Raw genomic sequence first — 56,389 nt, 5'->3', positions numbered from 1 at the left:
GTTTCTGGAAACGCTTGGTGTGTCATGGCGCGAGGATGAGACGAACGCCGATGAATCCATGAAACGTAACCGGATCAGGCACACTCTTATGCCTCTCATGCTTGAGGAAAACCCGAACTTTCCAGACTCAGTGGCGCGACTGTGGCGATTGGGACGCATCGATGCGGACTACTGGCTTATGCAGATGAATGAAGCGACTGCGGGCGATCTTTTGTCTTCGGCGGTGCTGGAAGAGGCCCATAAAGCCCTGCGACTGCGTCTTTACAAGAAATATCTGGACGCCGTGGGGTCGGGACAGGCGCTTGCAGACACACTTTTGAAACTGGACGAGGCATGGTTGGAGACCCGATTCGGGGCAGTGTTCCAGTTTCCCGGCGACCGGGTTGCCAAAATTTCGCCCAAGGGTGTGCTTTTTGGCTTCAAGGATTGACTTCCGCAATCTGGCGCGGTAAGTCATGTGATCTTTTGCACAATCCTAGGAGGAGCAGATATGAACATCCTGATTTTTGGCCCCAACGGCTCCGGCAAAGGCACCCAGGGCACCCTGGTGAAAGACAAGTACGACCTGGATCATATCGAATCCGGCGCCATCTTCCGCAAGCACATCGGCGGCGGCACCGAACTCGGTCTGAAGGCCAAGGAGTACATCAACAAGGGTGAACTGGTTCCGGACGACATCACCATCCCGATGGTGCTCGACGTTCTGCAGAACGCTGGCGAAAACGGTTGGCTCCTCGATGGTTTCCCCCGTTCCCTCGTTCAGGCTGAAAAGCTGTGGGAAGCCCTGCAGAATGACGGCGTTGCTCTCGACTACGTGATCGAGATCAAGCTGCCCCGCGAAGTCGCCAAGGCTCGCATCATGGGTCGCCGCCTCTGTGAAAACAATCCGAACCACCCCAACAACGTCGGCATCCCCGCCATCGCTCCCGAAGGCGACACGTGCCGCGTCTGCGGTGGCGCCCTCTCCGCTCGCGACGACGACCAGGACGAGGCCGCAATCGACAAGCGTCACGACATCTACTACGACGAAGAAACCGGAACCATGGCTGGCTGCAACTTCTACAAGAACATGAAGGATGCCAGCTTTAAGATCATCGAGCTCGACGGCGAACAGTCCATCGACGAAATCAAGAACTACCTGGTTTCCCAGCTCGACTAGTTCCTTTCTGCCAGAGAAGACAAAGGCCCTCCGTTTTGCGGGGGGCCTTTTTTTGTTTTCCGGCGCAAGCGTCTGGCCATTGCGGGAAATGATTTGAATCAGATAGCCTTCTTGCTGAGGATGATATATGTTGGTTTAATCTGTAATGGTATGGTCATAATAATTCTTCACAGCGCGATCTACTATGTTCAAACAAGAGAAATGGTCTTTTACAGGGGCTTCCGGCACGGAATACACTTTTTCCATCCTTCCCAAAAGTGAGGGGTTGCCGCAAGCTCCGGGTGTTTTCATACTTGCCTACACCCATCCTCGTGGACATATGGCTGGCTGGCAGGTCAATCCTTTGATGATAGATCAGGCCGAGGACATGCGATTGGCTCTTGAGAGTGCGGAAGGGCTGGACAGTGATCGGATGTCCATATGGAACAGCAATTTTGTGCTTTTGGAAGCCGTCGATTCAGACAGGAAAGAATGTGTACATGATCTGGAAATCTTGATGCGCAGCACGCCATGAATCCGGGTGCTGATTGAAAAATCGTTTCAACACCACCGCTCACGGGCATTTTCTGGTCAAAGGATATGCCTCTCGCTGCCTGCCTATCGGGAGGCAATTCAATCGCACGAGCTCATTAAGCAATCATTGGGGTTGCCGGCTGTCACGGCTAATAGACATGCCCCCGGCTTAAGTACGCTCACACCGGATGCCCTTTCACAAACATAGGCATCTAGGGCACTGAATACATATAGTTGGGCAGCTTGAAGAAGTTCAGGGACTCCTGGTATCCGTCACCCGGCTGGTCGCCAAAAGTTGCGACGATAGTCCACCCCTGCGCCGTAAGTCTGTCCATGGACCGTTTCTTGAAATCGTTCACCGCGTCACCCGGTGTTCCCGCAGGGGCCATAAGCAACTCATGCCAATCCCTGTACCCTGCCCTTTCAAGATTCTGAACCGTCAGAGAGCGCATGCTTTCATTCCGGCCGGTCAGAAATACCACCGGAACATCATGCTCGCGTAGCGCCCTGAACAAGCGCAGCATGGGCGTTATGGCTGGGGCATCCGCCTGCTTAATCCATTCGTTCCATAGCTTCGGCGAGTAGCAATAATCCAGCTTCTGTTTGATCTCGAAGTTGGACAGAGTCGTTTCGTCAATATCCATGACGACCAGCGGCCGAGGGATCTGCCTGCTTTCAATATCATTCAAAACAGTGTCGAGCCCATCTGCCGCGACGTTTGCCACATCGGCATCATAGTCGCCGCTGAGATGATAGGCCGTTATCTGTTTTTTCATTTCCGGCAATGGAATGAGGCCTACACGTTCCGCATGAGTGGCGGCGCAGCCTTGAAGCGTTATGAGCAGAAACGCCAGTACAAGCAGGTGGTGCAATCTCATGGTTGTCCTCCGGGTTTGCGAAGACTCTACCACGAAAAAGGGAAGGCTCGTAAGAACCTTCCCTTTATAATCGTCTGTGAAACTGAAGCTAGGCTGCTTCGGGCTCCTCATCCACTTCAGGCGGGGTGGGACCGAATCCGAGAAGGACCGGGCTTGCCACGAAGATGGAGGAATAGGTACCGACGAAGATGCCGATAAGAAGTGCCAGCGCGAAGTCGTGAATCACGCCGCCGCCGAGCACGTACAGGCAGAGCACGACCAGAAGCGTGGTGCCGGATGTAAGCAGCGTACGGGACAGGGTCTGGTTCACGCTGGTGTTGATGATGCTCTTGAATTCGCCTTTGCCCTTGGAGCCGATCAGGTTCTCGCGGATGCGGTCAAACACGATGATGGTATCGTTAAGCGAGTAACCGATGATGGTCAGCAACGCGGCGATGATGGTCAGGTCGAACTCCTTGCCCAGAATGGAGAATATCCCCACCGTGATGGTCACGTCGTGGACAAGGGCCACAACCGCTCCCAGGGCGTAATTGAGTTTGAGGTACCAGCACAGCCCGAGTGTGATGGCGAGCATCCCCACAATAAGCCATGCCATGTCCATTCCGGTCAGCGCCAGAGCATACTGCCCGGCAAAGAGGCCGGTGGCCATGACCGCGGCTGCGGTCCAGCGCTGCTCAAAGCGGCCGGAGATGTAGATGGCTATCAGCAGTACGGCGAAGAACATGGCTTCGAGCGCTTTGGTTCGCAGGTCCTTACCCACCTTGGGGCCGACCATTTCAAGCCGCTGCACTTCGAATCCGCCTTTGCCGAGTCCGCTGTCGAGGGCGGTGGAGAGCATGTCGCGAACCTCTCCGGAGGAGACCTCGGAGGAAGAGGTGCGAATCAGGAATTCGCTGTCGTCCTCAAGTCCGAGGCGCTGCACCACGAGTCCGGGCAGCTCCACGTCGGCGAGGGATTCCTTGACGGTTTCGACATCCACCTGCTTTTCGGTTTTGATCTGTACGATCATGCCGCCCGCGAAGTCGATGCCGTATTTGGGGCCGCCCTGCATGACGAGGGAGCCGAGTCCCATCAGGATGACCAGCGCGGAGATCAGGAAGGCGATCTTCCTGAAGCCGATGAAGTCGATCTTGGTATCGGGTTTGATTATCTGAAGTCCCATTTGTTCCCCCTAGATGCTCATCTTGGCGCCTTCCGCGCGGTTCTTGGCGTACATGTCGAAGAGAATGCGCGAGACGAAGATGGCCGTGAACATGGACGTGATGATACCCAGCGTCAGGGTCACGGCGAATCCGCGGATCGGACCGGTACCGAACTGGTACAGGATGATGGCCGCGATGACCGTGGTCACGTTGGCGTCGAGAATGGTCAACGTCGCGCGGCTGTAGCCTTCCTCGATCGCGGCCCTTGCGGTAAGCCCCTTGCGGAGTTCCTCGCGGATACGTTCGAAGATGATGACGTTGGCGTCGACCGCCATGCCTATTGTCAGGATGATACCCGCGATGCCCGGCAGGGTCAGGGTCGCACCGAATGCAGCCAGACCGCCCATAATCAGCAGGATGTTCAGGACCAGCACGGTGTCGGCGACCACTCCGGCAAAGCCGTAGTAGACAACCATGAAGATCAGCACCAGCGCCATGCCGATGAGCGCGGAGTTGATGCCGTTGTCGATGGATTCCTGTCCGAGGGACGGGCCGACGGTACGCTGTTCGAGAATGGAGATCGGGGCCGGAAGCGAACCGGCGCGGAGCACGATGGCGAGGTCGCGGGCTTCTTCCGTGGTGAAACTGCCGGTGATGCTCGCCTGTCCGCCGCTGATCTTTTCATTGATGACCGGAGCGGAGTATACCTTCTTGTCGAGAACGATGGCCATGAGCTTGCCGGTGTTTTCGCCGGTGATGCGCTCAAACAGGCGCGCGCCCTTGGAGTCGAAGCTCAGCGAAACATACGGTTCGTTCATGCGACCATAGCTGACGCGGGCATCGGTGACGTATTCACCGGTAAGCGGCGCGTCACTTTTGAGGACAACGGGTACTTCCTTGCCGTCGCGGCCCACTCTGGTGCTCAGCTCGCGGCCCGGGGGCAGGATGCCCTTGGTCGGGTCAATGCTCTGGTCAACGATCTTGAATTCGAGGTGCGCAGTCTTTCCGATGATTCGGATGGCGCGCTCCGGATCGCTCAGGCCGGGAAGCTGCACCTGAATGCGGTTGCTTGCCTGCTGCTTGCGAATATCCGGCTCGGTCACGCCGAACTGGTCAATGCGGTTGCGAATGGTCTTGACCGCCTGGTCAAGCGTCATGCGCGCCAGTTCCTTGCGGTATTTCGGATTCATGCCCAGCTCGTATTTGACTTTGCCGTCTTCCGCGCTGGTGGTGGATTCGATGGTGACCGACTGGAAATCTTCGAGAAGTTTTTCGAACTGGTCCCGCTGCTCTTTCTTGAGCAGGGTCATTTCGATTCTGTCGCCGGGCATTGCGACGGGCTTGAGCACGTAGACCTCGTCCTCGCGGGCGAGTTCCTTTATGTCGTCGCCCGTGCGGGCCATGGCGTTTTTGAAGGCGGTGTTCATATCGACACCGAGGGTGAGGTGGATGCCGCCCTTGAGGTCGAGGCCGAGATTGATGCCGCTGCCGGGAAGGGTCTGACCCAGCGAAGTGCCCTTGATGCCGGGAAGGGACGGCAGCATGTACGCGAGCCCCAGCATCAGAACTAAGAGCGAAACAATGATTCTCCAACGCAGACTCTGCATGAGTTCTCCCCTGTCGTGAAATAAAAACATCGGCCCGAGCGGGAACGCAAGGCGCGGACCGGGCTCGCAGCTTGTGCGTCCCGGCCCGCGAAAGGCCGAAGAAACGGGATCATCCGATCCCGTCGACTACTTCTTTTCTTTCTTTTCTTTCTTGTCTTTTTTCTGGGCCTGCTTTCCGGCCTCGGGGTCGAACTTCCCGGCGACATAGCCGCGCTGGAATTCCACTTCAACGCCGTTGGCGATTTCGAGGGTGAGAATCTCATCGGTGATGAGCTTGATGGTGCCCTTGATGCCGCCGTTGGTCCAGACCACGTCGCCTACCTGCAGGTTCTCAAGCATCTGCTTGTGTTCCTTGGCCTTCTTCTGCTGCGGACGGATGAGCAGGAAGTAGAAGATGGCGAACATCAGGATGAGCATGGGCAGCGGACCGGCAAGCAGTCCGCCCGCACCGCCGGCGGCGCCGTTTGCGGGGGGCGCGGCGGCAAAGGCAACGGATTCGAAGAACATTGAGGTTCCTCCCAGTGTTGAAGTTTCTCGGTCCGTTCCCTTTTCCTAGGTGGCGACGTAGAGGTTGCCGTAAGGTCTGTGAGAGAACGGCCGGATTTTGACGAAATTCTCGTTCATAACGGTTTCGGCGTCCAGCTCGAATTCCAAGGCAAAGGCATCCACAAGTCTTCGGATGGTCTGGAGATCATCCTCATCCACGGGCTGCGTGTGCAAGTTAGGTCCGAGCTGCGATTCCGGGACGCTTCCGCGGACGTATATGACGCCCCCGTGCATTCCGGTGCCGAGACTTCTGCCCGCAACGGGCGCATCAGGCTTATCAGAAAACATACCCAAGAGCAAAATAATTCCTCCGGCCATGTATTCGCCCAGGAAGTCCCCGGCCTTGCCTCCCACGACGATCTCCGGGACATAATCCTTATATGCTTTCATATGGATTCCGCACCGATAGCCCACATCCGAGCGGACAAAGATCGAGCCGCCGCGCATGGCGTAGCCCAGAACGTCTCCAGCCATTCCGTTGATGGCGATTTTTCCGCTGTCCATCGTGTTTCCGATTCCGTCCTGTGCGTTGCCAGATATACGAAGGTGCGGTCCGCCCATGAAGGCCCCGGTATCCGGTCCGGCAACGCCTTTGATTGCTATCTTCAGGTCGCCGCACAGCGCGGTGGCGATGTAGCGGTGACCGTTGACGTTCTCCAGAACGAAATCGGTGTATCCCTCTTGCGCCTTCTGGCGAATAAGTTCGTTGAACTGCTTGTAATACTTGCCTTTGGCGTCAAGGGTGATCTTTTTTTCGGTCATGTGCCCTACTCCTTCACGTCGATGATGACGGGTTCGCCCGCCTTGGGCATCCAGACCCGGTCCAGTTCGGGGCAGACTTCGCGTACCGATGCTTCTTCGCTGGACATAAAGACCATGTCATCCTTTTCGGCAACCAGCAGAGGGCGCAGCTTGATGCGGTCGTTCAGGCCCATCAGCCGGTTGTTGTCGGCCACAAGTATCGCAAACGGGCCGTTGAGCATTCCGGATCCGTATGTGTAGCGCAACGCGGTATGCAATTCGCGCTGTTGTTCGGGCATGGTCTTGATTTCCTCCCAGAAGGGGGGGGCGAAGACCTTTGCCGCCAGATTCCAACTCAGGCCATGTTTGCGGATGAGCAGATCCAGTTCGTAGGCGACCACCTCGGTATCCGTCATGAGCGTGCACAGATAGTCGTGCTCGCAGAGATAACGGCGATTGATGCCGTAGGAACTGATTTCTCCGTTATGAACGATGGACCAGTTGAGGATGGTGAACGGATGCGCTCCACCCCACCAGCCCGGCGTGTTTGTGGGAAAACGGTTGTGACCGGTCCAGATGTGGCCTTTGTATTCGTCCAGACGGAAGAACTCGGCGATGTCCTCAGGGTATCCGACGCCTTTGAAGACGCCCATATCCTTGCCGGATGAGAAGACAAACGCACCCGGGACCTGCGTATTGAGCTTCATCACCACGGCTACGACGTAGTCGTCTTCGGGCAGCTTGCTCAGGTCCTCCGGCTTGTCTTCACGAACGGTGACAAAATAGCGGTTCACGAGCGGCGGATTATGGATTGCCAACGTCTCCCGCGTAGGGATGGGCTCGAACTCATGAATGTCGAAATACTGCCGAAGCAGGTGCTCCGAACCTTCCACGCCTCTTCTGTCATCGCACATGATGTGGAATGCGTATTTATCCGCGTGTTCCGGATAGATGCCGTAAGCCGCGAAACCGCCGCCAAGACCGTTGCCACGGTCGTGCATGCAGGCCATGGCGTTGATTGGCAGGTCGCCGGAGATGAGTTTCTTCTCCCTACTGATGACGCCAAAGACGCCGCAACCGGAGATGTCTTTCTGGAAATCGTAATATTTTTCGGGAGCTTTCATTGCCACTCCTTGGCTCGAATGTCTGTTGGGTCTCCGAGGATGTTTCAGGCTGTATTGGCCGCTACCGTCCGGCGTGCTTGATGCCGAGGATGTCCATTTCCGCGTCGGACAGACCGACAGCGCGAAGCTTGTCGCGATTGCCGCGCACGCTTTCGATCGAGTTGAGGCCCATGCCGCCTAGCATGTCCTTGATTTCATGGCTCCAAGCCTTGATCAGGTTCGCCATTCTTTCGGCGGCCTCGTCCGGCTTCTGACGCTTGGCGATCTTCGGGTCGTTGGTGGCGATGCCCCACGGGCATTTGCCGGTGTAGCAGCGTCCGCAGAGGGTGCAGCCGACAGCGAGAAGCGCAGCGGTTCCGATGTAGACCGCATCCGCACCGAGGGCGATGGCCTTGAGCACATCGGCGGAACAGCGGATGCCACCCGCAGCGACAACGCTCGCCTTGTGCCGAATCCCTTCGTCCCTGAGCCGCTGATCAACGGCCGCCAGAGCCAATTCTATGGGGATACCTACGTTGTCGCGCGTCATGGCCGGAGCGGCTCCGGTGCCGCCGCGCATTCCGTCCACGGTGACGATGTCCGCTCCGGCGCGAACCACGCCCGATGCGATGGCGGCCACATTATGAACGGCCGCGATCTTGACGGAAATCGGCTGTCTGTATTCGCTGGCTTCCTTCAGTGCGAAAATGAGCTGAAGAAGGTCTTCGATGGAATAGATATCGTGATGCGGCGCAGGGCTGATGGCGTCGGAGCCGAGCGGAACCATGCGGGTTTCCGAGATGGCCTCGCTGATTTTTTCTCCGGGCAGATGCCCTCCGATGCCGGGCTTGGCGCCCTGCCCTACCTTGATCTCAATGCCCACGCCCGCATTCAGGTATTCACGGTTCACTCCGAACCGACCGGATGCGACCTGCACGATGGTATTGCCACCGTATTCATATAATGATTTATGCAGTCCGCCCTCGCCCGTGTTGTAGGCGGTGCCGGTTTCCTGCGCTGCCATGGCCATGGCCTTGTGCAGGTTGAGGTTGATGGCCCCGAAGCTCATGCCTGCGAACATGATTGGAGTCTCCAGCTCTATCTGAGGAGCAAGCCGGGTCTTCAGTTCAGGATTTCCGTCTTTGCCGGTTTCTACCTGAAGGCCTTTGGGCTTGCTGCCGAGAAATGTCTTGAGCTCCATCGGCTCTCTCAGGGGATCAATGGACGGGTTAGTGACCTGACTGGCGTCCAGCAACATGCGATCCCAGTAGACAGGGAGATCCACGGGCGACCCCGTTGCAGCCAGCAGAACGCCCCCGGTCTGGGCCTGCTTGTAGATATTCTGCATGAACACGGGTCGCCAGTTGGCGTTGGGGCGAAATTCAGACTTGTTCAAACGTATGTTCAGGGCACCCGTCGGGCAGATGGCTTCGCAACGGTGGCACCCTATGCATTTGGTGTTGTCGTGCACCACCTTTCCGCTTTCATCGTCGGTCCAGTGTGCGTCGTAGGTGCACTGGCGGACACACGCTCCGCAGTCGATGCAGAGGCCGCGGTCACGCTCGATGCGAAATTCGTGATAGTTTTTATTGATTGGTCTCGCCATTGATGACCGCCTTTTTCAAAATCGTTATTCGTGGGTTGCTTGCTTTGTGAGTATGTTTGTTTTTAAACAAAATAGTAACACAAGGCGTTCCGTCGAATGCAATTTCTAGAGACCACAACTTGGGAATTATTGTCAAGTTTGAGGGGGGCGAGTTGTATGCGAGAGCAGTTATGAAGTGTGTTTCAACTTTTAATCATTAAAATACAGTTGCTTGAAGTGGTTGATGAAAGATTGGCGAGGGGCTTGAATAATTGCAAACTAAAAAACAGTGGTTCTTAGGACGTGATAGGGAAAGACATGGAAAACCAACACGTCCGTTCATATTTGCTTCCTGGACGTTTGAGTGCGATTATTTTCCAATATTAGTTCATAAAAAGGGGCAAATTGATTGTGAATCCATGCGCAATGTTGCATTGAGTTCATCATGCCGGTGGTGTCATTCTTGAGAAAGTGCACTTATATGACCTTTCAATTGTTTGAAATAACTGTATTGAACATCGATGTAAAAACGCTTGTTTTCTATGCGTTGCTTACGATTGACACGGGAGTCGTTTCGGGCGATTCAACGTGTCCAAGTTCATATTAAGGAGATATGATGCAACCACCCAAGGTACCCGTTAAAATCAAGTTCCTCCATAGTGTATGGAAGGAGCACGACCTCAGTTATGCCACGGAGCATTCGGTGGGGCTGGATCTGCGAGCCTGTATTGATGAGCAGGAAGTGGAAATTGCTCCGGGTGAACGCTATGCCGTACCTACCGGTGTGGCCATTGAGGTCGGCGAGCCCGGCATCGCAGGCTTCATTTACTCCCGTAGCGGGCTCGGTGCCAAAGAGGGACTGACCGTTGCCCAGGGAGTCGGCGTCATCGACCCCGACTATCGCGGTGAAATCAAGGTTTTCCTTCTCAATACTTCCAGTGAAAAACGACGAATCCGACGCGGACAGCGCATCGCACAGCTGGTTTTCCAGAAGTGCTGGCAGGGTGATATCGTCATCACCGAATCCCTCGGCGAAACCGTTCGCGGCGCTGGCGGATTCGGTCACTCAGGAACCGTATAGAGGAATACAATGACCGCTTCATTCGACACGATACGTGACAGGGAACAGTCCCTCATGATGCAGACCTACGGCCGCTACCCGCTGGCCGTTTCAAAAGCTCAGGGCTGCACGCTTTTTGACCTTGAAGGCAACGAATACCTTGACCTTCTTTCCGGTATCGCCGTGTGCAGTCTGGGCCACAGTCGTCCTGAGCTGGCGGACGTCATGGCCGAGCAGGCACGAAAAATGGTGCACGTATCCAACCTGTTTTACCAGAACGAACAGCTTGATCTTGCCGAGAAACTGCTCGACACCTGTGATGCTGACCGCGTCTTTTTTTCCAACTCCGGCGCGGAAGCCAACGAAGGCGCCATCAAGTTGGCCCGTCGGTACATGCGAAAAGTACGGCAGACGGATGCCGCCGAGGTCATTACACTTCAGCAGTCGTTCCACGGTCGTACCCTTTCGACCCTGACCGCCACCGGACAGGAAGGTCCCATCAAGGACGGCTTCGATCCCCTGCCCCCGGGCTTTACCACGGTCCCCTTCGCAAACGTCGAGGCACTCAAGGATGCCCTCTCCCCGAACACCGCCGCTGTGATGATAGAAATGGTTCAAGGCGAAGGCGGCGTGCGCCCCCTGCCCCACGAGTACGTGGAAGCCCTCAAGGAGCTGCGCAAAGAGTACGGCTTTCTGATAATCGTCGATGAAGTGCAGACTGGCATGTGCCGTACCGGACGCTTCTGGGCACACCAGCACTACGGTCTCGTGCCCGATATCTTCACGTCCGCCAAGGCCCTCGCCAACGGCCTGCCCATGGGCGCCGTCCTCGCCACCGAAGAAGTCGCCAAAGGCTTTGAACCCGGCTCACACGCCACCACCTTCGGAGGCGGTGCGCTCGTGTCCGCAGTCGCTGCCAAAGTGATAGACATCATGCGGCACGACAAGCTCGATCAGCGCGCAGCCCAGCTCGAAGAATGGTTCAAACTCGAAGCAACCAAACTCGCCCAACGCCACCCGGACAAAGTCAAAGGTGCACGCGGCCTTGGTCTGCTGCTCGGAATCGAACTCACCTTCGAAGGGAAAGACGTCTGGAAAGCCCTGCTCGATCGCAGAATCGTCTGCAATCTCACACAGGGCAACATCCTGCGACTTGTCCCGCCACTCATCATCGAAAAAGAAGATCTGAAACGATTCCTTAAAGAACTGGAAGAAGTTTTAGAGGCATAGCCGTTAAGGTAGGCCTCCGGCGGGCAGGGGTGCTGCCCCTGCACCCCGCCAAAGGGGCGGGCCCCCTTTGTAATCCCTGGGTTGTCAGCGGGGTTGCAGCAGCCGGGTTCATGCGGTCGCACAGTCCGCATCCTAGCTGCAACCCCGCTGACGGGGATTTGGGTGGCTGGCGAACTGCTGTGGCAGGGGGAGTCAAGGGGATCTTTCTTAGTTCGCGTGTTTACCACTGGAAATCACCATCTTTCTCAATCCCCGCTAACCTAACACCCGCCGTCAGTTCACCCGCCAAGCCGCCTGAGGGCTTCAGCTTTCGGAAAGCTTGAATGCGGCTTGGCAAGCCAAATGTTTTTTGGAGATTCTTAAGAACCTTTTTGCAAAAAGGTTCTTAAGCCGCCGGAGGCAAAAAAAGGGGCGGCGCTTTTGCGCCGCCCCTCTTCTATTTGCATTCGGTGCGTTCAGCTTTGAGTGCGTTCAGGAGTGCTTCGTCCAGTGATGGATGCGGGAAGATGGTGCCGTGTATGTCATTGGGCGTCCATCCTTCCTGTACGATCATGGTGGCGGGGGTGGTCAGCCGTGAGGCGTCGTGTCCCACGGCGGTGACGCCGACCACTTTGTTGTCGCTCCAGATCACCTTGCAGAAGCCTTGCGTTGAGGCGTGTGACTGGGCGATGGGGTTGCCTGCGAAGGCGAATTTGGAGGTTTCGCAGGGTCGTCCTTCGACTCTGAGCTGTTCGGGCATCAGGCCGACGCGCATGGTTTCTGGTGCGCCGTACAGGACGCTGGGCACGGGGCCGGATTCATAGGCCGCTTCGGTCTTTCCGGCGATGCGGGAGGCAGCGTAGTGGGCCTGATGGCTCGCGGCGTGCGCGAGCTGGATGATGCCGTTGACGTCGCCGATGGCGTAAATGCCGGGGGCGGCTTCAAGGTATTCATTGACTTTGATGGTGCCGCGTTCGAGCGTTGCGCCCAGTTCTTCGAGTCCGAGGTTGTTGGAAACGGGGCCGCGTCCTACGGCGACGAGGGCCTTGTCGGCTTCGACCACGTCTCCGCCTTCGAGGGTGAGGACGGCTTTATCGCTTTCGGTTTTGACGGACTGCACGCGTACGCCGAGGCGCACGTCCCATTTCCAGCGTTTGAAGATGGACTGCAACGTCTTGGAGACTTCGGGGTCCTCCAGCGGTGCGACGCGGTCCATGGCATCCACGACAGTGACTTTTGCGCCCATGCGGTGCGCGGCCTGTGCCATTTCGAGACCGATGAAACCCGCGCCGACCACGATGAGACTTTCGGGCATCTCGGTCATGGCGAGGAAGTCGTTGGAGTCCATGACGCGTTCGCCGTCGGGTGCAAGGCCGGGGAAGAACGTGGGCTTGGAGCCGGTGGCCACGATGATGTTCGCGGCTTCAATTTCCTGCGTGCCTTCGGGAGTCTCGACGCTCACTTTGCCGGAGGTCGGGATGCGGCCGAGGCCGGTGTAGAGGTCCACGCCGAGTTGTTTCAGGCGCTGGACCATGGCCTTGCGAGTTCCGGCGATGAGCTTGTCCTTGCGTGTGGCCAGAGCGGCATAGTCGATGTTCACTTCACCGTCTGCGACCTTCATTTTGCGCTGGCTGGCGAGTTCTTCCACGGCAGAGGTGGCGCCGAGGATGACCTTGGTCGGAATGCAGCCCCAGTTGAGGCAGGTTCCGCCCAGATCACCCTTCTCCACCAGCGCGACCTTCAGGCCGAAGGAAGCGGCTTCGGTCGCCGCGTCGTATCCACCGGGACCGGCACCTATGACTGCGATATCGTATGCCATTCGTCTAGTCCTCGACCATGTCCTGCGTGAGCTGCATGGCCCTTGCTGCAAAGGTCTCGTCCAGTCGGGTGACGGGCAGCGTGGTCGGGCACTGGTGCAGGCTTTCGGGATCGGCGTCGGCCTGTTCGGCGATGGCGATCAAGTCGTCCACAAAGCGGTCCAGAGTGGCCTTGCTCTCGGTCTCAGTGGGCTCGACCATCATGCATTCCTTGACGATGAGCGGGAAGTAGACCGTGGGAGCGTGGTGGCCCTTGTCCAGCAACGCCTTGGCGATGTCGAGCGCGCGCACGCCCTTCTCCGCCTGACGGACCGCGCTGGCCACGAACTCGTGCATGCAGGTCCGGTTGAAAGGAATCTCGAAGTGTTTTTCAAGGCGCTTGCGCATGTAGTTTGCGGCGAGCACGGCGTGCTCGGATGCGCGGGAAAGGCCGGTGCGGCCGAGGCGAAGCATGTAGGCGTAGGCCTTCAGGTAAACGCCGAAGTTGCCGTAGAACGGTGCCACGTAGCCGATGGATTTGGGGTGGTCGTAGCTCAGGGCGAACTGGCCGTCTTCCATCTTTTCCACGCGGGAAATGGGCAGATACGGCTCGACGCGTTTGGAAACACCAACAGGACCGGAGCCGGGGCCGCCTCCGCCGTGCGGGGTGCCGAGTGTCTTGTGAAGGTTGAGGTGCACGATGTCGAAACCGGCGTCGCCGACTTTCATCTGACCCATGATGGCGTTCAGGTTGGCTCCGTCGTAGTACAGGAGCGCGTCCACCTCGCGGAGCATGCTGACGATCTCGGGCAGATGGGTCTCGAACAGGCCGAGGGTGTTCGGACAGGTCATCATGACCCCCGCGACTTCGTCGTCGAGCACTTCGCGCAGAGCTTCGGGGTCCACGATTCCGTCACGGGATTCGATGGAGACCACTTCGTAGCCGGCGACAGCTGCCGAGGCCGGGTTGGTGCCGTGCGCGGAGTCGGGAACGATGATCTTGCTTTTCTTGTTGCCCTTGTCCTTATGATAGGCGGCCATGAGCATGACGCCAGTGAGTTCGCCGTGTGCGCCTGCCATGGGGTGCATGGTGTAGGCGTGCATGCCGGTGAGCTCGCAAAGCAGCTGCTCGGTGTCGTACATGACTTCCAGCGCGCCCTGACAGAACCGCCCTGCTCCCTGAAGCTGGGGCATGACGGGATGCAGCCGCGTGAAGCCTGGCATCCCGGCCACCAGCTCGGTGAACTTGGGGTTGTACTTCATGGTGCAGGAGCCGAGCGGATAGAAATTGCCGTCCACGCCGAAGTTGCGCTGGGAGAGCTTGGTGAAATGGCGTACCACGTCCAGCTCGCCGGAGCTGGGCAGCCCGGCTTCGCCGTCGCGCAGGAGTTCGCGGGGGATGTATGCCTCTTCGCCGATGCCGTCGCAGGGCCAGCAGCCTTCGCGGCCGGGCACGGATTTTTCGAATATGGTCTTCATTACTTCAACGCCCCCTTCATCATCTCGACGAATACGCCGATCTGTTCCTCGGTGGTCTTTTCGGTGCACGCCAGCAGCAGTCCGTTTTCCAGCCCTTCATAGTAGCGACCCAGCGGGAACCCGGGCACGAAGCCCTTCTCCAGCATGTTGCCGATGAGGTCGAATGCGGGAACCGGCAGGGTTACGGCAAACTCGTTGCCGAAAGCGCCCTTGGTCAGCATCTCGACTCCCTCGATGGCAGTGAGCCTGTCGGCCAGCTGGTGCGCGCGTTCGATGGAGAGGCGCGCGGCGCGGCGCAGGCCCTGCTCGCCGAGGGAGCAGATGTGTGCCAGCGCGCGCAGGGCGCACAGCGACTGGTTGGAGCAGATGTTGGATGTCGCTTTTTGGCGGCGGATGTGCTGCTCACGCGCCTGCAGGGTGAGCACGTAGCCGGTACGGTCTTCGGTGTCCTTGGTCCGGCCCACGATGCGCCCGGGCATCTGGCGCACCATCTTCTTGGTGCAGGTCATGATGCCGAGGTAGGGACCGCCGAACGAAAGCGGCATTCCGAGGCTCTGGCCTTCCGCCACGGCGATGTCGGCACCCATTTCGCCCGGTGTCTTGAGCAGGGTCTGAAGGACCGGGTAAGAGGAAATGATGGAGACAGCCTTCTGCTCGGCGGCGGTCTTGAAAAGCTCGGTGAAGTCGTTGACGGAGCCGAAGAAGTTCGGGTTCTGCACCATGACCGCGGCGGTTTCCTTGTCGATGGCGGCCTTGATCCCTTCAATGTCGGTCATGCCGTCCTTGTGCGGGACGGAGACGAATTCCAGATTCAGGTTGGAGGTGTAGGAGTCGAGCATGACCCGGTAGATCGGGTTGAGCGCTTCGCTCACTACTACTTTGCGGCGCTTGGTCTTGCGCACGGCCATCATCAGGGCTTCGTACAGGGCGGTGCCCCCGTCATAGACGGACGCGTTGGAGCACTCCATGCCCATGAGACGGCTGACGGCGGTCTGGTATTCGAAAATTGCCTGCAGCGTGCCCTGGCTGGCCTCGGGCTGATACGGCGTATAAGCCGTATAGAATTCGCCGCGCATGGTCAGTGCATCCACGGTGGCCGGGATGTAGTGGTCGTAGAATCCGGCGCCGAGGAAGCTTGCCTTGTCGGTGGCGTTACGGGCGGCCATGGCTTCCAGGCGCATGAGCACGTCCATTTCGCTCAGGCCTTCGGGCAGGTCGAAGCTCTTGGGCCTGAGGTCCTCCGGAATTTCGGCGAACAGCTCTTCAATGGAACCTGCGCCGATGACATCGAGCATTTCCCGGACTTCATCCGGGGTATGGGGAACGTAAGGCATGTGATGCAGTCCTTAGTAGAAGTCAAAGGGCGACCCCGCAAGGAGCCGCCCCGGAAAAGAGTCGCCTAGTGGTCTTCGGAATCCAGCTGGGCCTGATAGGCCTCGGCGTCCAGAAGTCCTTCCGGTTCGGCGCTGATCTTGACCTTGAGCATCCAGCCTTCACCGTAGGGATCTTCGTTGACCTTTTCGGGAGCGTCTTCAAGCTCCTCATTCACTTCCACCACTTCGCCGGAGACGGGAGCATACAGTTCGCTGGCCGCCTTGACGGACTCGACGGAGCCGAACTCTTCGCCCTGCTCCAGTGTGTCGCCCACGGAGGGCATTTCCACGAAGGTCAGGTCTCCCAGCTGCTCCTGAGCGAACTGGGTGATGCCGATGGTGGCGATATCGTTCTCGACGAGAACCCATTCGTGGGATTTGGCGTACTTGAGACCATTGGGAACCATGGGGCTACCTCCTGATATTGAGATGGGTGTTGTCAACGGATTTTGCCGCTACCTAGCATGCTCCACGATTCATTGGAACCGTTAAAATATTGACCTGACGCCTTTGTATCTTTCACCCGGCGTCCATTCGTCAACTATATGACATTTGTGTGCGTGATATGCATCTTCCGTGGGCTTTATGTGCATACGGATGTGTCCGCAAAAAGTCTTATCTGGTTACTTCTGGTTCAGAATTGTTTCCCAGTGTGTTACTTTTAAAGTTGACAGTTGCACTAGAGGTGGATAGAAAAGACCCATGACGCACGCATCGGACATACACGCAAGCTCCAACCGGGTTGAGGCCGAGATTGCCGGACGCATCTGGCTGTTGGATCGCGAGGCGGATCTTGAAACGCTTTGGGAGCGCATGGATGAAGGCGATCTGGATGATGACGAGCGGCTGCCCTACTGGGCCGAGGTCTGGCCTGCAAGCGTGTTGCTTGGTGAGTGGATCAGCCGTAACGCAGAACTTGTTCGCGGTAGAAAATGCCTCGACGTGGGCTGCGGTCTCGGGTTGACGGCGCTCGTTGCAGCAGATCTCGGTGCGGAGGTGGTCGCGTTCGATTACATCCCGCGCGCACTGCATTACGCCCACGTCAACGCGAAGCTCAACGATGTTCAGCAGCCTCTGTGGATGGCCATGGACTGGCGTTATCCGGCTGTAACACCCGAAAGCTTCGACTTTATCTGGGCAGGGGACGTGCTCTATGAAAAACGCTTTTTCGACCCTCTGACCGCCCTGTTTCGTCATGCTCTGGCGCCCGGCGGCAGGATATGGATAGGTGAGCCGGTCAGGACCGTCTCCAGACCCGTCTGGGACGATCTTGAAAATGCCGGTTTCGCCCCGGTCAAGCTGACCACGGAAAGCGTTCCGCTCTGCGGCCAGCATCCCCGCGTCAACCTTTGGGAAATGCGTAATCCGGCCGACTGAAGGCCCGATTTCCATATTGAACAGGAATTTACGTTCGGTCTTTGCCGGACGAAACACGAAAGGAGTATCCAATGGGTAAGACTATCAGATTCGGTGTATCCCTCGATTCCGACCTGCTGGAAAAATTCGACAAGCTCTGTGATGATCGCAGCTACCAGACCCGCTCCGAAGCCATCCGCGACCTCATTCGCAAGGCTCTGGTGGAGCGCGAATGGGAAGACTCCGAAGGTGAGCTGGCCGGCACTCTCACCCTCGTTTACGACCACCACAGCAGCGGCCTGACTCAGAAGCTCACCGAGTTGCAGCACGACGCGCACGACGTGATCCAGACCACCATGCACATCCATCTGGACCACCACAACTGCCTCGAAGTGATCGTGCTCAAAGGTGACGCAGACACCATCAAGAGCCTTGGCCAAAAGCTCATCTCCACCAAGGGCGTCAAACACGGCGAACTCGCACTCACCACCACCGGAAGGGACCTCATCTGATGACGACACCCATGCAGGACGTGCAGAAAGATCCGGCGAACATCGCCATGCCCATCGACCGCGTGGGCGTCAAAGGCCTCAGGATGCCCCTTGTGGTCAGGCACCGCGAAAAGGGAATCCGTCACACCGTGGCCAAAGTGGATTTGTCCGTGGATTTGCCCGCACACTTCAAAGGCACTCACATGAGTCGTTTTGTGGAGGCTCTCGAAGGCTACGAGGAGATGGACTACAACTCCTTCAAGAAGCTGCTTCAGGACATAGCCAAACGGCTGGAAGCCGAACGCGCCCATTGCCGCTTCGTCTTCCCCTATTTTCTGCGGCAGACCTCCCCGAGCAGCGGCGCCAGCGGACTCATGGACTACAAATGCCAGGTGGACGGAGAGCTCAAGGACGGCAAGATGACCTTCACCCTCGGCGCCGACGTGCCCGTCATGACCGTCTGCCCGTGCTCCAAGGCCATCTCCGACGAAGGCGCACACAGCCAGCGCGCCGTGGTGCGCATCCGCTGTCGCTTCAAAGGGTTCCTCTGGCTTGAAGATATCATCGCCATCGCCGAGCAGTCAGCCTCATCAAGAGTCTATTCGGTACTCAAGCGGCAGGATGAAAAATACGTTACCGAAGATGCCTTTGCCAACCCCTGCTTCGTTGAGGACGTCGTCCGAAACTGCGCGCAGGGTCTCGACAAGCACGAACAGATCGAGTGGTTCAAGGTCGAAGTGGAAAGCTTTGAATCCATTCACAATCATTCCGCTTTCGCCATGATCGAGAGTGTATAGATTCTTTCAGGGTTCAAGTTGTACTTGAACCCTGAAAAGGATGCCTCCGGCAGCTCTGCCGAGGGCCTGAGGGGAAGGGGGAGAACCTTCTTGCAAGAAGGTTCTCCCCCTTCCCCTCAGGCCCTCGGCAGAGCTGCCGGAGGCATCCTTTTCAGGGTTCAAGTACAACTTGAACCCTGAAAGAATCTATACACTCTCGATCATGGCGAAAGCGGAATGATTGTGAATGGATTCAAAGCTTTCCACTTCGACCTTGAACCACTCGATCTGTTCGTGCTTGTCGAGACCCTGCGCGCAGTTTCGGACGACGTCCTCAACGAAGCAGGGGTTGGCAAAGGCATCTTCGGTAACGTATTTTTCATCCTGCCGCTTGAGTACCGAATAGACTCTTGATGAGGCTGACTGCTCGGCGATGGCGATGATATCTTCAAGCCAGAGGAACCCTTTGAAGCGACAGCGGATGCGCACCACGGCGCGCTGGCTGTGTGCGCCTTCGTCGGAGATGGCCTTGGAGCACGGGCAGACGGTCATGACGGGCACGTCGGCGCCGAGGGTGAAGGTCATCTTGCCGTCCTTGAGCTCTCCGTCCACCTGGCATTTGTAGTCCATGAGTCCGCTGGCGCCGCTGCTCGGGGAGGTCTGCCGCAGAAAATAGGGGAAGACGAAGCGGCAATGGGCGCGTTCGGCTTCCAGCCGTTTGGCTATGTCCTGAAGCAGCTTCTTGAAGGAGTTGTAGTCCATCTCCTCGTAGCCTTCGAGAGCCTCCACAAAACGACTCATGTGAGTGCCTTTGAAGTGTGCGGGCAAATCCACGGACAAATCCACTTTGGCCACGGTGTGACGGATTCCCTTTTCGCGGTGCCTGACCACAAGGGGCATCCTGAGGCCTTTGACGCCCACGCGGTCGATGGGCATGGCGATGTTCGCCGGATCTTTCTGCACGTCCTGCATGGGTGTCGTCATCAGATGAGGTCCCTTCCGGTGGTGGTGAGTGCGAGTTCGCCGTGTTTGACGCCCTTGGTGGAGATGAGCTTTTGGCCAAGGCTCTTGATGGTGTCTGCGTCACCTTTGAGCACGATCACTTCGAGGCAGTTGTGGTGGTCCAGATGGATGTGCATGGTGGTCTGGATCACGTCGTGCGCGTCGTGCTGCAACTCGGTGAGCTTCTGAGTCAGGCCGCTGCTGTGGTGGTCGTAAACGAGGGTGAGAGTGCCGGCCAGCTCACCTTCGGAGTCTTCCCATTCGCGCTCCACCAGAGCCTTGCGAATGAGGTCGCGGATGGCTTCGGAGCGGGTCTGGTAGCTGCGATCATCACAGAGCTTGTCGAATTTTTCCAGCAGGTCGGAATCGAGGGATACACCGAATCTGATAGTCTTACCCATTGGATACTCCTTTCGTGTTTCGTCCGGCAAAGACCGAACGTAAATTCCTGTTCAATATGGAAATCGGGCCTTCAGTCGGCCGGATTACGCATTTCCCAAAGGTTGACGCGGGGATGCTGGCCGCAGAGCGGAACGCTTTCCGTGGTCAGCTTGACCGGGGCGAAACCGGCATTTTCAAGATCGTCCCAGACGGGTCTGGAGACGGTCCTGACCGGCTCACCTATCCATATCCTGCCGCCGGGCGCCAGAGCATGACGAAACAGGGCGGTCAGAGGGTCGAAAAAGCGTTTTTCATAGAGCACGTCCCCTGCCCAGATAAAGTCGAAGCTTTCGGGTGTTACAGCCGGATAACGCCAGTCCATGGCCATCCACAGAGGCTGCTGAACATCGTTGAGCTTCGCGTTGACGTGGGCGTAATGCAGTGCGCGCGGGATGTAATCGAACGCGACCACCTCCGCACCGAGATCTGCTGCAACGAGCGCCGTCAACCCGAGACCGCAGCCCACGTCGAGGCATTTTCTACCGCGAACAAGTTCTGCGTTACGGCTGATCCACTCACCAAGCAACACGCTTGCAGGCCAGACCTCGGCCCAGTAGGGCAGCCGCTCGTCATCATCCAGATCGCCTTCATCCATGCGCTCCCAAAGCGTTTCAAGATCCGCCTCGCGATCCAACAGCCAGATGCGTCCGGCAATCTCGGCCTCAACCCGGTTGGAGCTTGCGTGTATGTCCGATGCGTGCGTCATGGGTCTTTTCTATCCACCTCTAGTGCAACTGTCAACTTTAAAAGTAACACACTGGGAAACAATTCTGAACCAGAAGTAACCAGATAAGACTTTTTGCGGACACATCCGTATGCACATAAAGCCCACGGAAGATGCATATCACGCACACAAATGTCATATAGTTGACGAATGGACGCCGGGTGAAAGATACAAAGGCGTCAGGTCAATATTTTAACGGTTCCAATGAATCGTGGAGCATGCTAGGTAGCGGCAAAATCCGTTGACAACACCCATCTCAATATCAGGAGGTAGCCCCATGGTTCCCAATGGTCTCAAGTACGCCAAATCCCACGAATGGGTTCTCGTCGAGAACGATATCGCCACCATCGGCATCACCCAGTTCGCTCAGGAGCAGCTGGGAGACCTGACCTTCGTGGAAATGCCCTCCGTGGGCGACACACTGGAGCAGGGCGAAGAGTTCGGCTCCGTCGAGTCCGTCAAGGCGGCCAGCGAACTGTATGCTCCCGTCTCCGGCGAAGTGGTGGAAGTGAATGAGGAGCTTGAAGACGCTCCCGAAAAGGTCAACGAAGATCCCTACGGTGAAGGCTGGATGCTCAAGGTCAAGATCAGCGCCGAACCGGAAGGACTTCTGGACGCCGAGGCCTATCAGGCCCAGCTGGATTCCGAAGACCACTAGGCGACTCTTTTCCGGGGCGGCTCCTTGCGGGGTCGCCCTTTGACTTCTACTAAGGACTGCATCACATGCCTTACGTTCCCCATACCCCGGATGAAGTCCGGGAAATGCTCGATGTCATCGGCGCAGGTTCCATTGAAGAGCTGTTCGCCGAAATTCCGGAGGACCTCAGGCCCAAGAGCTTCGACCTGCCCGAAGGCCTGAGCGAAATGGACGTGCTCATGCGCCTGGAAGCCATGGCCGCCCGTAACGCCACCGACAAGGCAAGCTTCCTCGGCGCCGGATTCTACGACCACTACATCCCGGCCACCGTGGATGCACTGACCATGCGCGGCGAATTCTATACGGCTTATACGCCGTATCAGCCCGAGGCCAGCCAGGGCACGCTGCAGGCAATTTTCGAATACCAGACCGCCGTCAGCCGTCTCATGGGCATGGAGTGCTCCAACGCGTCCGTCTATGACGGGGGCACCGCCCTGTACGAAGCCCTGATGATGGCCGTGCGCAAGACCAAGCGCCGCAAAGTAGTAGTGAGCGAAGCGCTCAACCCGATCTACCGGGTCATGCTCGACTCCTACACCTCCAACCTGAATCTGGAATTCGTCTCCGTCCCGCACAAGGACGGCATGACCGACATTGAAGGGATCAAGGCCGCCATCGACAAGGAAACCGCCGCGGTCATGGTGCAGAACCCGAACTTCTTCGGCTCCGTCAACGACTTCACCGAGCTTTTCAAGACCGCCGCCGAGCAGAAGGCTGTCTCCATCATTTCCTCTTACCCGGTCCTTCAGACCCTGCTCAAGACACCGGGCGAAATGGGTGCCGACATCGCCGTGGCGGAAGGCCAGAGCCTCGGAATGCCGCTTTCGTTCGGCGGTCCCTACCTCGGCATCATGACCTGCACCAAGAAGATGGTGCGCCAGATGCCCGGGCGCATCGTGGGCCGGACCAAGGACACCGAAGACCGTACCGGCTACGTGCTCACCCTGCAGGCGCGTGAGCAGCACATCCGCCGCCAAAAAGCGACATCCAACATCTGCTCCAACCAGTCGCTGTGCGCCCTGCGCGCGCTGGCACACATCTGCTCCCTCGGCGAGCAGGGCCTGCGCCGCGCCGCGCGCCTCTCCATCGAACGCGCGCACCAGCTGGCCGACAGGCTCACTGCCATCGAGGGAGTCGAGATGCTGACCAAGGGCGCTTTCGGCAACGAGTTTGCCGTAACCCTGCCGGTTCCCGCATTCGACCTCATCGGCAACATGCTGGAGAAGGGCTTCGTGCCCGGGTTCCCGCTGGGTCGCTACTATGAAGGGCTGGAAAACGGACTGCTGCTGGCGTGCACCGAAAAGACCACCGAGGAACAGATCGGCGTATTCGTCGAGATGATGAAGGGGGCGTTGAAGTAATGAAGACCATATTCGAAAAATCCGTGCCCGGCCGCGAAGGCTGCTGGCCCTGCGACGGCATCGGCGAAGAGGCATACATCCCCCGCGAACTCCTGCGCGACGGCGAAGCCGGGCTGCCCAGCTCCGGCGAGCTGGACGTGGTACGCCATTTCACCAAGCTCTCCCAGCGCAACTTCGGCGTGGACGGCAATTTCTATCCGCTCGGCTCCTGCACCATGAAGTACAACCCCAAGTTCACCGAGCTGGTGGCCGGGATGCCAGGCTTCACGCGGCTGCATCCCGTCATGCCCCAGCTTCAGGGAGCAGGGCGGTTCTGTCAGGGCGCGCTGGAAGTCATGTACGACACCGAGCAGCTGCTTTGCGAGCTCACCGGCATGCACGCCTACACCATGCACCCCATGGCAGGCGCACACGGCGAACTCACTGGCGTCATGCTCATGGCCGCCTATCATAAGGACAAGGGCAACAAGAAAAGCAAGATCATCGTTCCCGACTCCGCGCACGGCACCAACCCGGCCTCGGCAGCTGTCGCCGGCTACGAAGTGGTCTCCATCGAATCCCGTGACGGAATCGTGGACCCCGAAGCTCTGCGCGAAGTGCTCGACGACGAAGTCGCGGGGGTCATGATGACCTGTCCGAACACCCTCGGCCTGTTCGAGACCCATCTGCCCGAGATCGTCAGCATGCTCCGCGAGGTGGACGCGCTCCTGTACTACGACGGAGCCAACCTGAACGCCATCATGGGTCAGATGAAAGTCGGCGACGCCGGTTTCGACATCGTGCACCTCAACCTTCACAAGACACTCGGCACCCCGCACGGCGGAGGCGGCCCCGGCTCCGGTCCTGTTGGTGTTTCCAAACGCGTCGAGCCGTATCTGCCCATTTCCCGCGTGGAAAAGATGGAAGACGGCCAGTTCGCCCTGAGCTACGACCACCCCAAATCCATCGGCTACGTGGCACCGTTCTACGGCAACTTCGGCGTTTACCTGAAGGCCTACGCCTACATGCTTCGCCTCGGCCGCACCGGCCTTTCCCGCGCATCCGAGCACGCCGTGCTCGCCGCAAACTACATGCGCAAGCGCCTTGAAAAACACTTCGAGATTCCTTTCAACCGGACCTGCATGCACGAGTTCGTGGCCAGCGCGGTCCGTCAGGCGGAGAAGGGCGTGCGCGCGCTCGACATCGCCAAGGCGTTGCTGGACAAGGGCCACCACGCTCCCACGGTCTACTTCCCGCTCATCGTCAAGGAATGCATGATGGTCGAGCCCACTGAGACCGAGAGCAAGGCCACTCTGGACCGCTTTGTGGACGACTTGATCGCCATCGCCGAACAGGCCGACGCCGATCCCGAAAGCCTGCACCAGTGCCCGACCACGCTGCCCGTCACCCGACTGGACGAGACCTTTGCAGCAAGGGCCATGCAGCTCACGCAGGACATGGTCGAGGACTAGACGAATGGCATACGATATCGCAGTCATAGGTGCCGGTCCCGGTGGATACGACGCGGCGACCGAAGCCGCTTCCTTCGGCCTGAAGGTCGCGCTGGTGGAGAAGGGTGATCTGGGCGGAACCTGCCTCAACTGGGGCTGCATTCCGACCAAGGTCATCCTCGGCGCCACCTCTGCCGTGGAAGAACTCGCCAGCCAGCGCAAAATGAAGGTCGCAGACGGTGAAGTGAACATCGACTATGCCGCTCTGGCCACACGCAAGGACAAGCTCATCGCCGGAACTCGCAAGGCCATGGTCCAGCGCCTGAAACAACTCGGCGTGGACCTCTACACCGGCCTCGGCCGCATCCCGACCTCCGGCAAAGTGAGCGTCGAGACTCCCGAAGGCACGCAGGAAATTGAAGCCGCGAACATCATCGTGGCCACCGGCTCCAAGCCCACGTTCTTCCCCGGCCTTGCACCCGACGGCGAACGCGTCATGGACTCCAACGACTTCCTCGCCATGACCGAGATGCCCGAAAGTCTCATCGTGGTCGGCGCGGGTTTCATCGGTCTCGAAATGGCACAGGCCGCGCACCGCATGGGCGCAAAAGTCACTGTCGTGGATGCCATGGACCGCGTCGCACCGCTGGAGGACCCCGAAGTCTCCAAGACGTTGCAGTCCATCTTCAAACGCTGGAAATGGGACGTGCGCCTCGGCGTACGCGTGCAGTCCGTCAAAACCGAAAGCGATAAAGCCGTCCTCACCCTCGAAGGCGGAGACGTGGTCGAAGCCGACAAGGCCCTCGTCGCCGTAGGACGCGGCCCCGTTTCCAACAACCTCGGACTCGAAGAACTGGGCGCAACGCTCGAACGCGGCACCATCAAAGTCAATGAATACCTTGAAGCCGCCCCCGGCATTTACGCCATCGGCGACGTCAACGGCATCATCCAGCTCGCGCACGCCGCGAGCCATCAGGCCCACTACGCTGCCTCCCGCATCGCCGGAAAGACCGAAGCGGCCTATGAATCCGGCCCCGTGCCCAGCGTCCTGTACGGCGCACCAGAAACCATGCGCGTCGGCCTGATGCCCGAACAGCTCAGAGTCGAAGGACGACCCTGCGAAACCTCCAAATTCGCCTTCGCAGGCAACCCCATCGCCCAGTCACACGCCTCAACGCAAGGCTTCTGCAAGGTGATCTGGAGCGACAACAAAGTGGTCGGCGTCACCGCCGTGGGACACGACGCCTCACGGCTGACCACCCCCGCCACCATGATCGTACAGGAAGGATGGACGCCCAATGACATACACGGCACCATCTTCCCGCATCCATCACTGGACGAAGCACTCCTGAACGCACTCAAAGCTGAACGCACCGAATGCAAATAGAAGAGGGGCGGCGCAAAAGCGCCGCCCCTTTTTTTGCCTCCGGCGGCTTAAGAACCTTTTTGCAAAAAGGTTCTTAAGAATCTCCAAAAAACATTTGGCTTGCCAAGCCGCATTCAAGCTTTCCGAAAGCTGAAGCCCTCAGGCGGCTTGGCGGGTGAACTGACGGCGGGTGTTAGGTTAGCGGGGATTGAGAAAGATGGTGATTTCCAGTGGTAAACACGCGAACTAAGAAAGATCCCCTTGACTCCCCCTGCCACAGCAGTTCGCCAGCCACCCAAATCCCCGTCAGCGGGGTTGCAGCTAGGATGCGGACTGTGCGACCGCATGAACCCGGCTGCTGCAACCCCGCTGACAACCCAGGGATTACAAAGGGGGCCCGCCCCTTTGGCGGGGTGCAGGGGCAGCACCCCTGCCCGCCGGAGGCCTACCTTAACGGCTATGCCTCTAAAACTTCTTCCAGTTCTTTAAGGAATCGTTTCAGATCTTCTTTTTCGATGATGAGTGGCGGGACAAGTCGCAGGATGTTGCCCTGTGTGAGATTGCAGACGATTCTGCGATCGAGCAGGGCTTTCCAGACGTCTTTCCCTTCGAAGGTGAGTTCGATTCCGAGCAGCAGACCAAGGCCGCGTGCACCTTTGACTTTGTCCGGGTGGCGTTGGGCGAGTTTGGTTGCTTCGAGTTTGAACCATTCTTCGAGCTGGGCTGCGCGCTGATCGAGCTTGTCGTGCCGCATGATGTCTATCACTTTGGCAGCGACTGCGGACACGAGCGCACCGCCTCCGAAGGTGGTGGCGTGTGAGCCGGGTTCAAAGCCTTTGGCGACTTCTTCGGTGGCGAGGACGGCGCCCATGGGCAGGCCGTTGGCGAGGGCCTTGGCGGACGTGAAGATATCGGGCACGAGACCGTAGTGCTGGTGTGCCCAGAAGCGTCCGGTACGGCACATGCCAGTCTGCACTTCATCGACGATTATCAGAAAGCCGTACTCTTTGCGCAGCTCCTTGAGGGCTTCCACGTACTCGTGGGGCAGGGGGCGCACGCCGCCTTCGCCTTGAACCATTTCTATCATCACAGCGGCGGTGTTCGGGGAGAGGGCATCCTTGAGTGCCTCGACGTTTGCGAAGGGGACCGTGGTAAAGCCCGGGGGCAGGGGATCGAAGCCGTCCTTGATGGGACCTTCCTGTCCGGTGGCGGTCAGGGTCGAAAGGGTACGACCGTGGAACGACTGCTGAAGTGTAATGACCTCGGCGGCATCCGTCTGCCGTACTTTTCGCATGTACCGACGGGCCAACTTGATGGCGCCTTCGTTGGCTTCCGCGCCGGAGTTGGAAAAAAAGACGCGGTCAGCATCACAGGTGTCGAGCAGTTTCTCGGCAAGATCAAGCTGTTCGTTCTGGTAAAACAGGTTGGATACGTGCACCATTTTTCGTGCCTGCTCGGCCATGACGTCCGCCAGCTCAGGACGACTGTGGCCCAGACTGCACACGGCGATACCGGAAAGAAGGTCAAGGTATTCGTTGCCTTCAAGGTCAAAAAGCGTGCAGCCCTGAGCTTTTGAAACGGCCAGCGGGTAGCGGCCGTAGGTCTGCATCATGAGGGACTGTTCCCTGTCACGTATCGTGTCGAATGAAGCGGTCATTGTATTCCTCTATACGGTTCCTGAGTGACCGAATCCGCCAGCGCCGCGAACGGTTTCGCCGAGGGATTCGGTGATGACGATATCACCCTGCCAGCACTTCTGGAAAACCAGCTGTGCGATGCGCTGTCCGCGTCGGATTCGTCGTTTTTCACTGGAAGTATTGAGAAGGAAAACCTTGATTTCACCGCGATAGTCGGGGTCGATGACGCCGACTCCCTGGGCAACGGTCAGTCCCTCTTTGGCACCGAGCCCGCTACGGGAGTAAATGAAGCCTGCGATGCCGGGCTCGCCGACCTCAATGGCCACACCGGTAGGTACGGCATAGCGTTCACCCGGAGCAATTTCCACTTCCTGCTCATCAATACAGGCTCGCAGATCCAGCCCCACCGAATGCTCCGTGGCATAACTGAGGTCGTGCTCCTTCCATACACTATGGAGGAACTTGATTTTAACGGGTACCTTGGGTGGTTGCATCATATCTCCTTAATATGAACTTGGACACGTTGAATCGCCCGAAACGACTCCCGTGTCAATCGTAAGCAACGCATAGAAAACAAGCGTTTTTACATCGATGTTCAATACAGTTATTTCAAACAATTGAAAGGTCATATAAGTGCACTTTCTCAAGAATGACACCACCGGCATGATGAACTCAATGCAACATTGCGCATGGATTCACAATCAATTTGCCCCTTTTTATGAACTAATATTGGAAAATAATCGCACTCAAACGTCCAGGAAGCAAATATGAACGGACGTGTTGGTTTTCCATGTCTTTCCCTATCACGTCCTAAGAACCACTGTTTTTTAGTTTGCAATTATTCAAGCCCCTCGCCAATCTTTCATCAACCACTTCAAGCAACTGTATTTTAATGATTAAAAGTTGAAACACACTTCATAACTGCTCTCGCATACAACTCGCCCCCCTCAAACTTGACAATAATTCCCAAGTTGTGGTCTCTAGAAATTGCATTCGACGGAACGCCTTGTGTTACTATTTTGTTTAAAAACAAACATACTCACAAAGCAAGCAACCCACGAATAACGATTTTGAAAAAGGCGGTCATCAATGGCGAGACCAATCAATAAAAACTATCACGAATTTCGCATCGAGCGTGACCGCGGCCTCTGCATCGACTGCGGAGCGTGTGTCCGCCAGTGCACCTACGACGCACACTGGACCGACGATGAAAGCGGAAAGGTGGTGCACGACAACACCAAATGCATAGGGTGCCACCGTTGCGAAGCCATCTGCCCGACGGGTGCCCTGAACATACGTTTGAACAAGTCTGAATTTCGCCCCAACGCCAACTGGCGACCCGTGTTCATGCAGAATATCTACAAGCAGGCCCAGACCGGGGGCGTTCTGCTGGCTGCAACGGGGTCGCCCGTGGATCTCCCTGTCTACTGGGATCGCATGTTGCTGGACGCCAGTCAGGTCACTAACCCGTCCATTGATCCCCTGAGAGAGCCGATGGAGCTCAAGACATTTCTCGGCAGCAAGCCCAAAGGCCTTCAGGTAGAAACCGGCAAAGACGGAAATCCTGAACTGAAGACCCGGCTTGCTCCTCAGATAGAGCTGGAGACTCCAATCATGTTCGCAGGCATGAGCTTCGGGGCCATCAACCTCAACCTGCACAAGGCCATGGCCATGGCAGCGCAGGAAACCGGCACCGCCTACAACACGGGCGAGGGCGGACTGCATAAATCATTATATGAATACGGTGGCAATACCATCGTGCAGGTCGCATCCGGTCGGTTCGGAGTGAACCGTGAATACCTGAATGCGGGCGTGGGCATTGAGATCAAGGTAGGGCAGGGCGCCAAGCCCGGCATCGGAGGGCATCTGCCCGGAGAAAAAATCAGCGAGGCCATCTCGGAAACCCGCATGGTTCCGCTCGGCTCCGACGCCATCAGCCCTGCGCCGCATCACGATATCTATTCCATCGAAGACCTTCTTCAGCTCATTTTCGCACTGAAGGAAGCCAGCGAATACAGACAGCCGATTTCCGTCAAGATCGCGGCCGTTCATAATGTGGCCGCCATCGCATCGGGCGTGGTTCGCGCCGGAGCGGACATCGTCACCGTGGACGGAATGCGCGGCGGCACCGGAGCCGCTCCGGCCATGACGCGCGACAACGTAGGTATCCCCATAGAATTGGCTCTGGCGGCCGTTGATCAGCGGCTCAGGGACGAAGGGATTCGGCACAAGGCGAGCGTTGTCGCTGCGGGTGGCATCCGCTGTTCCGCCGATGTGCTCAAGGCCATCGCCCTCGGTGCGGATGCGGTCTACATCGGAACCGCTGCGCTTCTCGCTGTCGGCTGCACCCTCTGCGGACGCTGCTACACCGGCAAATGCCCGTGGGGCATCGCCACCAACGACCCGAAGATCGCCAAGCGTCAGAAGCCGGACGAGGCCGCCGAAAGAATGGCGAACCTGATCAAGGCTTGGAGCCATGAAATCAAGGACATGCTAGGCGGCATGGGCCTCAACTCGATCGAAAGCGTGCGCGGCAATCGCGACAAGCTTCGCGCTGTCGGTCTGTCCGACGCGGAAATGGACATCCTCGGCATCAAGCACGCCGGACGGTAGCGGCCAATACAGCCTGAAACATCCTCGGAGACCCAACAGACATTCGAGCCAAGGAGTGGCAATGAAAGCTCCCGAAAAATATTACGATTTCCAGAAAGACATCTCCGGTTGCGGCGTCTTTGGCGTCATCAGTAGGGAGAAGAAACTCATCTCCGGCGACCTGCCAATCAACGCCATGGCCTGCATGCACGACCGTGGCAACGGTCTTGGCGGCGGTTTCGCGGCTTACGGCATCTATCCGGAACACGCGGATAAATACGCATTCCACATCATGTGCGATGACAGAAGAGGCGTGGAAGGTTCGGAGCACCTGCTTCGGCAGTATTTCGACATTCATGAGTTCGAGCCCATCCCTACGCGGGAGACGTTGGCAATCCATAATCCGCCGCTCGTGAACCGCTATTTTGTCACCGTTCGTGAAGACAAGCCGGAGGACCTGAGCAAGCTGCCCGAAGACGACTACGTCGTAGCCGTGGTGATGAAGCTCAATACGCAGGTCCCGGGTGCGTTTGTCTTCTCATCCGGCAAGGATATGGGCGTCTTCAAAGGCGTCGGATACCCTGAGGACATCGCCGAGTTCTTCCGTCTGGACGAATACAAAGGCCACATCTGGACCGGTCACAACCGTTTTCCCACAAACACGCCGGGCTGGTGGGGTGGAGCGCATCCGTTCACCATCCTCAACTGGTCCATCGTTCATAACGGAGAAATCAGTTCCTACGGCATCAATCGCCGTTATCTCTGCGAGCACGACTATCTGTGCACGCTCATGACGGATACCGAGGTGGTCGCCTACGAACTGGATCTGCTCATCCGCAAACATGGCCTGAGTTGGAATCTGGCGGCAAAGGTCTTCGCCCCCCCCTTCTGGGAGGAAATCAAGACCATGCCCGAACAACAGCGCGAATTGCATACCGCGTTGCGCTACACATACGGATCCGGAATGCTCAACGGCCCGTTTGCGATACTTGTGGCCGACAACAACCGGCTGATGGGCCTGAACGACCGCATCAAGCTGCGCCCTCTGCTGGTTGCCGAAAAGGATGACATGGTCTTTATGTCCAGCGAAGAAGCATCGGTACGCGAAGTCTGCCCCGAACTGGACCGGGTCTGGATGCCCAAGGCGGGCGAACCCGTCATCATCGACGTGAAGGAGTAGGGCACATGACCGAAAAAAAGATCACCCTTGACGCCAAAGGCAAGTATTACAAGCAGTTCAACGAACTTATTCGCCAGAAGGCGCAAGAGGGATACACCGATTTCGTTCTGGAGAACGTCAACGGTCACCGCTACATCGCCACCGCGCTGTGCGGCGACCTGAAGATAGCAATCAAAGGCGTTGCCGGACCGGATACCGGGGCCTTCATGGGCGGACCGCACCTTCGTATATCTGGCAACGCACAGGACGGAATCGGAAACACGATGGACAGCGGAAAAATCGCCATCAACGGAATGGCTGGAGACGTTCTGGGCTACGCCATGCGCGGCGGCTCGATCTTTGTCCGCTCGGATGTGGGCTATCGGTGCGGAATCCATATGAAAGCATATAAGGATTATGTCCCGGAGATCGTCGTGGGAGGCAAGGCCGGGGACTTCCTGGGCGAATACATGGCCGGAGGAATTATTTTGCTCTTGGGTATGTTTTCTGATAAGCCTGATGCGCCCGTTGCGGGCAGAAGTCTCGGCACCGGAATGCACGGGGGCGTCATATACGTCCGCGGAAGCGTCCCGGAATCGCAGCTCGGACCTAACTTGCACACGCAGCCCGTGGATGAGGATGATCTCCAGACCATCCGAAGACTTGTGGATGCCTTTGCCTTGGAATTCGAGCTGGACGCCGAAACCGTTATGAACGAGAATTTCGTCAAAATCCGGCCGTTCTCTCACAGACCTTACGGCAACCTCTACGTCGCCACCTAGGAAAAGGGAACGGACCGAGAAACTTCAACACTGGGAGGAACCTCAATGTTCTTCGAATCCGTTGCCTTTGCCGCCGCGCCCCCCGCAAACGGCGCCGCCGGCGGTGCGGGCGGACTGCTTGCCGGTCCGCTGCCCATGCTCATCCTGATGTTCGCCATCTTCTACTTCCTGCTCATCCGTCCGCAGCAGAAGAAGGCCAAGGAACACAAGCAGATGCTTGAGAACCTGCAGGTAGGCGACGTGGTCTGGACCAACGGCGGCATCAAGGGCACCATCAAGCTCATCACCGATGAGATTCTCACCCTCGAAATCGCCAACGGCGTTGAAGTGGAATTCCAGCGCGGCTATGTCGCCGGGAAGTTCGACCCCGAGGCCGGAAAGCAGGCCCAGAAAAAAGACAAGAAAGAAAAGAAAGAAAAGAAGTAGTCGACGGGATCGGATGATCCCGTTTCTTCGGCCTTTCGCGGGCCGGGACGCACAAGCTGCGAGCCCGGTCCGCGCCTTGCGTTCCCGCTCGGGCCGATGTTTTTATTTCACGACAGGGGAGAACTCATGCAGAGTCTGCGTTGGAGAATCATTGTTTCGCTCTTAGTTCTGATGCTGGGGCTCGCGTACATGCTGCCGTCCCTTCCCGGCATCAAGGGCACTTCGCTGGGTCAGACCCTTCCCGGCAGCGGCATCAATCTCGGCCTCGACCTCAAGGGCGGCATCCACCTCACCCTCGGTGTCGATATGAACACCGCCTTCAAAAACGCCATGGCCCGCACGGGCGACGACATAAAGGAACTCGCCCGCGAGGACGAGGTCTACGTGCTCAAGCCCGTCGCAATGCCCGGCGACAGAATCGAAATGACCCTGCTCAAGAAAGAGCAGCGGGACCAGTTCGAAAAACTTCTCGAAGATTTCCAGTCGGTCACCATCGAATCCACCACCAGCGCGGAAGACGGCAAAGTCAAATACGAGCTGGGCATGAATCCGAAATACCGCAAGGAACTGGCGCGCATGACGCTTGACCAGGCGGTCAAGACCATTCGCAACCGCATTGACCAGTTCGGCGTGACCGAGCCGGATATTCGCAAGCAGCAGGCAAGCAACCGCATTCAGGTGCAGCTTCCCGGCCTGAGCGATCCGGAGCGCGCCATCCGAATCATCGGAAAGACTGCGCACCTCGAATTCAAGATCGTTGACCAGAGCATTGACCCGACCAAGGGCATCCTGCCCCCGGGCCGCGAGCTGAGCACCAGAGTGGGCCGCGACGGCAAGGAAGTACCCGTTGTCCTCAAAAGTGACGCGCCGCTTACCGGTGAATACGTCACCGATGCCCGCGTCAGCTATGGTCGCATGAACGAACCGTATGTTTCGCTGAGCTTCGACTCCAAGGGCGCGCGCCTGTTTGAGCGCATCACCGGCGAAAACACCGGCAAGCTCATGGCCATCGTTCTCGACAAGAAGGTATACTCCGCTCCGGTCATCAATGAAAAGATCAGCGGCGGACAGGCGAGCATCACCGGCAGTTTCACCACGGAAGAAGCCCGCGACCTCGCCATCGTGCTCCGCGCCGGTTCGCTTCCGGCCCCGATCTCCATTCTCGAACAGCGTACCGTCGGCCCGTCCCTCGGACAGGAATCCATCGACAACGGCATCAACTCCGCGCTCATCGGCATGGCGCTGGTGCTGATCTTCATGGTTGTCTACTACGGCTTTGCCGGAGTGGTCGCCGACACCGTGCTGGTCCTGAACATCCTGCTGATTATGGGCGGTCTGGCTGCATTCGGTGCGACCCTGACCCTGCCGGGCATCGCGGGTATCATCCTGACAATAGGCATGGCGGTCGACGCCAACGTCATCATCTTCGAACGTATCCGCGAGGAACTCCGCAAGGGGCTTACCGCAAGGGCCGCGATCGAGGAAGGCTACAGCCGCGCGACGTTGACCATTCTCGACGCCAACGTGACCACGGTCATCGCGGCCATCATCCTGTACCAGTTCGGTACCGGTCCGATCCGCGGATTCGCCGTGACCCTGACGCTGGGTATCATCACGTCCATGTTCACGGCCATCTTCGTCTCGCGCATTCTCTTCGACATGTACGCCAAGAACCGCGCGGAAGGCGCCAAGATGAGCATCTAGGGGGAACAAATGGGACTTCAGATAATCAAACCCGATACCAAGATCGACTTCATCGGCTTCAGGAAGATCGCCTTCCTGATCTCCGCGCTGGTCATCCTGATGGGACTCGGCTCCCTCGTCATGCAGGGCGGCCCCAAATACGGCATCGACTTCGCGGGCGGCATGATCGTACAGATCAAAACCGAAAAGCAGGTGGATGTCGAAACCGTCAAGGAATCCCTCGCCGACGTGGAGCTGCCCGGACTCGTGGTGCAGCGCCTCGGACTTGAGGACGACAGCGAATTCCTGATTCGCACCTCTTCCTCCGAGGTCTCCTCCGGAGAGGTTCGCGACATGCTCTCCACCGCCCTCGACAGCGGACTCGGCAAAGGCGGATTCGAAGTGCAGCGGCTTGAAATGGTCGGCCCCAAGGTGGGTAAGGACCTGCGAACCAAAGCGCTCGAAGCCATGTTCTTCGCCGTACTGCTGATAGCCATCTACATCTCCGGCCGCTTTGAGCAGCGCTGGACCGCAGCCGCGGTCATGGCCACCGGCCTCTTTGCCGGGCAGTATGCTCTGGCGCTGACCGGAATGGACATGGCATGGCTTATTGTGGGGATGCTCGCCATCACACTCGGGCTGTGCTGGTACCTCAAACTCAATTACGCCCTGGGAGCGGTTGTGGCCCTTGTCCACGACGTGACCATCACGGTGGGGATATTCTCCATTCTGGGCAAGGAGTTCGACCTGACCATCATCGCCGCGTTGCTGACCATCATCGGTTACTCGCTTAACGATACCATCATCGTGTTTGACCGCATCCGCGAGAACCTGATCGGCTCCAAGGGCAAAGGCGAATTCAAGAGCATCATCAACACCAGCGTGAACCAGACCCTGTCCCGTACGCTGCTTACATCCGGCACCACGCTTCTGGTCGTGCTCTGCCTGTACGTGCTCGGCGGCGGCGTGATTCACGACTTCGCGCTGGCACTTCTTATCGGCATCTTCGTCGGTACCTATTCCTCCATCTTCGTGGCAAGCCCGGTCCTTCTCGGATTCGGTCCCACCCCGCCTGAAGTGGATGAGGAGCCCGAAGCAGCCTAGCTTCAGTTTCACAGACGATTATAAAGGGAAGGTTCTTACGAGCCTTCCCTTTTTCGTGGTAGAGTCTTCGCAAACCCGGAGGACAACCATGAGATTGCACCACCTGCTTGTACTGGCGTTTCTGCTCATAACGCTTCAAGGCTGCGCCGCCACTCATGCGGAACGTGTAGGCCTCATTCCATTGCCGGAAATGAAAAAACAGATAACGGCCTATCATCTCAGCGGCGACTATGATGCCGATGTGGCAAACGTCGCGGCAGATGGGCTCGACACTGTTTTGAATGATATTGAAAGCAGGCAGATCCCTCGGCCGCTGGTCGTCATGGATATTGACGAAACGACTCTGTCCAACTTCGAGATCAAACAGAAGCTGGATTATTGCTACTCGCCGAAGCTATGGAACGAATGGATTAAGCAGGCGGATGCCCCAGCCATAACGCCCATGCTGCGCTTGTTCAGGGCGCTACGCGAGCATGATGTTCCGGTGGTATTTCTGACCGGCCGGAATGAAAGCATGCGCTCTCTGACGGTTCAGAATCTTGAAAGGGCAGGGTACAGGGATTGGCATGAGTTGCTTATGGCCCCTGCGGGAACACCGGGTGACGCGGTGAACGATTTCAAGAAACGGTCCATGGACAGACTTACGGCGCAGGGGTGGACTATCGTCGCAACTTTTGGCGACCAGCCGGGTGACGGATACCAGGAGTCCCTGAACTTCTTCAAGCTGCCCAACTATATGTATTCAGTGCCCTAGATGCCTATGTTTGTGAAAGGGCATCCGGTGTGAGCGTACTTAAGCCGGGGGCATGTCTATTAGCCGTGACAGCCGGCAACCCCAATGATTGCTTAATGAGCTCGTGCGATTGAATTGCCTCCCGATAGGCAGGCAGCGAGAGGCATATCCTTTGACCAGAAAATGCCCGTGAGCGGTGGTGTTGAAACGATTTTTCAATCAGCACCCGGATTCATGGCGTGCTGCGCATCAAGATTTCCAGATCATGTACACATTCTTTCCTGTCTGAATCGACGGCTTCCAAAAGCACAAAATTGCTGTTCCATATGGACATCCGATCACTGTCCAGCCCTTCCGCACTCTCAAGAGCCAATCGCATGTCCTCGGCCTGATCTATCATCAAAGGATTGACCTGCCAGCCAGCCATATGTCCACGAGGATGGGTGTAGGCAAGTATGAAAACACCCGGAGCTTGCGGCAACCCCTCACTTTTGGGAAGGATGGAAAAAGTGTATTCCGTGCCGGAAGCCCCTGTAAAAGACCATTTCTCTTGTTTGAACATAGTAGATCGCGCTGTGAAGAATTATTATGACCATACCATTACAGATTAAACCAACATATATCATCCTCAGCAAGAAGGCTATCTGATTCAAATCATTTCCCGCAATGGCCAGACGCTTGCGCCGGAAAACAAAAAAAGGCCCCCCGCAAAACGGAGGGCCTTTGTCTTCTCTGGCAGAAAGGAACTAGTCGAGCTGGGAAACCAGGTAGTTCTTGATTTCGTCGATGGACTGTTCGCCGTCGAGCTCGATGATCTTAAAGCTGGCATCCTTCATGTTCTTGTAGAAGTTGCAGCCAGCCATGGTTCCGGTTTCTTCGTCGTAGTAGATGTCGTGACGCTTGTCGATTGCGGCCTCGTCCTGGTCGTCGTCGCGAGCGGAGAGGGCGCCACCGCAGACGCGGCACGTGTCGCCTTCGGGAGCGATGGCGGGGATGCCGACGTTGTTGGGGTGGTTCGGATTGTTTTCACAGAGGCGGCGACCCATGATGCGAGCCTTGGCGACTTCGCGGGGCAGCTTGATCTCGATCACGTAGTCGAGAGCAACGCCGTCATTCTGCAGGGCTTCCCACAGCTTTTCAGCCTGAACGAGGGAACGGGGGAAACCATCGAGGAGCCAACCGTTTTCGCCAGCGTTCTGCAGAACGTCGAGCACCATCGGGATGGTGATGTCGTCCGGAACCAGTTCACCCTTGTTGATGTACTCCTTGGCCTTCAGACCGAGTTCGGTGCCGCCGCCGATGTGCTTGCGGAAGATGGCGCCGGATTCGATATGATCCAGGTCGTACTTGTCTTTCACCAGGGTGCCCTGGGTGCCTTTGCCGGAGCCGTTGGGGCCAAAAATCAGGATGTTCATATCTGCTCCTCCTAGGATTGTGCAAAAGATCACATGACTTACCGCGCCAGATTGCGGAAGTCAATCCTTGAAGCCAAAAAGCACACCCTTGGGCGAAATTTTGGCAACCCGGTCGCCGGGAAACTGGAACACTGCCCCGAATCGGGTCTCCAACCATGCCTCGTCCAGTTTCAAAAGTGTGTCTGCAAGCGCCTGTCCCGACCCCACGGCGTCCAGATATTTCTTGTAAAGACGCAGTCGCAGGGCTTTATGGGCCTCTTCCAGCACCGCCGAAGACAAAAGATCGCCCGCAGTCGCTTCATTCATCTGCATAAGCCAGTAGTCCGCATCGATGCGTCCCAATCGCCACAGTCGCGCCACTGAGTCTGGAAAGTTCGGGTTTTCCTCAAGCATGAGAGGCATAAGAGTGTGCCTGATCCGGTTACGTTTCATGGATTCATCGGCGTTCGTCTCATCCTCGCGCCATGACACACCAAGCGTTTCCAGAAACGCACAAAGTGTCTTTTTTTCCGTCAGCAGCAGGGGGCGCATCAGGCTTCTCTCACGATCCACGCCAGGCATTCCGGAAAGCCCCGGCCAGCCTGTGCCGCGCACAAGCCGCATCACGACGTCTTCGCTCAGGTCGCCCAGATGATGGCCGGTGGCAATCCAGTCGAGTTTTTCCGCCGAACGAGCCTGTTTGAGAAATTTGTAACGAACTACGCGCGCGGTTTCTTCGATGCCACGCCCGGAAGCATCGGCCTCAGCCGCCACATCCGTACGTTCGGTTTGAAATGGAATATTCAGCTGCCCGCACAACTGGCGGCACCACAACACATCTTCGTCTGATTTCGGACGAAGTCCGTGGTCGAGGTGCGCGGCGCAGACGCGACCGCCGTTTTTAAGGGAGAGGCAGTGTAACGCCAGAAGCAGGGCGGTGGAATCCGCCCCGCCGGAAAAGGCGCAGAGAACTTGCAGATCCTCGGGGGCAACCCCGAGCTCCTTACGCATGAAGCGTTCGATTCCCAGACAGAAATGGGCCCACTTGGGAGGCAGATCCCTGAAACTGGCCGGGAACGTCATCTCCATACCTAGACCTTGATGCCGAAATCCTCGAAGAGGTCGTCGAGGTAATCGATCATACGATTGCGTTGCTCCTGAGTGCAGTACGCCACGCATGAGCAACGGATTTTTCCATGGGCGCGAACGAGCAGTTCCATTTTGACGATATTCCCGGCCACGTTGCGGATGACTTCAAGGGCCAGAAAATAGGGACCGCATTCGCTCTTGTGCTCTTCCTGTTCATCGGAGAGCATATCTTCGGGAATGGGGAGATAGTAGATACCCTTGATGGGGCCGTTCATCTCCATTGCGCCGAGCTTTTCCTCGAACAGGTCGATGTTTTCGTCGGAAATATCTTCAATATAATAGTTACGCATAGTTACTGATCCTTACGTGTGGATTCTATGAATGTTTCAATGTCTTCGGGGGCACAGCTGTCGGGACTCCGGCGACGATCCATATGCGCATCCGGCGGGACGGCCTCGTCGTCGAGGTTGAACATGCGCCGCGCCATGTCGATGAACCGATCCGCAACCCCTTCCTCGCGGGTGCGTCGCTTGAGAAAACAGATGGGCTCATGCAGGACCTTGCGCCCCACAGAGAGTACGAGGGTTTCGAGCGCCTTTTCGGTCTCCCTGTCCACGGGACCGATGCGCTTGAGGGTCTTCATGAGTTCGGTGCGGGCAATATCTTCGCTGCGATCCACCAGATCGACAATGGTTGGATTGAGCGCCAGAGACTGCAGCCATGTCCCGAACGCATCCGTTTCCCCGTCCACGACTCCGCGAGCCTTCACCGCTTCTTCCTGACGCTTGGAAGTGTTCTCTTCGACCACTTCCTTCAGGTCATCAATGTCATACAAATAGACGTTGTCGAGACTGTTCAGGTCGGGGTCGATGTCGCGCGGGACCGCAATGTCGATGAAAAACATGGGGCTGTTGCGCCGCTTCTTCAGCACGCCCTTGATGTCCTTGGCCCGGATCACGGTGGTAGGGGAGCCGGTGGAGCTGATGATGATATCCACATCGTGCAGACGGTCGAACATCCGCTCCATGGGGATGGGCTCGCCGCCCATGCGCTCGGAAAGCTCCTGTGCGCGCGATAACGTACGGTTGGCGATGATGATGTCCTTCACTCCCTGATTGAGCAGATGAGTGGAGGCCAGCTCGGCCATTTCGCCCGCCCCTACGAGCATGGCTCGGGTCTTGGAGAGGTCGCCGAAAATGTGCTTGGCAAGCTCTACGGCAGCATAACTGATGGAAACCGCGCTGGAAGCGATGGCCGTCTCGGTACGCACGCGCTTGGCCACGGAGAAGGCCTTGTGCAACAACCGGTTGACCACGACTCCGGCTGTTCCGCTTTCCACGGATGCGCGATAGGCGTCCTTGAGCTGCCCCAGGATCTGCGGTTCGCCCATGACCATGGAGTCAAGGCTGCATGCGACGACAAACAGGTGGTTCACCGCTTCAAGTCCGCGATGCCGGTAGACGTGCTCAGCCAGTTCTGCAGGAGAACCGCCGCAGGCCGCCGACCAGTGTGAAAGCAGGGCATCCGTGACTTCATGTTCGGGTACGCCCTCCGCCGCCACCACGGTGATTTCCACGCGGTTGCAGGTGGAGAGCGCCATACATTCTTTCACAGGACAATTGGCTAGGGTGGCCTGCTCGAAATTCTCGGTATTGGTGAGGGCGTACTTCTCACGCACCTCCACCCCGGCGGTACGGTGATTGAGCCCTATGAGATAAATTCTGTTTTCCATAATTTACGGCTTGAACGTCAGGGCGTGATGAATCAGGGAAACGACCATCAGGGAGAATACGACGACCATCCCGACGGCCGGCTTCCTGCCGCGCCATTTGAGTATGATGCGCTGGTGGAACACGTACGCGAACGCGACCCAGACGGCCAGCGAGGAAATCTTGACGATATCCCAGACGAACAATTTGTCGGGATTGATCCAGTACCAGATGTAGGAAGACACTATTCCCAGCGTATACAGAGGGAACCCGCTCCCCACGGCCATGCCGTTAACCCTGTCGAAGATGGTCAGCGAAGGGGTGTCCTTGCCCAGACTCGCCAGTCCGGCCTTGGTCTTGATTTTTCTGTTGTAATGCAAAAAAGCCAGCCCTGCGCCGAATCCCATTGCGCAAAGGCCGAGGGCGAGCACGAGGGTACCGATGTGCAGCCAGAAGAAAAGCATGGTGAACTGCGGCGGCAGCTTGACGGCCACACCGCCAAGGGCAAGAGAGGTAATGAACAGTATCAGCGCCAGCGGCAGCGCGGTGGTTGCCAGAAAGTCGAGCTTATACCGCCACCAAAGCAGGAAATAGACCACCATCACGCCCCACGCGAGGATGCTCATGTAGAAACTTCCTTCGCTCAGCACGACCATTTCGGCCTGATTGACGGTCAGCAGACCGATATCAAGCGAGTGGATGACGAAGCCGACCATGGTCACGAGACCGGCTATGCCTTTGAGACGCGAATTACCCGCGGCGATGCCAACTATTTGCAGAACGCTCGCCAGCAGATACAGGCCGATAATGGCCAGTTGCAGCACTTCAAACAAGCCCATCAAGCAACTCCGGTATGTTGTCCCGCATCGGTGCGGGCAGAAATTCCTCAAGGATTTGTCCGGCCTTGTCAAGGTCCTGCCGCTCAAAAGCTTCAAGCAGCCCGGACCGGGCAAGCTCGCGGAAGAGAGCGGTGTTATGGCCGGTTTCCATTCCGAGTTCGAGCACGAGCGGCCTCAGCCGCGCCATGAGCTTCAAGAGCGCGGCATACTCTTCGCCGAACATGTCATCAAGCTCGCAGCGTATCATACGACACACCGCCGGACTGGCGCCCCCCGTTGAAATGGCCAGCGTCAGATCGCCTCGCCGGAACGCGGCGGGCACGATGAAATCGGCCCGCTCCGGACAATCGGCAATATTGCAGAGGATTCCCCTTTCTTCACACAAGTCGGCAATCCTCGAGTTCAGCTCGCCGTTACTGGTACAGGCAAAGACAAGAAAACGGCCTTCCAGATCGCTCTCGTCGAAAGAACGCTGCTCGAAAACCGCATTGCCGCAATCGGCCAGCTTCAACACTTCCGGAGCCGGGTCACCCGTGTCGAGCACCAGCACTTCGCCGACTCCGGCATCAAGCAGGGATGCGGCCTTGCGGCGTCCCACACCACCTGCGCCGACCACGAGGCAACGTCTGTTTTCGAGGGAAAGAAAGACCGGGTAATCATGCATCGCGGAACATTACATCATGTAAAGGGCTCTGTAAAATGTCCCGAAGGGCGATTTCTTGCCATGACCGCAGGTTGCGGGTACAACACGAGTCTGGAGCCCTGAAGAATGAAGCAGTACCTCGTCATACAGGTCGCACGTTTCGGCGACCTTGTGCAGACAAAGCGCCTGATCGCATCCCTGACCGCCAGAGGCGATGGGAATGTCCACGTATTGGTGGACAACTCACTCAAATCGCTTGCCGAATCCGTTTACCCGCAGGCCATCATCCATGGAATAACGGCTCACGCTACCGCACTGGACGCCAAATCGGCCATGCGCGCGATCCTCATTGACAACAGGAAAGCCTTTGACGATCTCGCCTCCATTGGTTTTGACGAGGTCTACAATCTCAATTTTTCCCCGCTGGGCTTTCGCATCGCCGCACTTTTCGACCCGGAGACCGTGCACGGCCACCGCTGGAAAAACGGACAGGAAATCATCCCGGAATGGGCAGCCATGGCCATGCGGTGGACAGGCAACCGCAGGCTCGGCATCAACATCGCGGATTTCTGGGCCGCTTACACCAACCCCATGCTTCCCGGCCCGCAGGTAAATCCGCCAGCTCACCCCAAAGGTGGTGGCCCGGGCATCGTTCTGGCCGGGCGCGAGTCACGCCGCTCCCTTCCGCCGCAGGAACTCGCGGCTGTGACAGCAGTCCTTGCCGCACGCCATCCCGGCCCCGTGCTGCTTCTCGGCAGTGCCTCCGAGGCTTCCACGGGCAGGGAAGTCATGAACTGCATGCCCACCGCACTACGCGAACGCACGCGAAATCTTGCGGGCAAAACAGACTGGAAAGAGCTTATCGAGATTGTGGACAGCCTTGACGTGCTGGTTACGCCGGACACCGGGACCATGCACCTCGCCGCGCATCTGGGCACTCCGGTGCAGGCCTTTTTCCTTTCCTCGGCATGGTGTTTCGAGACCGGCCCCTATGGGGAAGGGCATACGGTCTATCAGGCCGTACAGGACTGCCTGCCGTGTCTGGAAACCGCACCGTGTCCGTACCGGATCAAATGTCTGGCCCCATTCTCGGATTCTGCCTTTCCCCGCTTCATCGCCACGGGCAAACCGGAGACACTACCGCAGGGCGTCACGGTTTTTGAAACGGCCTTCGACCCCCTTGGGCTGACCTTCCGGCCAACGCACGGAATCGACATGGAGCAGGAAGCAAGAGGAGCCTTCCGACGCTTCCTCGGCAGTCATCTCGGAGTCTGGGACGCTGCAATCCACCCCTTTGACACCACGTTGGCCGAGCAACTGCACCAGCCCAAAGACTGGACTATAAAGCCAAATAAAACAGTATATTAAAATTTTTCTAGAAAATTTCTAGCATGACAATGGGCCATTTGCTGGCCAATTCTAGAGGGCAATATGGACAAGCGGTTACGAGTTCTGGTGGTTCTTCCCATGTACGGCGGTTCACTGCCGGTGGGCCGGTTTTGCGCACAGGGTCTGCGTGAATGCGGGCACCTCGTGGAGGTGTTCGAGGCCCCGGATTTCCACCCTTCCTACAAGGCGCTTGAAGACCTCAAAGTGACCACGGACCGGCTGGACTATCTTCAGAACTCCTATCTCCAGGTTGTTTCGCAGGCGATACTCGCCAAGGTGGAGACCTTCGAGCCTGATCTGGTTCTGTGCATGGCGCAGGCACCCATGTCCATTCAGGCCCTCAAGCGGCTTCGTCGGGACAAGGTGGCAACTGCCATGTGGTTCGTAGAAGACTATCGGCTCTTCACCTACTGGAAGGCCTATGCGCCGTACTATGACGTTTTTGCGGTGATCCAGCGCGAGGGCATCATGGAGGGATTGCAGGAAATCGGCCAGCAAAACGGGGTTTATCTTCCTCTGGCCGCACAGCCGGACTTCCACCAACCGCTCGATATGTCCGACGTGGACAGACGGAAATTCGGTGCCGAGATTTCATTCATGGGGGCAGGGTATCCGAATCGCCGCATGGCTTTTCGCGAGCTGATCCGCCCCGGCTTCAAGCTCTGGGGAACGGAATGGGACGGCGATCACGTTCTGGAACCGTATCTCCAAATGGAAGGACGACGCGTGACACCAGAGGAATGCGTCAAGATATTCAACGGTTCGGCCATCAACCTGAACCTGCATTCATCCGTGCAGGCCAAGACGCTGGTAACTCACGGCGACTTCATCAATCCGCGTACCTTCGAAGTGGCGGCCTGCGGTTCGTTTCAGCTTGTGGATCGTCGCACGCTCATGCCGGGGGCCTTTGCCGAGGATGAACTGGCCGTCTTCGACTCCATGGGCGAATTGAAGGATAAAATTGAATACTATCTTGCCCATCCCGATGAGCGTCAGGCCATAGCACAGCGGGGCAGGGCACGCGTTCTTGCAGATCATACCTACGCCAACCGGATGCGGACCCTGCTCGATTTCGTAGAGCAACGCCTTGACAACTGGCCTCCCGAGCGCGAAAGAAGCGACCTGTATCCGGAAGGCTTCCCCGAGGAACTCAAGGGCGAACTCAAGGGGCTTCTCGCCGAGCTGTCATTACCCGAGGATGCCACGTTCGAGGATCTTTGCTGGGCAATCCGCTCCCGACAGGGCGAGCTATCCGGCCTCGATACCGCCATCCTCTTTCTTGAAGAGTGGCGCAAGCTCTACAAATAACGACAAGACTCCAACAAGACACAACAGGTAGCAATGCTTGAAATATTTGCCGAGGCCGGCAGCTTTGTCGGCTCTTTCGTAGCGGCCATGGGCTGGCCGGAGCGCATCTCAACGCTTACCGGCCTCATCTACATTTTTCTTAGTGTCAGGCAGAACCCGTTATGCTGGCCGTTCGGCATTCTCAGCGTGGGAATCTGGATGGTGGTGGTCTTCACCGGCAAACTGTATTCCGATGCCTTTTTGCAGTTGGTGTACGTAGTACTGGGCTTTTACGGCTGGTACCAATGGCTGCGGGGTGGAGAGGATCACACGCCGCTTCTGGTGAGGCACGTGGGTCGAAAACTCGGGGTACGGCTCGGCCTGATCGGCGTTGCGGCCACAGTGCCCACATGGCTCATCATGAGTCGTGTTCTGGATGCGGCATTTCCTTTCTGGGATGCGCTGACCACGGTTGTCAGTCTCATCGCCCAGTACCTGCTAGCCAAGAAATATCTCGAAAACTGGGTACTTTGGGTCATTGCCGACATCATCTACATCTTCATCTACTACTTGAAGGGTTGGAACGGATACGCGGTGTTGATGGCGATCTACACCACAATGGCGGTAGTGGGCTACGTGCAGTGGCGAAAAACCATGCAGGTACCCGACTTCAGGGAGAAAAGCGCGTGAGCGTGCGCATAGTCGTGACCGGCTCGGAGTGCACGGGAAAGACGACGCTCGCCCGTGCTCTGGCCGAGCGATTCGGCGTAAAGCCGGTGCCGGAGTTTCTCAGGAAATACTTCGAGGCGGTTGGAGGCGTGCTGACGCTTGAAGACGCCATTCCCATCGCAAAAGGGCAATTGAAAGCCGAAAAACAGGCCGAGACCGCCGGAATCAATCCGCTCGTCTGCGACACCAACCTGCTTTCATCTGTAATATACAACCGTCACTATTACGGCAAATGTCCCGAATGGATAGAACAGCAACTGACCGCAAGACATTATCATCATTACTTTCTCTGCGGGACCGATGTCCCATGGCAGGCCGACGGGCAGCGCGACCGACCGGAGCAGAGAGCCGAATTGCAGAACCACTTCCGCGAAGAACTCCTGCGCCGAAAGGTTCCCTTCACGGAGCTGAAAGGGGATGTGGAGCAACGTCTTGAAACCGCTGCCGAAGTCGTTCAGGAATTACTGGAAGCTACTTCCTGAGCTTTCTGAACTGCTGGAGCCACGCATTCAGTTTGGGCTCGGCGCCCTGATCCTTCGGGTGGTAAAAAGTGCGGCCTTCCAACTCAGCAGGAAGATATTCCTGCGCCACCCAAGCTTTCGGGAAATTGTGCGGATACTGGTAACCGCGCCCGTATCCCCATTCGCGCTGCAAGGCGGTGGAAGCATTTCTGAGATGCAGCGGAACCGGCTTCACCCCGTGCTCGCGCATCTCCTTTTGCATGTTGCGGTACGCGAAATACGTGGAGTTGCTCTTGGGAGCCAAAGCCAGATACACTGCGGTCTCCGCCATGATGATACCGCCTTCGGGCATTCCCACCGCTTCGACAGCCTGATGACAGGCCACCGCCATGGAAAGCGCCTGAGGATCACCCAGCCCGACATCCTCTGAGGCCGAGATCATCAGCCGCCGGGACACGAAACGCGGATCCTCCCCAGTCTCCAGCAACGCAGTCAGGTAGTAGAGCGCCGCGTCAGGATCGCTGCCGCGAATGGATTTGATAAGGGCCGAGGCCAGCTCGTAGTGCGAATCACCGTCCCGGTCGCCGCGCATGACCACTTCGGGGAGCGACTTTCTGAGTTCCTCCGAAGAGCGCTGACTCTCGGGAAGCTGGGCTGTGTATTCCAAAAGATTCAGCAGGGTACGCCCGTCCCCGGACGCCAGTGCGGCCAGCATTTTCACCGCATCCTCTTCAAGCTCCAGCTTTAGCTCCGCGCAACCGCGATGCACCACCTGCTCCAGATCCTCGCGGGAGAGCGACCGGAGCCGAAGCACATGCAACCGGGAAAGAAGCTGGCGGGTCACGCTGAAGGAAGGATTCTCGGTGGTGGTGGCGAGCAGAGTGATTTCGCCGCTTTCAAGAATGGGGAGAAAGAAATCCTGCTGCGCCTTGGAAAAGCGGTGCAGTTCGTCGAGGATGAGTACATCGTAGCCCGGCAGCTTCTTGCGAAGCGCGCTCAACCCGGCCTCCGGCGCGCTCACACGCAAAAACGAGCGCCCTGAGGCGCGCGCGAGCAGCAGGGCAAGCGTTGACTTGCCGCATCCCGGAGGGCCGAACAGCAAAAGGCTCGGCAAACGTTTGGCTTCCATGATGGCCGTGATGCGGTCCATTATATGGCTCTGGCCGATAAACTCATCCATCGACTTCGGACGAATCTTTTCCGCCAGCGGCTGCTTTTCCGTGATTTCGAGCTTCATCATGTTCTCTCCCGTGCGTAGTGCGCAAGGCTCATGGCGTGCATGGCCGCCGTCTCCCAGCGAAGCACACTCCTGCCAAGACTCAAAGGCTCAAATGCTGTCGCCATGAACCGCTCAGCCTCCTGATCGCTCAAACCGCCCTCGGGACCGACTACCACAAGTGTGGAGCCGTCAAAATGCTCCGGCCCAAGTATCGCGCCCTCGGCGTTTTCCCATGCCAGCACGCGGCGATCGAAACCTTCAAGGTCGAGCAGGGCGTCCAGGGAGGAAAGAGTGGTGAGTTCCGGCAGATGCACAGCCTCGCACTGCTTGGCGGCCTGAACCATTTTATCGTACCAACTATCTTTCGGCTCGGACGGCACCTTGCCAACGCTTCGAGCCGCTGGCCAGAAAATCAGCCCGGAAGCGCCGAACTCCACGGCCTTTTCCAGAACCCAGTCCCGCCGCTTCGACTTGTTCCAGCCGAGGGCGAGCGTTACCCCGGATTTAGGAGGTTCGGACCTGCCGACCTCATCCGCCAGCAGGAGAGCCTTGTTCTTGCTTCCCTCGCGAAGGGTGAACAAACCGCTGCGGCCGCAACCATCAATGAGTCGCACCGAAGCGCCGAGCGGCGTTCGAAGGACGGTCATCATGTGCCGGGCCTCCGGGCCACGCAGAACGACCTCGCATCCCTGCAAGGCTCCATCGGGCCACGAGTCCGGAGAAAGATAGAAAGTATTGAGTCTCGCCATGAAATAAAAAGGGCCGGAATCGCTGCGATTCCGGCCCGTTGGAATTACAGCTCGTTGGCTATGAGGTCCTCGTACGATTCGCGCTTGCGCGCCACCGTCACCTTGTCCCCGTCCACGATGAGTTCGCATGCCCTGCGGCGGGAGTTGTAGTTGGAGGACATGGTAAAGCCGTATGCGCCTGCGGAATAGCAAACAAGGCGTTCGCCCTGATGCACCCAAGGCAGCTGACGATCACGGGCGAGAAAGTCGCCGGATTCGCAGATCGGCCCGACAACGTCCACATCACGCTCGTCGCGCCCATGCTGTTCGGCTTCGCCGATGCGGTGGAAGGAGTCATAGAGAGATGGGCGGACCAGATCGTTCATGGCGCCGTCCACGATGACGAAGGACTTGCTCGGGGTCTCTTTGGTGTAGAGCACCTCGGTGACCATGATGCCAGCGTTGCCGGCAATGACGCGGCCGGGTTCGAGGATCACGGTCATGGGCAGGTCCTTGAGCTTTTCGGTGAGCGCCTCGCCGAACGCCTTGGGGTGCGGCGGTTCTTCCTCGTCATAGGTGATGCCCAGGCCGCCGCCGAGGTCGAGGTACTTGATCTCGATACCCATGCCCTTGAGCTTTTCGTTGAAGTTCAAGAGCTTGTCCAGCGCTTCAAGAAACGGTTCGATGCTGGTGAGCTGCGACCCGATGTGGCAGTCCATGCCGATGGGCTCGATGGCGGGCAGTTCAACGGCGCGGGAGTAGGCCTTGAGCGAATGCTCCATGTCCAGCCCGAACTTGTTCTTCTTCATGCCGGTGGAGATGTAGGGGTGGGTCTTGGGGTCCACGTCCGGGTTGATACGAAAGCTGACCCGGGCCACCTTGCCTTCCTGCTCGGCTATGTCGTTGATCTTTTCAAGCTCGGCAAGGGACTCCACGTTGAACATGAGTATGTCCGCCGCGAGGGCTTCGCGAATCTCGTTCGCGCTCTTGCCAACGCCGGAGTAGACGATCTTTTCCGGGGAAACGCCCGCCTTGAGAGCACGGTACAGTTCACCGCCGGAAACGATGTCCATGCCTGCGCCCATGGAGGCGAGCAGCTTGAGCACCGAGAGGTTGGAGTTGGCTTTGACCGAATAACAGGTCATATGCTCCAGCCCGTCAAAGGCGGAGTCGAAAGCCTCGAAATGCCGCTTGAACGTGGCGGCGGAGTAAACGTAAAGGGGGGTGCCGTATGTGTCGGCAAGCTCGTTGACCGCGATTTCCTCGGCGAAAAGCGTGCCGTCGCGAAATTCGAAATGATGCATTTTCAGGTCTCCTTAACCGTTTTTGATGACCGTTACTGACTTGGTGACGGGTCGGCCACGTACACTGCGGTGCTGGCCGACGGAAGCGATGAGAGCGCATTCACTCCCGCCACGCGAAAGCGGTATTCCCTGTCCGGCTCAAACGTGCAGAAGGACAGGGTCAGATCATTGCCGGAAAGCTCGAAGCCTTCGTCGCCGGGTTGAAGCAGTTCAGCCTCGCGCGGGATGAAAGGGCAGCCAATGCAGCCTTCGTCAGACTTTTCGCCAACGACTTCATACTGCACGAGCACGCTCTCAAGCCTGTTCGCCGCTCCTTCCACGGCGAGCCTGAGGGTCATGCACTGCCCGTTGCGACTTCCTTCAAGCAGCTTGAGTTCAAAGCGGTCTTCCTCCTTGACCGCCTCGGGCCACTTCTTGACGCCAATGGCGCAGCCGCCGAGCAGCATGACAACAAGCGATACGGCAATACCGTTGATCCATAACCGCATAAATTTTCTCCCTAAAGGGATTTCTTCCACTGGTTGAGGATGGTCAGCGCCTCGATGGGCGTCAGTCCGTCCACGTCAAGCTCCGACAGCTGACGGACGACCGGGTGTTCCTCCGGTTCCGGGCAATTCGCAGGGGCAGGGGAGCCAAGACCGGGAAGCAGCGTCTGGGTTGCATTCTCCACTTTGCCACCGACGCGCTCATCCTGCGATTTTTTCTCAAGTTCCGCAAGGACGTCGCGGGCACGTTGGACAACGGTTCTCGGAACCCCCGCCAGACGGGCCACTTCGATGCCGTAGGAACGATCGGCGGGACCGGGAACGAGCCGCCGCAGAAAGACAATGTCCCCCTTCCACTCCTTAACCGCAATGTTCAGATTCCGCAGGCCGGGAATCTTGCCTTCCAGCGTGGTCAGTTCATGGTAATGGGTGGCAAAGAGCGTGCGGATACCGCCCCGGGCGCGTGTGGCGAGTTCTTCGACAACGGCCCAAGCAAGCGAAAGGCCGTCGTACGTGCTGGTGCCGCGCCCTATCTCATCGAGAATGACGAGGCTGCGCATGGTCGCCTGCCTCAGGATGCGCGCGGTCTCCATCATTTCCACCATGAAAGTGGACTGGCCCTGCGAAAGATTGTCGGAGGCGCCGACCCGCGAAAAGACGCGGTCCGCCATACCGAGCTTCGCGCCACGGGCAGGGACGAAGGAACCGATCTGGGACATGACACTGAAAATCGCCACCATGCGCAGAACCGTGGACTTACCGGCCATGTTCGGCCCGGTGATGAGCAGAATACGCTTTTCCGGACTGATGCTGACGCTGTTGGGGATATAGTTGGCCGCCCCCATGGCGTCCTCGACCACCGGATGTCGTCCGGCTTCAATTTCGACTTCCATGCCGTCGTGCAGTTCCGGCCGGGTCCAGTCATTGACGCGCGCGGTCTCGGCAAGCCCCTGCCAGTAGTCAAGAGAGGCAAGGGCATCCGCCATGTAGAGAAAACGCGTGCGCGCATCGGCCAGTTTGTCGCGAAGATTCTGGAAAAGCTGATACTCCAGATTGCGCCTTTCATCCGAGGCGGAAAGGAGCTTTTCCTCCAGTTCCTTCAACTCCGGAGTAATGTAGCGCTCGGAGTTCACCAGCGTCTGGCGGCGGATGAAATATTCCGGAATATCGCCGCGATGCGCCTTGGAAATTTCGAAATAATAGCCGAAAACCTTGTTGAAGCCGAGCTTGAGCTTCGGAATCCCGCTGTTTTCGGTCTCGGATTTGTGCAGCTCCTGAAGCTTGGCCTCGCCATGGTCGGTGAGCTCTATGAGTTCATCCAGTTTACCGTCGTATCCTTGCCGGAAGAGTCCGCCTTCGGTGATGACCACCGGAGGGCTGTCCACCAACGCGGATTCGAGCAGCAGGTGGATGTCCTCCATATCGTCCCAGCCCTTGAGCAGCTTTGCAAGCAACTGCGGGGCTTCAGTGACCCGCTCCAGCATGGACCGGATGTTCGGCAGCACGGAAAGACTGCGACGCAGGGCAGTGAAGTCCTTGGGAGTGGCCCGTCCCAGCGTCACACGGGTGGAGAGGCGCTCCATGTCGTAGACGCTGTCGAGTGCGGAGCGGAGTTCACCGCGTAGCCCGTCGTCGCCGTGCAGAAACGCAACGGTTTCCTGCGTCTTGACTACCGGGCCGAGTTCGCGCCACGGCTGACGCAGACAGCGCTCCAGAAGACGACCGCCCATGGGGGTCATGGTGCGATCCAACACCTTCCAGAGTGTTCCCTTGCCCGTTCTGCCGTCAAGTCGGCGGAACAATTCAAGGTTGCGCTCCGTCACTTCGTCGATAAGCAGGTGCTTGCCGAGGTTGAGTGGCTTGAATTCACCGAGATGCTTGAAATTTCCCTTCTGTGTCTGGTCCAGATAGGCGAGCAGAGCGCCGCAGCAGCGCACCAATTCGGGCTTGCCGTCCAGATCCAGCAGGTCGAGGCTGGCCGCTTCCTGAGCCTTGAGCACACGCTCCTCGGCAGATGTGCGGTCGAAGAATGCACCCGCAGGAAGCTGGGTGACGGTGGCCGAAAGGTCCGAGTACTGAGGCGGCACGTTGCGGCCCTGAACGACAAGCAGTTCGCTCGGGTTGATTTTCACGGCCCACTGCCAGAGTTCCGGCTCCTTTTTGGAATGAAGCCCGGACCACTGGCCAGTGGAATAATCGACCCATGCAAGGCCGCCGGAACCGGACTGTGAATCCCAGTAAATGGCGGCAAGATGGTTGCTGGTCTTGGCGGTAAGGTTGGAGTCCTCGACCACGGTGCCGGGCGTGAGAACGCGGGTCACCGCTCGCTGGACAAGACCTTTCGCCTGCTTGGGGTCCTCAATCTGGTCGCAGATGGCGACCTTGTGCCCCTTGTCCAGCAGCTGGGAAAGATACGTCTGTACCGCATGATGCGGCACGCCGCACATGGGGATGGGGTTGTCATCCTTGGGGTTGCGGCTGGTCAGCGCCACCTGCATCTCGCGGGCGGCCGTTTCCGCATCTTCGAAAAACAGCTCGTAGAAGTCGCCCATGCGGAAGAAGAGCAGAGCATCCGGGTTTTCTTCCTTGAACCGGAGGTACTGCTCCAGCATGGGGGTCATTTTGGGTTTTGCCACACCTATCCCTTGAACTTAATTGGAAAACTCCGTTCTGAACGTAATGGAATGCCAGCTGCCGCAACGAGGGCAGATGTGGAATATCGTATCGCGCTTGAGTCCGCAACGGCTGCAGAAGAAACGCCGCACATTTCTCGCGCGTCCCATGAAAAATTCCAATTGTTCCTTGAAAAACGGCGTCAGGCTCTGGCGGGAGCGGGACATGTCGAACAGCTCAAGCCGGGCCAGCCAGAAATCCGGTGTCAGCACAAGCGCTTTTTCAAGCCATCTGCGCGCCTCGTCGGGCTCGTGGCGCAGATTCAGGAACAACGCGCCGTAATAGAAAATCAGGACATCCGGATCCAGCTCTTCAAGAACCGGTATCACGGCATCCACGGCTTCCATGGTGGGTACGGCCTTTTCGTACTTCGCCTCATCCGCATTGGTCGCGGCACGCCGAATGTCGGCAAGCAGCTCGTCCAGCACCACGAAACGCAGCCCCGGTTCAATGGAGTGCATCGAATCTTCAAGCAGCGACGCCATACGCGACGTGTGTCCACTGCGAAATTCCTGCACCACCAGCAGCGACCATGCCTCGAATGCGCCGGGGTAAACCTTCACCGCCTGCCGCAGCGCCTTGACACAACGGGTGTTTTCGGCGTCCGCGAACAAATCCAGAGCATGGCGATAAAGGTAATGGGCCTGCGGAAGGGGAAGGCCGAGATGACCGTAATTGGCGGCCGCTTCACCATACGCGCCGCGTTCCGCATTGAGCTTGGCCTTTTCCAGAAGAATCTCTCCCTCGTCGGTGCCGGCCTCCTGCGCCTGACGGAAAGCGTCGCGGGCACGGTCCAGAAAACCGCCACGCCGGAAGTCCCGTCCCAGCTCAAACAGCGCACGCGCCTTGAATCGGGAGTCCAGCCCGGGACGGACGATCAGGCTGTTGCGAATCTGAATGGCACGCTCGATCTCGCCCTGCGAGCGGTAGAGGTTGCCGAGCGCGAGATAAATCTCGACGGCTTCCGGGTCGTTCTTGACGACACGGCTCAGCTCCTCGATGGCCGCGCGGGTATCCTGTACCGGCGCGGCCCCCGAAACGGCGTTATTGGCTGCCCGGACGTCTTCGCCGGGCAGCCTTTTTTTCTTGCGTCCGAAAAGATTCCAGCCCAAGGGGACCTTCCTAGCTTTGGCTGTCGCTATCGGAAGAAGCGCCAACCGGTTCTTCGTTCAGCGGCATGTTGCGCAGGGAGTTGAGCTCCTGCTCAAGGCTGGCCATACGGCTGTTGCATTCGCGCAGCTTCTTGGCGGCCTTGAGCTTTTCGCTCAGGAAATACAGCATGGTCAGCACGGCACCGACAACGAATCCGCCGAGCACGAGAAAATAGAAGGGCAGGGGAACGGAGCGGAGCTCGGCGATATACGGAACATCCAGCCTCAGCACCAGAGACTGAGCGAGAATCTCGTTGTTCTGGCTGAAGAACAGGATGGATACGACAAACAGCAGGATCAGGGCCAATACTTTCAAGTAACGCATGAAGTTTTCTCCTTAGGCTTGGTATTCTTCGAACAGGGGTTTAAGCCGCCTGTAGGTGGACAGCAGATGCTCCGGTATGACTGACGTTTCGCCAAAAACCGCCATGAACGAGGAGTCCCCGTTCCATCGCGGCACGATCTGGAAATGCATGTGAGCCGCTATCCCCGCACCGGCGGCCTCGCCGATGTTCAGCCCCATGTTGACTCCCTGCGGAGAAAAGGCCCGGTTCATAACGTCTACGGCCCGATTGATCCAGAGCATGCAGTCGTTGCGCTCTTCGTCGGTCAGTTCGGTGAGGCAGCTGACATGACGGTACGGGGTGACCATGAGATGCCCGTTGTTATACGGGAATTTGTTCATGATGACGAAACAGTGTTCGCCCCGGACCAAAATCAGCCTTTCCTCATCCTCCTCAGTGTGCTGCGGAATGCAGAACACGCACTCGTCGGGCTTCGGGCCGAGAATGTAGTCTAGTCGCCACGGTGCCCATAAAACGTCCATTATTTACCGCTCTCCATCAAGTATTATCTTGAGTTTCGATACAGCCTCGACAGCGCCTGTTGCCGGAATGACGCCGTCGAGTTCACTCCATTTACCAATCGCCACGACCTTGCGGCCGCTCTTGAGGGCGTGACCAATTTCGGAAAGAGTTCCAGCCCCGCCGCCGCAGGCGACGGCAGCGACACCGTTGAGAACAACCAGATGGTTGCGCATCTGCCCCAGTCCGGTGGCAACCGGAATGCTGACCCACCTGTTGGCGGAATCGACATCCTGCCCGGGCAACAGTCCGAGCGTGGACCCACCAGCCAGAAAGGCTCCGCGACAGGCGGCCTCCATGACACCGCCAAGTCCGCCGCAGACCAGCTCCCAACCTTTATCCGCTATGAGCTTGCCGAGGGATTCAGCTTCGGTCTCCAGCCAGCGATCTTCTCCACCGGCCCCAAAGCTGCCCGCGCCAATTACGGAAATCCTGCGAACTCGCATGGCTCAACTCCTTCCGGGTACGGCCAACAGTCCGTATTTACACGGATTGAAGCACAAGAGCAAGCAGGGCCTCATCGCTCGTAAGCCTCTTCCCCCAGTTCGTCCTTGATTTGGCTGGCCAACGCAAGTTGCTCCTGCCTCGTTTCGACCTCGCCGTCGATCTTGGCGTTGCGGACTCTCTCCAGTATTTTGCCCATGGCAGGCCCGGACGGAAGCCCCATATCCAGCAGATCCTGACCGCTGATGTCGGTCTCAAGGTTACGCAGCCGCGCAAGGTACTGAGAGATGTTGCGGCGTATGTATTCCTTCCTGCTCTTGGCCATGAGAAAAAGGATGCCTTCGACCGGCATGGGATCGAGCACGGCAAACAGCTCGCTCAACGCGGACTTGCCTTCCTTCCAACCCATGAGGGTCATGAACGCGGACCCGATCATGTCTCGAAGTCCGAGGACATCGCGCATCTCCCTTGGGGAAAAAAAGAGCCGTTCGCAGATTTCGCGGGCTTCTTCCTTCTTGGTCCCCTGTGTGAGACCAAGGAAAAACAGCGTCCATGCATCGGCAGGCTGATCAAGATACAGCAGGCTGTACCAGACGTGAACCCGTTCAAGCTCTTCAAGCACGCGCTGACGCTCCTGATTCAGCTTGAGCAGGGGGTGAATGGCTTCGAGAATGTTCAGTTCCTCCAGACGCTCGAAGCACGCCGTGGGATTCTGCTCCTGCGAGATAAGTTGCAATTCGTGGCAGATGCGGCTTCCGGAGAGACGGTCGAACAGCTCCAGCTGCAGGGCGTTCTTGATCAGACGCATGGTCTGCCCGCCGATCTCGAAGTCGTAGCGGCGCTCGAACCGTACGGCGCGCAAAATGCGTGTGGGATCCTCCACGAAACTGAGCGAGTGCAGCACGCGCACCCGACGGTTGCGAATGTCCCTTTCCGCACCGAAAAAGTCCACGATATTGCCGAACCGGTCCGGATTCAACCGCAGGGCAAGGGCATTGATGGTGAAGTCGCGCCGAAACAGGTCCATCTTGATGGAAGAAAGCTCCACCGTGGGCAGGGCGGCGGGGTATTGGTAATACTCCAGACGGGCCGTGGCCACGTCGATGCGCTTGTCATATTCAAGCAGGACAACTGCGGTCTTGAATTTCTTGTGCGACTTGACGCGCCCGCCGAGCTCCCTGGCGAGACTTCTCGCGTAGGCGATGCCGTCGCCCTCCACCACAAGGTCGAGATCCTGATTGGTGCGTTCCAGCAGGATATCGCGCACGAACCCGCCTACGGCATAGACTTCGTAGCCTTCGGCCGCGGCGAGCTCTCCGGCCTGCGTGAGCAGCTGGATCATGGACTTGTCGAGTCTGTGCCGCATGTAGGAAGAGATGTTGCGCTCGCGACTGCGTTCCGGATGAAGCGATTCGGGAATTCTGGCCGGCTCTTCCACCAGCAGGTTCACAAGGTCGGTACGGGTGATGACGCCGACGAGACTGCCGTCTTCCACCACCGGCAGCATGCGCTGCCGCTTGCCGAGGATGATCTCCATGACGGTATACAGGTCCACGTCCTGCGAAACGGTTTCGAAACGCGAAGCCATGTATTCCCGCACGGAGAGGTGCCCCAGCTTGTGCGAGGACGCCTTGTCCATGATCTTCTGCTCGATGAGGCCGACGCACTCCATGGTTCCGGCCTTGACCACCGGCACGCCCTTGAGCCCGAAACGGATCATCAGCTCCACGGCCTTGTCGATGTTCTTGTCGTCCTCGATAACCACGGGCGGAGCGGAAATGATGTTTCCTATGACTACGCGCGGGTCGATCTGGGAATAGAAGAGGGCAAACAGGTCGTCGCGCACTTCGGCCAGCGTCTTGTCCTTGATGGTCGCCGAAGCCGCCTGCGCATGTCCGCCGCCGCCAAGGGAAGAGCAGATGAGGCCCACATTGACCTCGGGGGTGCGGGACCGCGCCACCAGATGGATTCGGTCGCCCATACGGCCGAGCGCAAAGAGCACCTGAATGTCCTCGACATCCATCATCTTGT

56 protein-coding genes (1 of these 56 cut by a window edge) are annotated in these 56,389 nt (G+C 57.9%); 23 read left to right on the top strand and 33 right to left on the bottom strand.

What is annotated here, in order from left to right; genetic code table 11:
* The 3 genes from tilS (B149_RS0110845) to B149_RS0110835 all read left to right on the top strand — a co-directional run.
* A protein-coding gene (gene tilS, locus B149_RS0110845; protein ID WP_018125180.1) for a tRNA lysidine(34) synthetase TilS crosses the window boundary here: on the top strand, positions 1–430 show its end. The gene continues 578 nt to the left of window position 1, outside the view; 430 of the gene's 1,008 nt are visible here — the last part of the coding sequence; its start codon lies beyond the left edge, outside the window; the stop codon is at positions 428–430.
* A gap of 60 nt (positions 431–490) precedes the next feature.
* On the top strand, positions 491–1,159 hold the full coding sequence (locus tag B149_RS0110840; protein ID WP_018125181.1) for an adenylate kinase: 669 nt from the start codon (positions 491–493) through the stop codon (positions 1,157–1,159).
* 184 nt (positions 1,160–1,343) lie between these two features.
* Positions 1,344–1,673, top strand: coding sequence for a hypothetical protein (locus B149_RS0110835; RefSeq protein ID WP_018125182.1), 330 nt, complete (start codon positions 1,344–1,346; stop codon positions 1,671–1,673).
* 211 nt (positions 1,674–1,884) lie between these two features.
* On the opposite strand, the gene B149_RS0110830 is transcribed toward B149_RS0110835, so the two are convergent.
* The 7 genes from B149_RS0110830 to B149_RS0110800 all read right to left on the bottom strand — a co-directional run bounded on the left by B149_RS0110830 (position 1,885) and on the right by B149_RS0110800 (position 9,295).
* The gene (locus B149_RS0110830; protein ID WP_018125183.1) at positions 1,885–2,550 is read right to left on the bottom strand and encodes an HAD family acid phosphatase; all 666 of its coding nucleotides are present in this window, start codon (positions 2,548–2,550) and stop codon (positions 1,885–1,887) included.
* Between the two features lie 88 nt (positions 2,551–2,638).
* Complete coding sequence (gene secF, locus B149_RS0110825; RefSeq protein WP_018125184.1) at positions 2,639–3,712, bottom strand: protein translocase subunit SecF; 1,074 nt, start codon at positions 3,710–3,712, stop codon at positions 2,639–2,641.
* A gap of 9 nt (positions 3,713–3,721) precedes the next feature.
* Positions 3,722–5,299, bottom strand: a complete 1,578-nt coding sequence (gene secD / locus B149_RS0110820) for a protein translocase subunit SecD (protein ID WP_026167573.1) — start codon at positions 5,297–5,299, stop codon at positions 3,722–3,724.
* A gap of 126 nt (positions 5,300–5,425) precedes the next feature.
* The gene (gene yajC / locus B149_RS0110815) at positions 5,426–5,806 is read right to left on the bottom strand and encodes a preprotein translocase subunit YajC (RefSeq protein ID WP_018125186.1); all 381 of its coding nucleotides are present in this window, start codon (positions 5,804–5,806) and stop codon (positions 5,426–5,428) included.
* A gap of 45 nt (positions 5,807–5,851) precedes the next feature.
* Positions 5,852–6,607: a GltB/FmdC/FwdC-like GXGXG domain-containing protein gene (locus tag B149_RS0110810; protein WP_018125187.1), complete on the bottom strand. Its 756-nt coding sequence runs from the start codon at positions 6,605–6,607 to the stop codon at positions 5,852–5,854.
* Positions 6,608–6,612: 5 nt separating this feature from the next.
* Complete coding sequence (locus B149_RS0110805; RefSeq protein WP_018125188.1) at positions 6,613–7,710, bottom strand: class II glutamine amidotransferase; 1,098 nt, start codon at positions 7,708–7,710, stop codon at positions 6,613–6,615.
* Between the two features lie 61 nt (positions 7,711–7,771).
* The gene (locus B149_RS0110800) at positions 7,772–9,295 is read right to left on the bottom strand and encodes a glutamate synthase-related protein (protein ID WP_018125189.1); all 1,524 of its coding nucleotides are present in this window, start codon (positions 9,293–9,295) and stop codon (positions 7,772–7,774) included.
* Between the two features lie 595 nt (positions 9,296–9,890).
* On the opposite strand from B149_RS0110800, the gene dut (B149_RS0110795) reads away from it, so the two are divergent.
* Both dut (B149_RS0110795) and B149_RS0110790 read left to right on the top strand, forming a co-directional pair.
* Positions 9,891–10,355 (top strand): dUTP diphosphatase, encoded by a 465-nt coding sequence (gene dut, locus B149_RS0110795; RefSeq protein ID WP_018125190.1) that lies wholly within the window; start codon positions 9,891–9,893, stop codon positions 10,353–10,355.
* A 9-nt stretch (positions 10,356–10,364) separates the two neighbouring features.
* Complete coding sequence (locus B149_RS0110790; protein WP_018125191.1) at positions 10,365–11,564, top strand: aspartate aminotransferase family protein; 1,200 nt, start codon at positions 10,365–10,367, stop codon at positions 11,562–11,564.
* 436 nt (positions 11,565–12,000) lie between these two features.
* Here B149_RS0110790 and lpdA (B149_RS0110785) read toward each other — a convergent pair whose 3' ends face one another.
* From lpdA (B149_RS0110785) to gcvH (B149_RS0110770), 4 genes are all read right to left on the bottom strand, one after another.
* Positions 12,001–13,362, bottom strand: coding sequence for a dihydrolipoyl dehydrogenase (lpdA, locus tag B149_RS0110785; protein WP_018125192.1), 1,362 nt, complete (start codon positions 13,360–13,362; stop codon positions 12,001–12,003).
* A 4-nt stretch (positions 13,363–13,366) separates the two neighbouring features.
* Positions 13,367–14,818: an aminomethyl-transferring glycine dehydrogenase subunit GcvPB gene (gene gcvPB, locus B149_RS0110780; RefSeq protein WP_018125193.1), complete on the bottom strand. Its 1,452-nt coding sequence runs from the start codon at positions 14,816–14,818 to the stop codon at positions 13,367–13,369.
* A complete protein-coding gene (gene gcvPA, locus B149_RS0110775; RefSeq protein WP_018125194.1) occupies positions 14,818–16,152 on the bottom strand; it encodes an aminomethyl-transferring glycine dehydrogenase subunit GcvPA in 1,335 nt (444 codons plus the stop codon). Before gcvPA (B149_RS0110775) ends, gcvPB (B149_RS0110780) begins: the two co-directional genes overlap by 1 nt.
* Positions 16,153–16,217: 65 nt before the next feature.
* A complete protein-coding gene (gene gcvH / locus B149_RS0110770; protein ID WP_018125195.1) occupies positions 16,218–16,598 on the bottom strand; it encodes a glycine cleavage system protein GcvH in 381 nt (126 codons plus the stop codon).
* Between the two features lie 295 nt (positions 16,599–16,893).
* Here gcvH (B149_RS0110770) and B149_RS0110765 point away from each other — a divergent pair, with 295 nt between their 5' ends.
* The 3 genes from B149_RS0110765 (at position 16,894) to folE2 (B149_RS0110755) (ending at position 18,835) form a co-directional block, all read left to right on the top strand.
* Positions 16,894–17,568, top strand: a complete 675-nt coding sequence (locus tag B149_RS0110765; protein WP_018125196.1) for a class I SAM-dependent methyltransferase — start codon at positions 16,894–16,896, stop codon at positions 17,566–17,568.
* 71 nt (positions 17,569–17,639) lie between these two features.
* A complete protein-coding gene (gene nikR / locus B149_RS0110760) occupies positions 17,640–18,059 on the top strand; it encodes a nickel-responsive transcriptional regulator NikR (RefSeq protein WP_018125197.1) in 420 nt (139 codons plus the stop codon).
* 11 nt (positions 18,060–18,070) lie between these two features.
* Positions 18,071–18,835, top strand: coding sequence for a GTP cyclohydrolase FolE2 (gene folE2 / locus B149_RS0110755; protein ID WP_018125198.1), 765 nt, complete (start codon positions 18,071–18,073; stop codon positions 18,833–18,835).
* Positions 18,836–19,021: 186 nt separating this feature from the next.
* Here folE2 (B149_RS0110755) and folE2 (B149_RS0110750) read toward each other — a convergent pair whose 3' ends face one another.
* From folE2 (B149_RS0110750) to B149_RS0110740, 3 genes are all read right to left on the bottom strand, one after another.
* Positions 19,022–19,786, bottom strand: a complete 765-nt coding sequence (gene folE2 / locus B149_RS0110750) for a GTP cyclohydrolase FolE2 (protein WP_018125198.1) — start codon at positions 19,784–19,786, stop codon at positions 19,022–19,024.
* 11 nt (positions 19,787–19,797) lie between these two features.
* Positions 19,798–20,217 (bottom strand): nickel-responsive transcriptional regulator NikR, encoded by a 420-nt coding sequence (gene nikR, locus B149_RS0110745; RefSeq protein ID WP_018125197.1) that lies wholly within the window; start codon positions 20,215–20,217, stop codon positions 19,798–19,800.
* A gap of 71 nt (positions 20,218–20,288) precedes the next feature.
* Positions 20,289–20,963 (bottom strand): class I SAM-dependent methyltransferase, encoded by a 675-nt coding sequence (locus B149_RS0110740; RefSeq protein ID WP_018125196.1) that lies wholly within the window; start codon positions 20,961–20,963, stop codon positions 20,289–20,291.
* A gap of 295 nt (positions 20,964–21,258) precedes the next feature.
* Between B149_RS0110740 and gcvH (B149_RS0110735) the strand changes: the two genes are divergently transcribed.
* From gcvH (B149_RS0110735) to lpdA (B149_RS0110720), 4 genes are all read left to right on the top strand, one after another.
* Positions 21,259–21,639 carry a glycine cleavage system protein GcvH gene (gene gcvH, locus B149_RS0110735; protein ID WP_018125195.1) on the top strand — a complete coding sequence of 127 codons (381 nt, stop codon included), beginning with the start codon at positions 21,259–21,261 and terminating at the stop codon, positions 21,637–21,639.
* A gap of 65 nt (positions 21,640–21,704) precedes the next feature.
* Positions 21,705–23,039 carry an aminomethyl-transferring glycine dehydrogenase subunit GcvPA gene (gene gcvPA / locus B149_RS0110730; RefSeq protein WP_018125194.1) on the top strand — a complete coding sequence of 445 codons (1,335 nt, stop codon included), beginning with the start codon at positions 21,705–21,707 and terminating at the stop codon, positions 23,037–23,039.
* Entirely contained in the window at positions 23,039–24,490 is a 1,452-nt protein-coding gene (gene gcvPB, locus B149_RS0110725; RefSeq protein ID WP_018125193.1) for an aminomethyl-transferring glycine dehydrogenase subunit GcvPB, read from the top strand. The genes gcvPA (B149_RS0110730) and gcvPB (B149_RS0110725) overlap by 1 nt, the downstream gene beginning before the upstream one ends.
* Positions 24,491–24,494: 4 nt before the next feature.
* Positions 24,495–25,856: a dihydrolipoyl dehydrogenase gene (gene lpdA / locus B149_RS0110720; protein WP_018125192.1), complete on the top strand. Its 1,362-nt coding sequence runs from the start codon at positions 24,495–24,497 to the stop codon at positions 25,854–25,856.
* A gap of 436 nt (positions 25,857–26,292) precedes the next feature.
* On the opposite strand, the gene B149_RS0110715 is transcribed toward lpdA (B149_RS0110720), so the two are convergent.
* Both B149_RS0110715 and dut (B149_RS0110710) read right to left on the bottom strand, forming a co-directional pair.
* Positions 26,293–27,492, bottom strand: a complete 1,200-nt coding sequence (locus B149_RS0110715; RefSeq protein WP_018125191.1) for an aspartate aminotransferase family protein — start codon at positions 27,490–27,492, stop codon at positions 26,293–26,295.
* A 9-nt stretch (positions 27,493–27,501) separates the two neighbouring features.
* Positions 27,502–27,966 (bottom strand): dUTP diphosphatase, encoded by a 465-nt coding sequence (dut, locus tag B149_RS0110710; RefSeq protein ID WP_018125190.1) that lies wholly within the window; start codon positions 27,964–27,966, stop codon positions 27,502–27,504.
* A gap of 595 nt (positions 27,967–28,561) precedes the next feature.
* Here dut (B149_RS0110710) and B149_RS0110705 point away from each other — a divergent pair.
* From B149_RS0110705 to B149_RS0110675, 7 genes are all read left to right on the top strand, one after another.
* Positions 28,562–30,085 carry a glutamate synthase-related protein gene (locus B149_RS0110705; protein WP_018125189.1) on the top strand — a complete coding sequence of 508 codons (1,524 nt, stop codon included), beginning with the start codon at positions 28,562–28,564 and terminating at the stop codon, positions 30,083–30,085.
* A gap of 61 nt (positions 30,086–30,146) precedes the next feature.
* Entirely contained in the window at positions 30,147–31,244 is a 1,098-nt protein-coding gene (locus B149_RS0110700) for a class II glutamine amidotransferase (RefSeq protein ID WP_018125188.1), read from the top strand.
* A 5-nt stretch (positions 31,245–31,249) separates the two neighbouring features.
* Complete coding sequence (locus tag B149_RS0110695) at positions 31,250–32,005, top strand: GltB/FmdC/FwdC-like GXGXG domain-containing protein (protein WP_018125187.1); 756 nt, start codon at positions 31,250–31,252, stop codon at positions 32,003–32,005.
* Positions 32,006–32,050: 45 nt separating this feature from the next.
* Entirely contained in the window at positions 32,051–32,431 is a 381-nt protein-coding gene (yajC, locus tag B149_RS0110690; RefSeq protein WP_018125186.1) for a preprotein translocase subunit YajC, read from the top strand.
* Positions 32,432–32,557: 126 nt separating this feature from the next.
* The gene (gene secD, locus B149_RS0110685; RefSeq protein ID WP_026167573.1) at positions 32,558–34,135 is read left to right on the top strand and encodes a protein translocase subunit SecD; all 1,578 of its coding nucleotides are present in this window, start codon (positions 32,558–32,560) and stop codon (positions 34,133–34,135) included.
* 9 nt (positions 34,136–34,144) lie between these two features.
* Positions 34,145–35,218 (top strand): protein translocase subunit SecF, encoded by a 1,074-nt coding sequence (secF, locus tag B149_RS0110680; protein ID WP_018125184.1) that lies wholly within the window; start codon positions 34,145–34,147, stop codon positions 35,216–35,218.
* An 88-nt stretch (positions 35,219–35,306) separates the two neighbouring features.
* Entirely contained in the window at positions 35,307–35,972 is a 666-nt protein-coding gene (locus tag B149_RS0110675) for an HAD family acid phosphatase (protein ID WP_018125183.1), read from the top strand.
* Between the two features lie 211 nt (positions 35,973–36,183).
* Here the strand turns inward: B149_RS0110675 and B149_RS0110670 are convergent, their stop codons facing one another.
* The 7 genes from B149_RS0110670 to B149_RS0110640 all read right to left on the bottom strand — a co-directional run bounded on the left by B149_RS0110670 (position 36,184) and on the right by B149_RS0110640 (position 41,646).
* On the bottom strand, positions 36,184–36,513 hold the full coding sequence (locus B149_RS0110670) for a hypothetical protein (protein WP_018125182.1): 330 nt from the start codon (positions 36,511–36,513) through the stop codon (positions 36,184–36,186).
* Between the two features lie 184 nt (positions 36,514–36,697).
* On the bottom strand, positions 36,698–37,366 hold the full coding sequence (locus B149_RS0110665; RefSeq protein ID WP_018125181.1) for an adenylate kinase: 669 nt from the start codon (positions 37,364–37,366) through the stop codon (positions 36,698–36,700).
* Between the two features lie 60 nt (positions 37,367–37,426).
* On the bottom strand, positions 37,427–38,434 hold the full coding sequence (gene tilS, locus B149_RS0110660) for a tRNA lysidine(34) synthetase TilS (RefSeq protein ID WP_018125180.1): 1,008 nt from the start codon (positions 38,432–38,434) through the stop codon (positions 37,427–37,429).
* Between the two features lie 2 nt (positions 38,435–38,436).
* Positions 38,437–38,784 (bottom strand): hypothetical protein, encoded by a 348-nt coding sequence (locus B149_RS0110655; RefSeq protein WP_018125179.1) that lies wholly within the window; start codon positions 38,782–38,784, stop codon positions 38,437–38,439.
* 2 nt (positions 38,785–38,786) lie between these two features.
* Positions 38,787–40,166 (bottom strand): glutamyl-tRNA reductase, encoded by a 1,380-nt coding sequence (gene hemA, locus B149_RS0110650; RefSeq protein WP_018125178.1) that lies wholly within the window; start codon positions 40,164–40,166, stop codon positions 38,787–38,789.
* A gap of 3 nt (positions 40,167–40,169) precedes the next feature.
* Complete coding sequence (ccsA, locus tag B149_RS0110645) at positions 40,170–40,982, bottom strand: cytochrome c biogenesis protein CcsA (RefSeq protein WP_018125177.1); 813 nt, start codon at positions 40,980–40,982, stop codon at positions 40,170–40,172.
* A complete protein-coding gene (locus tag B149_RS0110640; protein WP_018125176.1) occupies positions 40,969–41,646 on the bottom strand; it encodes a precorrin-2 dehydrogenase/sirohydrochlorin ferrochelatase family protein in 678 nt (225 codons plus the stop codon). Before B149_RS0110640 ends, ccsA begins: the two co-directional genes overlap by 14 nt.
* Positions 41,647–41,751: 105 nt before the next feature.
* Here B149_RS0110640 and B149_RS0110635 point away from each other — a divergent pair, with 105 nt between their 5' ends.
* The 4 genes from B149_RS0110635 (at position 41,752) to B149_RS0110620 (ending at position 45,512) form a co-directional block, all read left to right on the top strand.
* Positions 41,752–42,993 carry a glycosyltransferase family 9 protein gene (locus B149_RS0110635; RefSeq protein WP_018125175.1) on the top strand — a complete coding sequence of 414 codons (1,242 nt, stop codon included), beginning with the start codon at positions 41,752–41,754 and terminating at the stop codon, positions 42,991–42,993.
* Between the two features lie 63 nt (positions 42,994–43,056).
* On the top strand, positions 43,057–44,322 hold the full coding sequence (locus B149_RS0110630) for a CgeB family protein (protein ID WP_026167572.1): 1,266 nt from the start codon (positions 43,057–43,059) through the stop codon (positions 44,320–44,322).
* Between the two features lie 33 nt (positions 44,323–44,355).
* Complete coding sequence (pnuC, locus tag B149_RS17035) at positions 44,356–44,991, top strand: nicotinamide riboside transporter PnuC (RefSeq protein ID WP_018125173.1); 636 nt, start codon at positions 44,356–44,358, stop codon at positions 44,989–44,991.
* Positions 44,988–45,512, top strand: a complete 525-nt coding sequence (locus B149_RS0110620; protein WP_018125172.1) for an AAA family ATPase — start codon at positions 44,988–44,990, stop codon at positions 45,510–45,512. The genes pnuC and B149_RS0110620 overlap by 4 nt, the downstream gene beginning before the upstream one ends.
* On the opposite strand, the gene B149_RS0110615 is transcribed toward B149_RS0110620, so the two are convergent.
* The 10 genes from B149_RS0110615 to B149_RS17030 form a co-directional block, all read right to left on the bottom strand.
* On the bottom strand, positions 45,502–46,728 hold the full coding sequence (locus tag B149_RS0110615; protein ID WP_026167571.1) for a replication-associated recombination protein A: 1,227 nt from the start codon (positions 46,726–46,728) through the stop codon (positions 45,502–45,504). The genes B149_RS0110620 and B149_RS0110615 overlap by 11 nt on opposite strands.
* The gene (locus B149_RS0110610) at positions 46,728–47,459 is read right to left on the bottom strand and encodes an RsmE family RNA methyltransferase (RefSeq protein WP_026167570.1); all 732 of its coding nucleotides are present in this window, start codon (positions 47,457–47,459) and stop codon (positions 46,728–46,730) included. Before B149_RS0110610 ends, B149_RS0110615 begins: the two co-directional genes overlap by 1 nt.
* Before the next feature lie 44 nt (positions 47,460–47,503).
* Positions 47,504–48,742, bottom strand: coding sequence for a diaminopimelate decarboxylase (gene lysA / locus B149_RS0110605; protein WP_018125169.1), 1,239 nt, complete (start codon positions 48,740–48,742; stop codon positions 47,504–47,506).
* 32 nt (positions 48,743–48,774) lie between these two features.
* A complete protein-coding gene (locus B149_RS0110600) occupies positions 48,775–49,230 on the bottom strand; it encodes a hypothetical protein (protein WP_018125168.1) in 456 nt (151 codons plus the stop codon).
* 11 nt (positions 49,231–49,241) lie between these two features.
* On the bottom strand, positions 49,242–51,839 hold the full coding sequence (gene mutS / locus B149_RS0110595) for a DNA mismatch repair protein MutS (RefSeq protein WP_083909219.1): 2,598 nt from the start codon (positions 51,837–51,839) through the stop codon (positions 49,242–49,244).
* A 39-nt stretch (positions 51,840–51,878) separates the two neighbouring features.
* The gene (locus B149_RS0110590) at positions 51,879–53,012 is read right to left on the bottom strand and encodes a tetratricopeptide repeat protein (protein WP_018125166.1); all 1,134 of its coding nucleotides are present in this window, start codon (positions 53,010–53,012) and stop codon (positions 51,879–51,881) included.
* A gap of 10 nt (positions 53,013–53,022) precedes the next feature.
* Positions 53,023–53,376 carry a LapA family protein gene (locus B149_RS0110585; protein WP_018125165.1) on the bottom strand — a complete coding sequence of 118 codons (354 nt, stop codon included), beginning with the start codon at positions 53,374–53,376 and terminating at the stop codon, positions 53,023–53,025.
* Positions 53,377–53,388: 12 nt separating this feature from the next.
* Entirely contained in the window at positions 53,389–53,877 is a 489-nt protein-coding gene (locus tag B149_RS0110580; protein ID WP_018125164.1) for an HIT family protein, read from the bottom strand.
* A 3-nt stretch (positions 53,878–53,880) separates the two neighbouring features.
* On the bottom strand, positions 53,881–54,360 hold the full coding sequence (locus B149_RS0110575; protein ID WP_018125163.1) for an SLOG cluster 4 domain-containing protein: 480 nt from the start codon (positions 54,358–54,360) through the stop codon (positions 53,881–53,883).
* A 71-nt stretch (positions 54,361–54,431) separates the two neighbouring features.
* Positions 54,432–56,389 (bottom strand): CBS domain-containing protein (locus B149_RS17030; protein ID WP_018125162.1); only part of this gene is annotated, 1,958 nt, incomplete at its 5' end.

It is taken from the genome of Desulfovibrio oxyclinae DSM 11498, assembly GCF_000375485.1.
Lineage (GTDB): Bacteria > Desulfobacterota > Desulfovibrionia > Desulfovibrionales > Desulfovibrionaceae > Pseudodesulfovibrio > Pseudodesulfovibrio oxyclinae.
The sequence above is the reverse complement of the archived record's forward strand: the minus strand, read 5'-3'. Positions and strand labels throughout refer to the sequence as shown.

Bases quoted from the DNA above. Each gene is read 5' to 3' on its own strand.
- nikR (WP_018125197.1), bottom strand. From the start codon at position 20,217: ATGGGTAAGACTATCAGATTCGGTGTATCCCTCGATTCCGACCTGCTG.
- B149_RS0110585 (WP_018125165.1), bottom strand. From the start codon at position 53,376: ATGCGTTACTTGAAAGTATTGGCCCTGATCCTGCTGTTTGTCGTATCC.
- tilS (WP_018125180.1), bottom strand. From the start codon at position 38,434: ATGGAGATGACGTTCCCGGCCAGTTTCAGGGATCTGCCTCCCAAGTGG.
- B149_RS0110700 (WP_018125188.1), top strand. From the start codon at position 30,147: ATGAAAGCTCCCGAAAAATATTACGATTTCCAGAAAGACATCTCCGGT.
- mutS (WP_083909219.1), bottom strand. From the start codon at position 51,839: ATGCTGGAGCAGTACCTCCGGTTCAAGGAAGAAAACCCGGATGCTCTG.
- gcvPA (WP_018125194.1), top strand. From the start codon at position 21,705: ATGCCTTACGTTCCCCATACCCCGGATGAAGTCCGGGAAATGCTCGAT.
- folE2 (WP_018125198.1), bottom strand. From the start codon at position 19,786: ATGCAGGACGTGCAGAAAGATCCGGCGAACATCGCCATGCCCATCGAC.
- B149_RS0110665 (WP_018125181.1), bottom strand. From the start codon at position 37,366: ATGAACATCCTGATTTTTGGCCCCAACGGCTCCGGCAAAGGCACCCAG.
- B149_RS0110740 (WP_018125196.1), bottom strand. From the start codon at position 20,963: ATGACGCACGCATCGGACATACACGCAAGCTCCAACCGGGTTGAGGCC.
- B149_RS0110705 (WP_018125189.1), top strand. From the start codon at position 28,562: ATGGCGAGACCAATCAATAAAAACTATCACGAATTTCGCATCGAGCGT.
- B149_RS0110835 (WP_018125182.1), top strand. From the start codon at position 1,344: ATGTTCAAACAAGAGAAATGGTCTTTTACAGGGGCTTCCGGCACGGAA.
- B149_RS0110670 (WP_018125182.1), bottom strand. From the start codon at position 36,513: ATGTTCAAACAAGAGAAATGGTCTTTTACAGGGGCTTCCGGCACGGAA.
- B149_RS0110805 (WP_018125188.1), bottom strand. From the start codon at position 7,710: ATGAAAGCTCCCGAAAAATATTACGATTTCCAGAAAGACATCTCCGGT.
- B149_RS0110580 (WP_018125164.1), bottom strand. From the start codon at position 53,877: ATGGACGTTTTATGGGCACCGTGGCGACTAGACTACATTCTCGGCCCG.
- secD (WP_026167573.1), top strand. From the start codon at position 32,558: ATGCAGAGTCTGCGTTGGAGAATCATTGTTTCGCTCTTAGTTCTGATG.
- pnuC (WP_018125173.1), top strand. From the start codon at position 44,356: ATGCTTGAAATATTTGCCGAGGCCGGCAGCTTTGTCGGCTCTTTCGTA.
- gcvPB (WP_018125193.1), top strand. From the start codon at position 23,039: ATGAAGACCATATTCGAAAAATCCGTGCCCGGCCGCGAAGGCTGCTGG.
- secD (WP_026167573.1), bottom strand. From the start codon at position 5,299: ATGCAGAGTCTGCGTTGGAGAATCATTGTTTCGCTCTTAGTTCTGATG.
- B149_RS0110655 (WP_018125179.1), bottom strand. From the start codon at position 38,784: ATGCGTAACTATTATATTGAAGATATTTCCGACGAAAACATCGACCTG.
- nikR (WP_018125197.1), top strand. From the start codon at position 17,640: ATGGGTAAGACTATCAGATTCGGTGTATCCCTCGATTCCGACCTGCTG.
- B149_RS0110610 (WP_026167570.1), bottom strand. From the start codon at position 47,459: ATGGCGAGACTCAATACTTTCTATCTTTCTCCGGACTCGTGGCCCGAT.
- B149_RS0110600 (WP_018125168.1), bottom strand. From the start codon at position 49,230: ATGCGGTTATGGATCAACGGTATTGCCGTATCGCTTGTTGTCATGCTG.
- dut (WP_018125190.1), bottom strand. From the start codon at position 27,966: ATGCAACCACCCAAGGTACCCGTTAAAATCAAGTTCCTCCATAGTGTA.
- ccsA (WP_018125177.1), bottom strand. From the start codon at position 40,982: ATGGGCTTGTTTGAAGTGCTGCAACTGGCCATTATCGGCCTGTATCTG.
- hemA (WP_018125178.1), bottom strand. From the start codon at position 40,166: ATGGAAAACAGAATTTATCTCATAGGGCTCAATCACCGTACCGCCGGG.
- B149_RS0110630 (WP_026167572.1), top strand. From the start codon at position 43,057: ATGGACAAGCGGTTACGAGTTCTGGTGGTTCTTCCCATGTACGGCGGT.
- B149_RS0110715 (WP_018125191.1), bottom strand. From the start codon at position 27,492: ATGACCGCTTCATTCGACACGATACGTGACAGGGAACAGTCCCTCATG.
- yajC (WP_018125186.1), top strand. From the start codon at position 32,051: ATGTTCTTCGAATCCGTTGCCTTTGCCGCCGCGCCCCCCGCAAACGGC.
- B149_RS0110640 (WP_018125176.1), bottom strand. From the start codon at position 41,646: ATGCATGATTACCCGGTCTTTCTTTCCCTCGAAAACAGACGTTGCCTC.
- gcvH (WP_018125195.1), bottom strand. From the start codon at position 16,598: ATGGTTCCCAATGGTCTCAAGTACGCCAAATCCCACGAATGGGTTCTC.
- lpdA (WP_018125192.1), bottom strand. From the start codon at position 13,362: ATGGCATACGATATCGCAGTCATAGGTGCCGGTCCCGGTGGATACGAC.
- lpdA (WP_018125192.1), top strand. From the start codon at position 24,495: ATGGCATACGATATCGCAGTCATAGGTGCCGGTCCCGGTGGATACGAC.
- B149_RS0110800 (WP_018125189.1), bottom strand. From the start codon at position 9,295: ATGGCGAGACCAATCAATAAAAACTATCACGAATTTCGCATCGAGCGT.
- lysA (WP_018125169.1), bottom strand. From the start codon at position 48,742: ATGCATCATTTCGAATTTCGCGACGGCACGCTTTTCGCCGAGGAAATC.
- B149_RS0110830 (WP_018125183.1), bottom strand. From the start codon at position 2,550: ATGAGATTGCACCACCTGCTTGTACTGGCGTTTCTGCTCATAACGCTT.
- B149_RS0110675 (WP_018125183.1), top strand. From the start codon at position 35,307: ATGAGATTGCACCACCTGCTTGTACTGGCGTTTCTGCTCATAACGCTT.
- folE2 (WP_018125198.1), top strand. From the start codon at position 18,071: ATGCAGGACGTGCAGAAAGATCCGGCGAACATCGCCATGCCCATCGAC.
- B149_RS0110635 (WP_018125175.1), top strand. From the start codon at position 41,752: ATGAAGCAGTACCTCGTCATACAGGTCGCACGTTTCGGCGACCTTGTG.
- gcvPB (WP_018125193.1), bottom strand. From the start codon at position 14,818: ATGAAGACCATATTCGAAAAATCCGTGCCCGGCCGCGAAGGCTGCTGG.
- gcvPA (WP_018125194.1), bottom strand. From the start codon at position 16,152: ATGCCTTACGTTCCCCATACCCCGGATGAAGTCCGGGAAATGCTCGAT.
- yajC (WP_018125186.1), bottom strand. From the start codon at position 5,806: ATGTTCTTCGAATCCGTTGCCTTTGCCGCCGCGCCCCCCGCAAACGGC.
- dut (WP_018125190.1), top strand. From the start codon at position 9,891: ATGCAACCACCCAAGGTACCCGTTAAAATCAAGTTCCTCCATAGTGTA.
- B149_RS0110790 (WP_018125191.1), top strand. From the start codon at position 10,365: ATGACCGCTTCATTCGACACGATACGTGACAGGGAACAGTCCCTCATG.
- secF (WP_018125184.1), top strand. From the start codon at position 34,145: ATGGGACTTCAGATAATCAAACCCGATACCAAGATCGACTTCATCGGC.
- B149_RS0110810 (WP_018125187.1), bottom strand. From the start codon at position 6,607: ATGACCGAAAAAAAGATCACCCTTGACGCCAAAGGCAAGTATTACAAG.
- B149_RS0110840 (WP_018125181.1), top strand. From the start codon at position 491: ATGAACATCCTGATTTTTGGCCCCAACGGCTCCGGCAAAGGCACCCAG.
- B149_RS0110765 (WP_018125196.1), top strand. From the start codon at position 16,894: ATGACGCACGCATCGGACATACACGCAAGCTCCAACCGGGTTGAGGCC.
- B149_RS0110695 (WP_018125187.1), top strand. From the start codon at position 31,250: ATGACCGAAAAAAAGATCACCCTTGACGCCAAAGGCAAGTATTACAAG.
- gcvH (WP_018125195.1), top strand. From the start codon at position 21,259: ATGGTTCCCAATGGTCTCAAGTACGCCAAATCCCACGAATGGGTTCTC.
- secF (WP_018125184.1), bottom strand. From the start codon at position 3,712: ATGGGACTTCAGATAATCAAACCCGATACCAAGATCGACTTCATCGGC.
- B149_RS0110615 (WP_026167571.1), bottom strand. From the start codon at position 46,728: ATGAAGCTCGAAATCACGGAAAAGCAGCCGCTGGCGGAAAAGATTCGT.
- B149_RS0110575 (WP_018125163.1), bottom strand. From the start codon at position 54,360: ATGCGAGTTCGCAGGATTTCCGTAATTGGCGCGGGCAGCTTTGGGGCC.